35 protein-coding genes and 1 pseudogene (2 of these 36 cut by a window edge) are annotated in these 57,671 nt (G+C 69.8%); 25 read left to right on the forward strand and 11 right to left on the reverse strand.

The annotated features are described in order from the left end of the window. A protein-coding gene (locus WMF29_RS11230; RefSeq protein ID WP_437328833.1) for a hypothetical protein crosses the window boundary here: on the forward strand, nucleotides 1-1,149 show its final stretch. 2,748 nt of this gene lie to the left of the window's left edge; only the last 1,149 of its 3,897 coding nucleotides appear in the window; its start codon lies off the left edge, out of view; it ends in the stop codon at nucleotides 1,147-1,149. 11 nt (nucleotides 1,150-1,160) lie between these two features. On the opposite strand, the gene WMF29_RS11235 is transcribed toward WMF29_RS11230, so the two are convergent. Next, complete coding sequence (locus tag WMF29_RS11235) at nucleotides 1,161-5,126, reverse strand: serine/threonine-protein kinase (protein WP_437328834.1); 3,966 nt, start codon at nucleotides 5,124-5,126, stop codon at nucleotides 1,161-1,163. A gap of 206 nt (nucleotides 5,127-5,332) precedes the next feature. Here WMF29_RS11235 and WMF29_RS11240 point away from each other — a divergent pair, with 206 nt between their 5' ends. The 4 genes from WMF29_RS11240 (at nucleotide 5,333) to WMF29_RS11255 (ending at nucleotide 11,538) form a co-directional block, all read left to right on the forward strand. Further along, the gene (locus WMF29_RS11240) at nucleotides 5,333-6,166 is read left to right on the forward strand and encodes a class I SAM-dependent methyltransferase (RefSeq protein WP_437328835.1); all 834 of its coding nucleotides are present in this window, start codon (nucleotides 5,333-5,335) and stop codon (nucleotides 6,164-6,166) included. Between the two features lie 120 nt (nucleotides 6,167-6,286). Continuing rightward, nucleotides 6,287-8,269: a hypothetical protein gene (locus tag WMF29_RS11245; protein ID WP_437328836.1), complete on the forward strand. Its 1,983-nt coding sequence runs from the start codon at nucleotides 6,287-6,289 to the stop codon at nucleotides 8,267-8,269. A gap of 180 nt (nucleotides 8,270-8,449) precedes the next feature. Beyond that, the gene (locus tag WMF29_RS11250; protein ID WP_437331104.1) at nucleotides 8,450-8,917 is read left to right on the forward strand and encodes a helix-turn-helix domain-containing protein; all 468 of its coding nucleotides are present in this window, start codon (nucleotides 8,450-8,452) and stop codon (nucleotides 8,915-8,917) included. Continuing rightward, a complete protein-coding gene (locus WMF29_RS11255; protein WP_437328837.1) occupies nucleotides 8,914-11,538 on the forward strand; it encodes a VIT domain-containing protein in 2,625 nt (874 codons plus the stop codon). The genes WMF29_RS11250 and WMF29_RS11255 overlap by 4 nt, the downstream gene beginning before the upstream one ends. A 45-nt stretch (nucleotides 11,539-11,583) precedes the next feature. Here WMF29_RS11255 and WMF29_RS11260 read toward each other — a convergent pair whose 3' ends face one another. Together WMF29_RS11260 and WMF29_RS11265 are read right to left on the reverse strand one after the other, a co-directional pair. Then, the gene (locus tag WMF29_RS11260) at nucleotides 11,584-12,582 is read right to left on the reverse strand and encodes an OmpA/MotB family protein (RefSeq protein WP_437328838.1); all 999 of its coding nucleotides are present in this window, start codon (nucleotides 12,580-12,582) and stop codon (nucleotides 11,584-11,586) included. Nucleotides 12,583-12,925: 343 nt separating this feature from the next. Beyond that, nucleotides 12,926-13,336 carry a hypothetical protein gene (locus WMF29_RS11265; protein WP_272102927.1) on the reverse strand — a complete coding sequence of 137 codons (411 nt, stop codon included), beginning with the start codon at nucleotides 13,334-13,336 and terminating at the stop codon, nucleotides 12,926-12,928. A gap of 972 nt (nucleotides 13,337-14,308) precedes the next feature. On the opposite strand from WMF29_RS11265, the gene WMF29_RS11270 reads away from it, so the two are divergent. From WMF29_RS11270 to WMF29_RS11315, 10 genes are all read left to right on the forward strand, one after another. Further along, nucleotides 14,309-15,400 carry a type III polyketide synthase gene (locus WMF29_RS11270; protein WP_437328839.1) on the forward strand — a complete coding sequence of 364 codons (1,092 nt, stop codon included), beginning with the start codon at nucleotides 14,309-14,311 and terminating at the stop codon, nucleotides 15,398-15,400. Between the two features lie 56 nt (nucleotides 15,401-15,456). Beyond that, nucleotides 15,457-16,419, forward strand: a complete 963-nt coding sequence (locus tag WMF29_RS11275) for an aldo/keto reductase (RefSeq protein WP_437328840.1) — start codon at nucleotides 15,457-15,459, stop codon at nucleotides 16,417-16,419. Beyond that, entirely contained in the window at nucleotides 16,416-16,850 is a 435-nt protein-coding gene (locus WMF29_RS11280; RefSeq protein WP_272102930.1) for a nuclear transport factor 2 family protein, read from the forward strand. The genes WMF29_RS11275 and WMF29_RS11280 overlap by 4 nt, the downstream gene beginning before the upstream one ends. 168 nt (nucleotides 16,851-17,018) lie before the next feature. Further along, nucleotides 17,019-17,390, forward strand: coding sequence for a DMT family transporter (locus WMF29_RS11285; protein ID WP_272102931.1), 372 nt, complete (start codon nucleotides 17,019-17,021; stop codon nucleotides 17,388-17,390). A gap of 133 nt (nucleotides 17,391-17,523) precedes the next feature. Further along, nucleotides 17,524-17,979 (forward strand): DUF3574 domain-containing protein, encoded by a 456-nt coding sequence (locus WMF29_RS11290; protein ID WP_437328841.1) that lies wholly within the window; start codon nucleotides 17,524-17,526, stop codon nucleotides 17,977-17,979. Between the two features lie 399 nt (nucleotides 17,980-18,378). Continuing rightward, nucleotides 18,379-23,028 (forward strand): copper oxidase, encoded by a 4,650-nt coding sequence (locus tag WMF29_RS11295; protein WP_437328842.1) that lies wholly within the window; start codon nucleotides 18,379-18,381, stop codon nucleotides 23,026-23,028. Nucleotides 23,029-23,048: 20 nt separating this feature from the next. Beyond that, nucleotides 23,049-25,256 carry a YncE family protein gene (locus tag WMF29_RS11300; RefSeq protein WP_437328843.1) on the forward strand — a complete coding sequence of 736 codons (2,208 nt, stop codon included), beginning with the start codon at nucleotides 23,049-23,051 and terminating at the stop codon, nucleotides 25,254-25,256. After that, the gene (locus WMF29_RS11305; protein WP_437328844.1) at nucleotides 25,253-25,870 is read left to right on the forward strand and encodes an SCO family protein; all 618 of its coding nucleotides are present in this window, start codon (nucleotides 25,253-25,255) and stop codon (nucleotides 25,868-25,870) included. Before WMF29_RS11300 ends, WMF29_RS11305 begins: the two co-directional genes overlap by 4 nt. Before the next feature lie 7 nt (nucleotides 25,871-25,877). Then, nucleotides 25,878-26,594: an SCO family protein gene (locus WMF29_RS11310; RefSeq protein ID WP_437328845.1), complete on the forward strand. Its 717-nt coding sequence runs from the start codon at nucleotides 25,878-25,880 to the stop codon at nucleotides 26,592-26,594. Further along, the gene (locus WMF29_RS11315; protein WP_437328846.1) at nucleotides 26,587-28,377 is read left to right on the forward strand and encodes a cytochrome c/ABC transporter substrate-binding protein; all 1,791 of its coding nucleotides are present in this window, start codon (nucleotides 26,587-26,589) and stop codon (nucleotides 28,375-28,377) included. Before WMF29_RS11310 ends, WMF29_RS11315 begins: the two co-directional genes overlap by 8 nt. 133 nt (nucleotides 28,378-28,510) lie before the next feature. On the opposite strand, the gene WMF29_RS11320 is transcribed toward WMF29_RS11315, so the two are convergent. The 3 genes and pseudogenes from WMF29_RS11320 to WMF29_RS11330 all read right to left on the reverse strand — a co-directional run. Then, nucleotides 28,511-29,116: a Uma2 family endonuclease gene (locus WMF29_RS11320; RefSeq protein ID WP_437328847.1), complete on the reverse strand. Its 606-nt coding sequence runs from the start codon at nucleotides 29,114-29,116 to the stop codon at nucleotides 28,511-28,513. A gap of 152 nt (nucleotides 29,117-29,268) precedes the next feature. After that, nucleotides 29,269-29,763, reverse strand: a complete 495-nt coding sequence (locus tag WMF29_RS11325; RefSeq protein ID WP_437328848.1) for a DUF6194 family protein — start codon at nucleotides 29,761-29,763, stop codon at nucleotides 29,269-29,271. A gap of 250 nt (nucleotides 29,764-30,013) precedes the next feature. Beyond that, nucleotides 30,014-30,976: pseudogene (locus WMF29_RS11330) on the reverse strand (arabinofuranosidase catalytic domain-containing protein); the annotation flags it as partial. A gap of 1,123 nt (nucleotides 30,977-32,099) precedes the next feature. On the opposite strand from WMF29_RS11330, the gene WMF29_RS11335 reads away from it, so the two are divergent. Further along, entirely contained in the window at nucleotides 32,100-33,038 is a 939-nt protein-coding gene (locus WMF29_RS11335) for a hypothetical protein (protein ID WP_437328849.1), read from the forward strand. 9 nt (nucleotides 33,039-33,047) lie between these two features. On the opposite strand, the gene WMF29_RS11340 is transcribed toward WMF29_RS11335, so the two are convergent. Next, nucleotides 33,048-34,655: a tyrosine-type recombinase/integrase gene (locus WMF29_RS11340; protein ID WP_437328850.1), complete on the reverse strand. Its 1,608-nt coding sequence runs from the start codon at nucleotides 34,653-34,655 to the stop codon at nucleotides 33,048-33,050. Nucleotides 34,656-34,869: 214 nt separating this feature from the next. Further along, nucleotides 34,870-35,391, reverse strand: coding sequence for a hypothetical protein (locus WMF29_RS11345; RefSeq protein ID WP_437328851.1), 522 nt, complete (start codon nucleotides 35,389-35,391; stop codon nucleotides 34,870-34,872). 1,205 nt (nucleotides 35,392-36,596) lie between these two features. Between WMF29_RS11345 and WMF29_RS11350 the strand changes: the two genes are divergently transcribed. Further along, nucleotides 36,597-37,007, forward strand: coding sequence for an N-6 DNA methylase (locus WMF29_RS11350; protein WP_437328852.1), 411 nt, complete (start codon nucleotides 36,597-36,599; stop codon nucleotides 37,005-37,007). Nucleotides 37,008-37,025: 18 nt separating this feature from the next. Further along, entirely contained in the window at nucleotides 37,026-40,601 is a 3,576-nt protein-coding gene (locus WMF29_RS11355) for a HEAT repeat domain-containing protein (RefSeq protein ID WP_437328853.1), read from the forward strand. A gap of 455 nt (nucleotides 40,602-41,056) precedes the next feature. Here the strand turns inward: WMF29_RS11355 and WMF29_RS11360 are convergent, their stop codons facing one another. From WMF29_RS11360 to WMF29_RS11370, 3 genes are read right to left on the reverse strand one after another with little or no spacing between them, the layout of a single operon-like run. After that, nucleotides 41,057-42,604, reverse strand: a complete 1,548-nt coding sequence (locus tag WMF29_RS11360) for a hypothetical protein (protein WP_437328854.1) — start codon at nucleotides 42,602-42,604, stop codon at nucleotides 41,057-41,059. A 36-nt stretch (nucleotides 42,605-42,640) separates the two neighbouring features. After that, a complete protein-coding gene (locus tag WMF29_RS11365) occupies nucleotides 42,641-44,263 on the reverse strand; it encodes a hypothetical protein (RefSeq protein ID WP_437328855.1) in 1,623 nt (540 codons plus the stop codon). A 20-nt stretch (nucleotides 44,264-44,283) separates the two neighbouring features. Further along, nucleotides 44,284-45,402: a hypothetical protein gene (locus tag WMF29_RS11370; RefSeq protein ID WP_437328856.1), complete on the reverse strand. Its 1,119-nt coding sequence runs from the start codon at nucleotides 45,400-45,402 to the stop codon at nucleotides 44,284-44,286. Between the two features lie 227 nt (nucleotides 45,403-45,629). On the opposite strand from WMF29_RS11370, the gene WMF29_RS11375 reads away from it, so the two are divergent. The 7 genes from WMF29_RS11375 to WMF29_RS11405 all read left to right on the forward strand — a co-directional run. Beyond that, nucleotides 45,630-46,760: an RNA polymerase sigma factor gene (locus WMF29_RS11375; RefSeq protein ID WP_437328857.1), complete on the forward strand. Its 1,131-nt coding sequence runs from the start codon at nucleotides 45,630-45,632 to the stop codon at nucleotides 46,758-46,760. A 118-nt stretch (nucleotides 46,761-46,878) separates the two neighbouring features. Next, entirely contained in the window at nucleotides 46,879-47,514 is a 636-nt protein-coding gene (locus tag WMF29_RS11380) for a hypothetical protein (RefSeq protein WP_437328858.1), read from the forward strand. A 329-nt stretch (nucleotides 47,515-47,843) separates the two neighbouring features. Next, on the forward strand, nucleotides 47,844-48,203 hold the full coding sequence (locus tag WMF29_RS11385) for an RNA polymerase sigma factor (RefSeq protein WP_437328859.1): 360 nt from the start codon (nucleotides 47,844-47,846) through the stop codon (nucleotides 48,201-48,203). Between the two features lie 758 nt (nucleotides 48,204-48,961). After that, nucleotides 48,962-49,690, forward strand: a complete 729-nt coding sequence (locus WMF29_RS11390; protein ID WP_437328860.1) for a hypothetical protein — start codon at nucleotides 48,962-48,964, stop codon at nucleotides 49,688-49,690. Between the two features lie 1,847 nt (nucleotides 49,691-51,537). Next, the gene (locus WMF29_RS11395) at nucleotides 51,538-55,356 is read left to right on the forward strand and encodes an SIR2 family NAD-dependent protein deacylase (protein WP_437328861.1); all 3,819 of its coding nucleotides are present in this window, start codon (nucleotides 51,538-51,540) and stop codon (nucleotides 55,354-55,356) included. 563 nt (nucleotides 55,357-55,919) lie between these two features. After that, nucleotides 55,920-56,543, forward strand: a complete 624-nt coding sequence (locus WMF29_RS11400) for a hypothetical protein (protein WP_437324084.1) — start codon at nucleotides 55,920-55,922, stop codon at nucleotides 56,541-56,543. A 118-nt stretch (nucleotides 56,544-56,661) separates the two neighbouring features. Then, nucleotides 56,662-57,671, forward strand: the 5' portion of a protein-coding gene (locus WMF29_RS11405; RefSeq protein ID WP_437324083.1) for a DDE-type integrase/transposase/recombinase. Its footprint extends 361 nt past the window's final position; 1,010 of the gene's 1,371 nt are visible here — the first part of the coding sequence; its start codon is at nucleotides 56,662-56,664; its stop codon lies off the right edge, out of view.

Here is a 57,671-nt window from a genome sequence, read left to right on the forward strand (position 1 = left end):
AAGCTCAACGACGGCTATGTCTTCTTCAACAAGGCGGCATGGGCGCTGACCTCGATCAACAGCGCGCAGTTCTGGGCCCAGCGGCCAGCGGAGAAGCGTGACGGCTTCACCTCGTTGATGAGCGTCGATCTCTGCGACTGGAGCACGAAGGCCGATGGCGGCCCGGTGATCGGCAAGTCGATGTGGGAGTGTTCGGCGAACGAGATCGCCGAAGAGGTCTGGCGCCAGATCACGAAGGAGATCCGGCTCGCAACCCCGCCCAGCCACACCGGGAGCCCGTTCGCGGGCGTCCCGCCGCGCCCCACCTGGTTCCACATCGACCAGAACATCGAGTTCGGGAAGGATCCGCCCGACTTCGAGCGCCCGGTCCGCAACCGGACGCCTTACCTCGTTCCCATCAAGGGCGACTGGCGCAACCGGCCGGGCGCCCAGCCGTGGGACCCGAGCCCGGAAGCCTTCAACCTCCCGCCGGATTACCCGAAAGAAAAGCGGCGCGAGGGCGAGTGGCAGGCGAGGCACGGCGGCTACCTCGTTCACTGGGACAAGCTCGTCTTCGCCGGCGTCTACCTCAAGACCTTCACCCGCATGACGACCATGGAGGCCGCGAACGAGTCCGGCCGGCACGCCGCCAACGCGATCCTCGACCACTGGCTCGCCACGCGCCCTGGCAGGTGGTCGCCGCGGCACCGGGAGGCCATGAGGGCGCGCGCGGACGAAGACGAGGAGGAGCGCATCGAGGAGGCGCGCCACATGCGCTCGAGCGTCTTCTACACGGCGACGCCGGGCGGCGACTACTGCAAGATCTGGAACCCGGAGCGCTGGGAGATGCCCGATTTCATGCTGGCCAAGCAGGCCGACGAGCGGAACTTCGACCTGGGCCTGCCGCACCCGTGGGACATCTGTGGCCTGGAGACGATCCCGTCGCTCCTCTCCCACACGATCAACGCCAAGATCTCCAGCGCCGCGCCGAACAAGCTCGGCGCCTCCCTCCCGGACTCGTTCGAAGCGGCGTTCGAGACCCTGCTGCGCTCCATCTACCCCGAAGGCGGATGGGACTCGATGCTCGACGTCCTGCGCAGGTACCGCCGCGAGATCGATGAGCAGATGCGCAACGCGGCCCGGGCCGCGCGCGGCGAGCCGCTCCCGTGATCCGCGCGCCGCTACCCGCGCGTGAGCACCAGCCCGGGCGCCATCGCCGCGACGAGCGATCGCGGCTTCTTGACGCCCTGCTCCGCCATCCACGCCTCGGCCCGGCGCACCAGCCCCGCCCCCTCCGCGCCGCCGCGGAGCTCGCCGAGGGCGTAGCGCGCCGCCTCCCGGTAGAGCGCCATCTCGTGCCGATCGAACCCCTCGATCGCCCGCGCGAGCTCCCGCTGCGCCGCGAACCCCTCGCCGCCGAGGCGCGCGAGCCCCGCGCGCACCAGGCTGGCCAGCGGCGCCGCGCACCCGGCCGGATCCCGGGCGATGGCCTCCGCCTGCCCCCGCGCGTCCTCGAGGAGCGCCCTCCTCGTCCAGCCCCGGCCGACGCCTGCCGGAGGCGTGCAGCGGTCGTTGGGCAGGGCAGCGGCCGCGGCCAGGGCGGCCCGGGCGCGCGCGTGCCGGATGAAGAGCCCGGTGATCCGCAACGGCAGGAGGAACGCCGCCTTGATCGCCGGCCACTGCGCCTCCACCGCCGCCCACGCCGGCCAGGGATCGCCCTGGTAAGCCCCCGCGTAGACGGCGGCGACGAGGTCCGCGTACTGCTGCCGCCGGTACGCGTTCACGGGCCACCGCGGGGCCCGCGTCGACTGCGCCGCGAGCGCCTGCGAGGCCCGCTCGCGCGCCTCTCCGATCCTGTCGTCGGCGAGCCAGACGAGCGCCGGCTCGTTGATGTACGCCTCGCAGCTCGCGTGGATGTCCCCCCGCAGCGCCGCGTCCTTCTGGAGCTCCGCGAGCCGCCCGCGCAGCCTCGTGAGATCGCCGAGCATGGCGAGCGTCTGGTGGAAGAACACCGCCACGGTGACGCGCTCCCACGCCGAGCCCGGGCACCGCTCGCGGAACACCTCGTCCGCCCGCGCGCACGCCTCGGCCGTCTCGCGCCACCGCCCGCCCGTGTAGCCGACGTTCGCGAGCGCGAGGTGCTGCCACGCCCGGTCGTACGGATCGCCCGTGCGCTGCGCCAGGTGCTCGACCTTCGCGAGCAGCTTCCGGACGTTGCCGTCGAAGAAGCGCCCGCCGACGTGCGCCTCCATGGACGCCTCGTAGGCGAGCGCCCTGCAGAGCTCCGAGGCGTTGCCCGACGCGACCGCCCGGCGCAGGTGCATCAGCCGGAACAGATCCGAGAGCGTGTAGTTCACGATCGCCCAGCTCGTCGTGGCGCTCCAGAGCACGTCCATCCGGTGCTGCTCGTCCGGCGGCGCCGGAGTGAACACCTTGCGCTCGACCTCCACGGGGCGCGCCAGGAACGCGATCCGCCGGAGCATCGCCGTTCCGACGGTGCCGAGCGCCGAGCCCGGCACGGGGATGCCGAGCTCCTCGAGCACCGCGCGCATCTCGCCCCACCCCTGCTCGAAGCGGCCGCTCTTGATGTACTGCTCCGCCGCGCGCCGCTTCAGATCGCTGACGCGGCGGCTCGCGCCGGCGCCGGTGAGCGCGGCCGCGGCCTCGAGGTAGCGCTCCGCGGCCTCGGGCGCGCGGCCGCGGTTCGCGAGGACCTCGCCCAGCCGCTCGAGCAGCCCCGGGCGCTCGGCGCTGTCGCCGAGGAGGGCGAGGCTCTTCTCGTACAGGGCGGCCGCGTTGTCGAAGGCGAGCGCGGCGGCGGCGCGATCCGCGGCGCGGATCGCGTGCTGCCCGGCGCGAGCGCGATCGCCCGCGCCTTCCCAGTGGAGCAGCAACGCGTCGAAATCGGTGGAGGCGCGCGCCGTGAGCGCCTCCGCGATGCCGCGGTGCCTCGCCCGGCGCTCGCCGTCCGCCATCGCGCCGACGAGGACCTCGCGGATCCGGTCGTGGTACGCGGCGACGGCGATCGCGCCGCCAGCGGCGACCTCGCGCAGCAGGTTCGCGTCGCGGAGCTGGACGACGAGCGGCCGCGCCCGCTCTCCGAGCCCCGCGGCGTCGAGCGCGACGCTGCGCTCGACGGGGCCGCCGGCGACCGCCGCGACCTCCAGCAGGGCCCGCTGCTCGGGCGGGAGCGACCGGATCCGCGTCAGCACGACCTGCGCGGCGTCGAGGTGCTCCGGCAGCGCCTCGGCGCCGCCGCTCGCACGTCCGGCGGCGCGCGCGTCGAGGTAGCGGGCCATCTCGCCGGCGATGAACGGGTTGCCCTCCGCATGGGCGACGATGGCCTGGAGCTGCCGCTGCATCGCGGGCCCCTGGACGCCGAGGAAGCCGCGCGCGAGCTCGGCGACCTCCTCGGCCCCGAGCGCGCCGAGCGCGATCGTGACGACCCGAGACGGCCCGGCGTCGCGCGCGCCGCTCGAGAGGTGCCGCAGGAGGGGGCTCGTCTCGCGCTCGTCGGTCCGGTACGTCAGGAGGAGGAGGAACGGCGGCGCCGGGGCGCGCAAGAGCTCGTCGAGGAGCGGCGCGGAGTCGACGTCGCCCCACTGCACGTCGTCGAGCCACAGGATGAGATCGCGGCGCTCCGCGACGCGGGCGACGAGCTCGCGCAGCGCCGTGGCGCCCTGGGCCCGGAGCTCGATGGCCTCGGGCAGCGCCGCGGGGACCGCCGCGCCGCGGAACGCGGGGAACTTCGCCAGCACGGGGAAGAGGCGGAGGAGCGCGTGGGCGTTCGGCGGGAGCAGCTCCTCGACCTCGGCCGGGGGCAGGGTGTCGAGGAAGCGCGCGATCGCGTCGACCGCCGCGTCGAGCGCCTTGTACGGCACGCTCTCCTGCGGATGGCAGCGCCCCTCGAGGATCAGCGGGGCGCCGGCGAGGCGCTGGCTCGCGAGGAACTCCCGCGCGAGCGTGGATTTCCCCATCCCCGAAGGCCCGTGGATGTGCACCGTGACCTGCCGCCGCAGCTCGGCGACCTCGTCGACGGCGTCCTGGAGCGCCGCGATCTCGTCCGCGCGGCCGACGAACGGGCGGCGCCGCCCTGCGGCCGGCGCGCCGACGAGCGCGCCCGTGGCAGCGATGGCGTCGCGTCCTCGCGTCAGCCGGGCGATGCACTGCTCGGCGGTGGGGCGCCGCTCGGGCGAGCGCGAGAGGAGATCCATCGCGAGCTCCGCGAGGTCTGCCGGCGCGTCCGGCGCGATGGCGCGCGCGGGCCGCGGGGTCAGGTGGACCTTGTTGTGGAGGAGCGTCGCCACCTCGCCGGAGAACGGGAGCGCGCCGGTGAGCGCCTCGTAGAGGATGACCCCCACCGCGTAGAGATCCGCGGCGCGCGTGACGGTCTCCCGGAGCGCTTGCTCGGGCGCCATGTAGGCTGGGGTCCCGGCGATCCTCTGCGCGCCGCCGTCCGCCTCCGCCGCGCGCAGCTCCGTGACAAGGCCGAAGTCGAAGAGGACGACGCGATCGCCCGGCGCCACGAGCACGTTGGCCGGCTTCACGTCACGGTGGACGCGGCCCGACTCGTGCAGCGCGTGCAGCGCCTCCACCAGCCCTGCCAGGGCGCGCCGCAGGCGCGACCACGACGCGGCTGTCGTGGCGGCCGGCGCCGCGGCGGCGAGCGCGCGCAGCGCCGGTTGAACGCGGTGAAGCGGCGGGGCGCCGGCGGCGAGCGCCTGCTCGGCCATCGCGTGGCGGGCCCAGTCCACGGGCGCCGTGCCGCTCTCGACGACCTCGCCGAGCGTGCTGCCGAGGAGGGCGGAGTCGGCCGCGGCGGCGCCGCCGGAGAGGGCGAGATCCCGCCGGAGCCAGCTCGACAGATCCTGCCCGTCGACGAGCTCCATCGTGAAGAAGCAGAGGTCCTCACCGACGAAGAGCTCGTGGAGCTCGACGAGGTTCGGGTGCGTGACGCCGGCCCGGGAACGGAACTCCGCTTTCAGCTGGAGGAGCTCCCTGGGGCCGAGGCGGCGCATGGTCTTGAGCGCGACCTCGGTCTCGAGCTCGCGGTCGTACACGCGGTACACCGTGCCCATCGCGCCGTGGCCGAGCTCGGCGCGCACGTCGAACCTCGCTGTCCCTGCGAACGATGGGGACAGGCTCATTGGGTCTCCTCGTCAGGCGCGATGGGCGCCGCGGTTCAGGGCGGGCCAGGGGCGATGCGTCCGGGCCGTGAGCCCTGTTTCGAAGGCACTATATCGGGTAGGGCGCTCGGCGGTCAACGCCTACCCTGCGCGGGAGCGGCGCGCCGCCGCGAGGCACCGCCGGTGTTGGCAAAGGGCGCGAGTTGGAGTCAGCGAGGAGATCCGCCGTGAACGACCAGATTCGACTCTACCTCATGCACCAGCTGGCGCTCTCGCTGCACTGGTGGAACGCGGCCGTGTTTCAGCCGGCGATCTACCGGAAGAAGCTCGGCCTCTACGTGCCCGCGACGCTCGGCGCGCCGCCGGCGCACGGCGTCCCGGCGGGGGGCGGGCAGCGGCTCACGCTCCAGCACGGCGAGCCCGAGCTCCTCCCGGCCGAGCCGGACGACTACGAGGGCGTGCGCGAGTTCGACGCGCACTCGGCGGACTATGACGCTCTGGTCCGCCCCTTTTCGGATCCGATCGTCGCCGAGGTGATCGAGCTCCTCCGGCCGCACCTGGCGCGGAACGCGAGGATCCTGGATCCGTCCGCCGGGCCGGGGAGCGCGGCAATCCAGCTCTCGCGGCTGGTCCCGGAGGGGGAGGTGATCGCCGCCGATCTCTCGCGAGGCATGGTGGAGACGGCCCACCGCAACGCGCGGGCGGCGGGGTGCCGGAACATGGCCTTCTTCCAGGCCGACGTGGCGCGGCCGCCGGCCGCGTTCGAGGGCTATTTCGACGCGATCTTCTGCTGCCTGTCGTTTCACCATTACCCGGACGGCGCGGCCGCCGCGCGCGCGTTCCGGACGGTGCTGGCGCCTCACGGGAAGGCGTTCATCGCCGATCCCGGGCCCGCGTGGTTCATCGAGCTGGCGCGGACGATCTCGGTGCTCGCGGACCCGGGGTTCGTCCAGCACCGGACGGGGGAGGAGTTCCAGCGGATGTTCACCGAAGCGGGGTTCTCGTCGGTGTACTGGGTCGAGGCGCTGCCAGGGATCGGGGTGACGATCGCGTCGGTCTGACCGGCTGACCCGTCGGTGACGCGCCGGAGGGACCGTCGAAGGCGCGATGGTCTCCCGCCGCGGGTCGTGCTGCGATGGGAGCGAGCTGGCCGTCCATCGAGCGACAGCCGAGAGAGTGCCATGGCGAGACACCACCGGAAGATCGCGATCTCGTGCGCGGCCGCTGCGATGGCGGTGATCAGCTTCGCGGGAACGGCGCGCGCGCAGATCGCCGACGCGGTCTACGAGGACGTGAGGGACATCATCGAGGATCTGATCCAGCGGGAGGTCGCCGAGGCGGTCGCCCCGAACCTGGTGTGCCAGACGGCGCGCCTGGCGAGCGTGGATCAGCGCCTCGAAGAATACGCAGGGATCCTCGACAAGCTCGAAGACGCGGCGGCGGGCCCCGAGAAGGACGCGCTCGAGAAGCGGCGCGACGCGCTGAAGCCCATCCTGCGGAGCGGGTTCCCGATCCTCACCTATTTCCCTCTCACGCTCCAGCGGGTCTTCCGGCGGCAGTTCAGCGCGATCCGGACGAGCGTCACGGACGAGGTCGCGGGCTTCGCGGGGCACATGGTCTATGTCGGGCTGACGTCGAACGAGGGCCAGATAAAGAAGCCGCAGGGGACGCAGAGCATCGAGCTCCTCCACAAGTTCGCGAGCGCCGACGACGCCCGCGCCGAGCGCGCGGCGGCCAGCAAGCTGACGTGGACGAGGCTCGACCCGCGGTCGTTGAACACCTGTATCTCCGTGCTCAGGGAGGAGCTCGCGTCGGGCGTCACCGACGCCGGCGCGCCATCGCCGCTCGAGAAGGATTGCGGCGCGAGCGCCGCGTCAGGGACCAGCTACGCGTGCGAGCTCGCGTTCGCCGTCCGCGCCATTCTCCAGAGGAAAGACGCCCTGGCGGAGGAGCACTTCATCAGGGCAGCCGCGGTCGTGGTCGGGGCGACCGCGGCGAAGGCCCTCGAGGTGACGGACGACGCCGCGAGGAGAGCACTCCTGGACGAGGCGGTCCTGGTCACGCGAGACGTCCTGCGCGGCGGCAAGAAGCTCGACGAGATCATCCCTGTCCTCTTGTCTGCCGTGCCCGCCGCGTCCGCCGCACCTGCCGCCGGGGAGGCAGACGCCGCCGCTCGGGCCCGGGAGCTGCGCTCCAGGTTGAGCAACCTCGATCGCCTCCGGGTCCAGTGGAACATCGGCACCCGGGGCGGCGCGAGCAACCTGGAGCTCGTGAGCTTCGTGAACGTCATCGGCGCCGCCGGCGGCGCGCTCCGCGATCTCTGTGACAGGGACCTGATCGGCCAGGTCTGCGCTCAGATCGAGCGACAGTCCTCGGCGCTGACGAAGATCGGCGACCTCCAGGCGGACCTCTGGCCGGCGATCCGGCTCGCCGGCCAGGGCGAGTACGGGGAGGCAGCGAGCCGCGCGATCAGGACGTTCTTCTCCTCGCGGCCCGGAGGCGAGGGGGATCAGGTCGAGATCTACCGGCGCTTCGCCGAGGCGGTCCTCGTCTACGTGCTCGCGACGGCCAACGACAAGGTACCTTCGGACGCCGACCGGGCCGTGTTCCGGGAGGCCTCCGTCGAGGTGCTCCGGGAGCTGGGCACGGGGGGCGGCATGGATCGCCCGTGGGGTCACGCCTTCTACAGGCCGGACATGGGGCTGCGCGTGTCGTGGAGCCCGAGCTACATCGACGGCGAGGGCGGATCGCCGAGGATCGTGCCGTCCGCGAACACCATCAACCTGCGCGGCGTCGTGCGTTATACGGACGCCTATTATCTCGCCCTCCAACCCTCCTTCATCGACCTCCTCGCCCCGCTGAGCGAGCTCGCGCTCAGGCGCTCGGAGGCGGTCGAGTACGAGGATTCGGGCCGCGTCCTCCTGAACGCCGTGACCCCTCGGATCGAGGTGATGGTCGGCGTGCCCGCCCTCTCGAAGCACCTCGTCGTCTCCGCCGGCGCTTCCCTGCGCCTGGCGGCGCCCTTCAAGAAGGAGGATCAGGAGGGGTGCGACGGCACCTGCTATCGCTACAAGTTCCTCTGGAACAGGAAGGCCGATGTCGTCTCGGACCCGGCTGGGCTCGGGTTCATCGAGTTCGGCTTCGGGGTCAAGTACCTGCTCTGAAACGTCCCCGCGAATTTTCCGGGAAAGTCCACAGGGAGGCAAGGAGGCGAGGAGAAAAATCCCAGATCTCCCCATCTCCCCGGCTCCCTGCTCCACCTTGCGCCGAAGATGCCGGGGCGCGGAGGGACTGAAACTGTATACTTGACAGTTGTAGTGTCTCGATGCAGGGTGCTCCTCGTGATGACGTACAAGCTCGACGAGCTCGCGGGCGAGGCGGGGGTGGCGCCGCGCACGGTGCGGTATTACGTGCAGCGCGGGCTCCTTCCGGCGCCGGAGTTCCGCGGGAAGGACACCTCCTACGGGCGAGAGCACCTCGCGCGGCTCCGCGCCATCAAGGTCCTCCAGCTGGCGCACCTGCCGCTCGAGGAGATCCAGGCGCGCCTCGCGGGCGCGGGCCTCGACGAGATCGAGCGCATCGCCGCGGGGGCGCCGCCGCGCGATCCGGGCACGCGCTGCGCCGCCCCGGAGGAGGTCGCCGCGGCTCCGCCCGTCGGCTCCGGCGCCCCGCGCGGCGAGCGCTGGGAGCGGGTCGAGATCGCCGACGGGGTGGAGCTCCACGTGCGGACCGACGCCCCGGAGCGCTCGCGGCGCATCGCCCTCGATATCGAGTCTCGCTACACAACCCTTGCCCCGAAAGGCTCGCGATGAACCCCTCCCACGATCCTTCGCACCCGTCGCCGATGTCGTGCCTTCGCTCCTCCGAGGGCCACCCGGTCCCGCTGCTCGGCGTCTCCCTCTCGGGCGAGGTCCTCGGCGGCGCGGCGCGGCTCGTCGTGCGGCAGCGCTACCGGAACGAGGAGCGCCGGCCGATCGAGGCGATCTACACCTTCCCGCTCCCGGGCGAGGCGAGCATCGCGGGCTTCGCGATGGAGTGCGCCGGCCGCAGGCTCGAGGGGGAGGTCAAGGAGCGTGAAGAGGCGTTCCAGGCCTACGACGAGGCGATCGCCACAGGCCACGGCGCGGCGCTGCTCGACGAGGAGCGGCGCAACGTGTTCACGGCGAGCGTCGGCAACCTCCTTCCCGGGGAGGAGACGGTCGTCGAGGTCGTGTTCGTGCAGGCGCTCACGGCCGACGAGGGGGCGCTGCGGCTCATGATCCCGACCCTCGTCGCACCCCGCTACATGCCGGGCGCGACCGGGGGCGACCGGACCGCGCACGGCGTCCAGGAGCCCACGGGCGACGTGCCCGACGCCGACCGCATCTCCCCCGAGATCGCGCGGGTCGACTACGGGATCACCGTGGATATCGTCTTCGATCTCGGGCGCGACGTCGCGATCGAGAGCCCCTCGCACGCGCTCTCGGTGCGCCGCGAAGAGGGGTATCGCCAGCGGGTCTCGCTCCCGAACGACAAGGCCGCGCTCGATCGGGACATCGTGCTGCTCGCGGCGGGCGCGCCGGGCGTTCAGGCAGGTGTGGTGTGCGACAGGACCCCTGGCCAGGAGGGGACCTTTGCCCTCACCGTGGTGCCGGACCTCTTCGACACGCATGCACACGCGAAGCGGGCGTCGTCCCGGCGCGACGTCGTGTTCGTCGTCGACGTGTCGGGATCCATGCAGGGCGAGTCGATCGACCAGGCGAAGCGGGCGCTCCGGCTTTGCCTCCGCCACCTCGCCGAGGGGGATCGGTTCGGGGTGATCGCGTTTTCCAGCGGTTTCCGGTCGCTCGAGCCGTCGCTCGCCCCGTTCACACAGGCGTCGCTCAAGGCCGCGGACGCGTTCGTCGAGGGCCTCCGCGCGGACGGCGGGACGGAGATGCTGGAGCCGCTGCTCGCGGCCATGGGCATGCTCGGCGACGCGGAGCGAGACCGCGTGGTCGTGCTGCTCACGGACGGCCAGGTGGGCAACGAGGCGCAGATCGTCGAGCGCGTCGTCGAGCGGGGCAAGGGGGTGCGGATCTACACGTTCGGCATCGGCACGAACGTGAGCGACGTGCTGGTGAACGATCTCGCGCGCCGGACGGAGGGCGCCGCGGAGTTCATCCACCCGGGCGAGCGCATCGACGAGAAGGTCACGGCCCAGTTCGCGCGGGCGACGGCGGTCCGGGTCACCGGGCTGGAGGCGCGCTTCGAGGGGATCGACGTCGGCGAGCTCGCGCCGGCCGAGCGCCCCGCGCTCGTCGACGGGGAGCCGTGGGTGCTCTACGGCCGCTACGGGCAGCCGGGGATGGGGCGCCTCTCGCTACGTGGGACCCTGCGCGGGGAGCGCTTTCATCTCGAGGTGCCGGTCGAGCTCGCGGCGGAGGCGTCGCGGCCCGGCCTCGAGGCGCTGTGGGCGGGCGCGCGGGTGCGCGAGCTCGAGGAGTCGGAGCGCGGGCTGTCCGGCAAGCGCGCCGAGGCGATGCGGAAGCGCATCGTGGACCTCGCGGTCCGGCACCGGGTGGCGTCGAAGCACGCGTCGTTCGTCGTGATCGAGCGGCGGACGGGCGACCGGCGGGCCCACGGGCAGCCCGAGGCGCGGCCCGTGCCGGTGAGCGCGCCGGCGGGGTGGGGGATGTCGAGCCACCGCGGCCCGGCGGCGCCGGCCGCCGTGTACGCCGCGATGCCGCTGAGCGGGGGTGGCCCGATGATCGGCGGTCCGGTCGTCATGAGGGCCAGGGCCTCCGCGGCCGCTCCCGGGGCGCCCGCTCCCGCGGCGCCCTCCGCCCCGCCCAGGTCGGCGCCGGCCGCGCGAGGCTTGCTGGCGCGCGCCAAGCAGCTCTTCCAGCCGACCGAGGGGGCCGCGGCCGCGCGCGGCTCGGCGGACCGGGCGGCGAGCTGGGCCGCGCCCCCTGCCGCCGCCGCGCCGGGCGGCCCCCCGCACCACGTGCCCGCGCCGGCCCCGGCCGTCGCGCCGGCGCCGAGCGCCGTTCCTGGTGGGGTCCCGTCCCAGGGCGACGGCCTGGGGCGCCTCTTCGAGGAGCAGCTCGCGTCCGGGCTCTGGGAGCGCGGCGACTCGACCGATCTCGGCCGGCTCTCCAGCACGGCCCTGTGTCTCGCGGCGTGCCATGACGAGGGCGTCGACTCGGCCCACCCCATCTACGGCGCCCAGGTCGCCAAGGCGATCGAGGCGCTCTGCGCGCTGGCCGGGGCTCTCCTCCAGCGCGGCGGCGCCGACGGGGAGGTGGCCGCAGCGCTGGCGGCAGCCTACCTCGCCGCGAGCGGTCGGCGGCTGCGCGCGCAGGTCCGCGACGCCGTGGCGGCCGCCGCGCCGGAGGCGGTGCGCGCGCTGCTGGGCGAGCTCGGGGACGCTGCGGCGCTCAGGAGAAGGGTCGACACGCTGCGCGGCGCATGACGGGCTCACCGCGGCCGGATGGCCGCGGCAGCCCTCGCGTCGCTCTCACGGATACGTGTCGTCCCCACCCTTCGTGCCAGCTCCCGGGCGGGCCGCGCCCGCCGGTGCTGCGCCAGCCGGCGCTGCGCCAGCCGGCGCTGCGCCAGCCGGCGCTGCGCTAGCCGGTGCCGCACCCGTCGGTGCCGCACCCGTCGGTGCCGCGCCTGCAGGGCGAACGGGGCCCTCCGGGAGCTGCGCTGTCCCCTCGATCACGATCTCCACGCGCGGCTCCGGCGGTTGCGCCGGGGCGCCTCCGCCCGCGTCGGCAGGCGGCAGATCGGCGAAGCTCGCCAGGCTGAGCCGCGCGAGGGGCACGCCGGCCTCCTTGGGCTGCGCCAGGAAGAGCAGCACGGCGCGCGCCTGGGCGACCGTCACGTCCCAGCCGTTGCGCCAGGCCACGCCCGGCGCGCCGCTCGCCGTGTGGCCGACGACCTGGTAGCCGAGGCCCTTGAGCGGCTCGTTGCCGCGGATGATCGCGGCGATGTCCCGCAGCACCTTCTCCCCCGCCGGGGAGAGCGCGTCGCGGTTCCCCTTGAACAGGACCCGGCTCGGGATCGAGATGACCACGCGGCCGTCGCGCGGCGCGACCGTGACCTCTCCGGCGGCGACCGGCAGGAACGCCCTCAGGACGTCGCTGTCGCGCTCCGACGCCGGGCGGGCCCCGGCCGGCTCGCCGCGCGACGGCGTCGCGCCCAGGCCGACGTCGAGGCCCGAGATCGGATCGTTCGCCCAGCGCGGCTCGGCCGCGGCGCCGCCGCGCGGGCCCTGCTCCTCCAGCTGGCGGACCCGCGCCTGGCTGGCCACGAGCTCGCGCTGGAGGCGCTCGGACCGGTCGAGCTGAGCTTGCCATTCGAACTCGGTGTAGCCGCACCCGGCGAGGAGCGCTGACGCGAGCAGCGCGGCCAGGCCGCGCCCGGCGAAAGCGGCCCGGACAGCGCGGGGAGGGGAGACGTCGGCGCGCCCCTTCGCGCTCACCTCTGCGACACCCGAAACAGGCAATTGCACTTGGCAGGCTCCTTCTCGCCGGATCATCCGGATCCATCCTCCTCGCGCCGGTGCGCTGAGCGGGCGGGAGCCTATCCGAGCGGCCGTGATCCCACAAGGCGCGGGCGGTGCTCAATCCACGTTCGGGCCAGGCTCGGGCCGCGTCTGGGCCAGGTTCGGGGCGCCCCCGAGCGCGGGATGCGCTCGTCGCGCGCCATCTGTCGACGCGCGCGGCCCCACGGGCCGGGGCGCGCGCCCCGGCCTCGGAGACCTCGGCAGCGGACCGGGCCGAGGGACCGATCCGGTCCGGGATCGATCCGCCTGCGCGCGGTCCCGCGCTCGCTGGCCGTGCGGGTGAGCGTGCCTACGACAGGCGCTCGTGGCCGGCGCCGTTCGGCAGCGAGGCCTGGTGCACTTTCCGGCGTTGCTCGAGCTCGGCAGAGATGAGCCGCACGAGCTCCGTCGAGAGGACGATCGCCTCCCGGGGACCATATCCATGCTTGCTCAGCTCCCGCGCGACCGACTTGGCCAGGATCTTCATGGCCGAGTCGATCTCTCCCGGCGTCTTCGATGTCGACGTCGAGAAGAGGCTCGCGGTCATCTGGGTGTCGGCGCCTCGCCCCTGGCCGTCCTCGGGCGTTCGGCGCAGCGTCGGTTCGAGCTCCGGAGGCGCCGCGCTCCGGAGCGATGGCCGATCGATCGCGTTGCTTTCGTGGTTTTCGGCCGATGCGGGCGTCGTCGTGCTCGTCGTGCTGTCCGTATGCAGCGATGTCATGTTGTGCGCGCTCACGGTGGATCCCCGTCGTCGTTGAACCGGTTTTCTCGCCTTCGTCCTTCGTTCCCGCGCGTGAGAGGTGCTATCGATGGCGAGCTCACGCCGCTCGTCGCAGCGGCAGGCATCGGTGGATTTACGTCGCGAGACGAAGTTGACGGTAAAAGCAGGAATGGCGCCTGCGGGGACCGTGTGGAGGCGGACCACATTGGCCCCTGACCCCACGATAGCAGGGCTCCGATGAAAGGCATCGATCCATCGGTCGTTCGCGCGGGAACACCCATGTTCGCGAGCGCCGCCGGCGATGCGCGGGGCCTCCCGCCGCCCACGCTGCTCAGGAATCCTCATGTGGCCTGACGAAGCCTCGCGCCGCCGCGAGCGATCTGGGCCGCTCGACACACCGGGGCTGGCGCACGATGACCGCGCGTTCAGCGCCTGACATGGAAAACGCGGGTCGGCGCCGAGAGGGCGATCGCGCGAGACTGCGACTCTGAACGTGCGCGCCAATGCTCGCCCGCTGGGGGGCGCCGTCCGCGCTGCGCTGCGAGCGCGAGAGATGGCTTGCCCGGGGCAGACCCGGGTGCGTCTGGCGCGCTCGCAGCGCGGAACGCGGCGCGCCGCCGCCCGCGCTGCGCTCCGGCGGGGAGCGCGGACGCACGCGTCCACGGATGAGGAACAATCGACGTTGAGCACGGATGGCGAGTCTGGTGTTCGCTGGTTGGACACAGCTTGTTAGGAATCGCGCGCCTTCCATTGACGATGTGTGTTTCCTGCGGTACTCGATGGAATCGTTGGCGGCCTGACGCTGCGGCGCCATGGGCGTCCGGAGGGAATTCCGGGCTTTGCAGAGCCGACGGCGCGGTAGCGCGGTAGATCGACGCGACGTCCTTGCTTCCGTGTGCCGCTCCATGGCGCCGTTCGCTGCGGCTCGGCCGACGCCGGACGTTCCGAGTTCATCATGTGTAGGGGGGAAGTATGGCCACACTGTGCAGGCCGGAAGTCGCGGTTCCGGAGTTCATCATCACGCGGGAAGATACGCTGAAGCTGGCGGAGCGGCTGCACGCGAGAAACCCGCAGCTGAAGCTCGTGCTGCGGCTCATCAACGGCACCGGGGTGCAGAAGCGGCACATCGTGCAGCCTCTGGAGCAGGCGCTCGCTCACCCTGGCTTCGAGATCCGAAATAGAATTTACGAACGGGAGGCCAAGCGCCGGGTGCCGCCGGTGATACGGCAGGCGCTGGAGAACGCCGAGCTCACGGCGCGGGACATCGACGCCATCATCTTCGTCTCGTGCACCGGCTTCATGATGCCGTCTATGACGGCCCATCTGATCAACGCCATGGGCTTCCGGCACGACACGCGGCAGATCCCGATGGCGCAGCTCGGCTGCGCGGCCGGGGCGGCGGCCATCAACCGCGCGCACGACTTCTGCGCGGCCCACCCGCAGGCCAACGCGCTCATCGTGGCCTGCGAGTTCTGCTCCCTCTGCTACCAGCCGACGGACGATGACGTCGGATCGCTCCTGTCCGACGGCCTCTTCGGGGACGCGGTGGGCGCGGTCGTCGTCCGGGGCAGCGGAGGCACCGGCATCCGGCTGGAGCGGAACGAGGCTTATCTCATCCCGGACACCGAGGAGTGGATCTCGTACGCCGTCAAGGACACCGGGTTTCACTTCCGGCTCGACAAGCGGGTGCCCGGGACTATGAAGCCCCTCGCCCCCGTGATGCGCCGGCTCGTCGCGAGCCACGGCTGGGACGTGGGCAACCTCGACTTCTACATCGTCCACGCGGGCGGTCCGCGCATCCTCAACGATCTGTGCAAGTACCTGGAGGTGCCCCAGGAGGCGTTCCGGTACAGCAGGGCCACGCTGACGGAGTACGGCAACATCGCGAGCGCGGTGGTGCTCGACTCTCTAGGACGCCTGTTCGCGGACAGGCCGATGCCCGACGGCGCGCGCGGCGTGATCGCGGGGTTCGGCCCGGGGATCACGGCGGAGATGGCCGTCGGTTCCTGGGTGAACGCTCACGGCCAGAGCAGGGGCGGAGGGCGTTCGTCCGCCGCCGCGTGACAGCGGCCCTGTCGCTCCTGCCGTGTAAATCGTGTGAGAAGAGGAAGGGAAGGCTGATGACCAACGCATCGCTGAAGACTCCGTCGCTGAGGTTCACGCTCGGAGGCGACCGTCCCGTCTGCCGCATGGGCTATGGCGCCATGTACCTGACCGGGCCGGGCTACTGGGGGCCGCCGGCCGACCCGGACGCGGCCGTCCGGCTCCTGCGGCGCGCCGTCGACCTCGGGGTCAACTTCATCGACACCGCCGACGCCTACGGCCCGGACACCAACGAGCAGATCATCCGCCGCGCCCTCCATCCGTACCCGGCGGGGCTCGTGATCACCACCAAGGGCGGGCTGCTGCGCTCCGGACCGGAGGACTGGACGGTGCAGGGGCGCCCGTACATCGTCCCGTGCGGGCGTCCGGCGTACCTCCGCCAGCAGGTGGAGATGAGCCTTCGAAACCTCGGGCTCGAGCGCATCGAGCTCTATCAGCTCCACCGCATCGACCCGGCCGTACCGCTGGCCGATCAGCTCGGCGAGCTCGCGCGGCTCCGGGAGCAGGGCAAGATCCACCATATCGGGCTCTCCGGGCAGCCCGAGGTCACCGTGGAGCAGCTCGCCAAGGCGCGCGAGATCACCGAGATCGCCGCCGTGGAGAACCTGTACAACGTCGCGGACCGCTCCGGCGAGAAGGCCCTTCGGTACGCGGAGCAGCACGGCATGGCGTTCATCCCGTGGTTCCCCATGGGGCACGGCGACCTCGCCAAGCCCGGCAGCGTCCTCTCCGGGCTCGCCAAGGAGCGCGGCGCGACGCCCGCCCAGCTGGCCCTCGCCTGGCTGCTGCACAGGTCGCCGTCCATCCTCGCCATCCCCGGCACCTCGTCCATCAAGCACCTGGAAGAGAACTGTCGCGCCGCGGACATGAAGCTCGACGAGAGCGAGCTGGCCGCCATCGAGGACGCCGCCGCCGCCGCGAAGACGTGGCGTCCATCGACGTCGGAATCGGGGTCCGCCCACACGAAGGAGACGCCATGAGCACCCAGCAGCAAACGAGCGCCGCCCATCCGAACGTCCAGAAGCTGCGCACCCTCTACGCCGATCTGTCGCGCATCGGGGAGTTCGTCGCCGACGACATGGTCCTGCACACCGCGCACCGGGAGCTCTGCCGCGACAGGGCCGCCGGCCGCGTCGTCGGCAGGGCGGCCGCCGCCACCCACGAGCGCGAGCTGATCCGCATGACCGGCGGCACCCTGCAGATGGATGTGCAGCACATCTTCGCCAACGATCACTTCGGCGCCGCCTTCGGCTTGCTGCGGGCCCACCTCGGCGGCGCGAGCCTCGCGATGCCGTTCTGCGGGGTCTGGCGCTTCCGCGGGGGCCTGATCACGGAGCACTGGGAGAACGCGTACGACGTGGCCTCCGTGATGGCGTTCCTCGGCGACGAGAGCGGCGCCCCGCCCGCCTGAAGCGCGGCGCCCCGCCCGCCTGAGGCGCCGAGGGGCCGCGTCGCGAGGGCCTTGCCCCCTCCTTTGTCGCTCCCGCCGTCCTCCCGGATCTGCTACTGCTGCCCGCCGCGCCGGTGCCCTCCCGGGACCGGCGAGCTCCCCCGAGAGCGCGCTCGCCGCACGTCAGCCATGGCTCAAGGTTACCTCTTCCTGATCATCGCCCTCGTCTTCAACGCGACAGCGAACATCCTGATGAAGCTGGCGTCGCGGCGCGTCCCCTCGATGGAGGGGCTGTCCCTCGTCGAGAAGGCCCTCGCGCTCGTCACGAACTACCACCTCGTGCTGGGGCTCGTGCTCTTCGCGTCGAACATCCTGTTCTACGTCCTGGCGCTCAAGCGCATCAACCTGTCGATCGCCTATCCGATCATGTCGTCGGGCGGCTTCCTGCTCATCTCGGTCTTCTCGGTGTACTTCCTGCGCGAGACGCTGACGGCGCTGCAGATCGGCGGCATCGTCCTGATCGCGGCGGGGATCGCGCTGCTCGCGTACAACATCGCCTAGGCCTCCGGCCGGCCTCCGCGGCGCGACGTCGGACCGCCGGACCGGCCTGCCTCTCCGCCCTCCCTCGGCGTGGGGCCGTGGTACGGTGGCGCGCGCCTCGCGCCCGAACGCCCTCATCCCGGAGACCGCCGCCATGCGCAGCCGAACGCTCCCGCGTGCCTTGCTCGCCGTGCTCCTCGCGGCGCCCCTCGCGACTGCGTGCCACGGCGCCCGCCAGGACGCCGCGCACCCCTCGCCCGGCCGGGCCGGCGCCGCCTGCGGGCGCGGCGATCCGATGACGCGGACCGAGCTCTTCTTCGGCCTGGATCGGTTCGAGCTGCCCCCCGTGACGCAGGCGGAGTGGCAGCAGTTCGTCGACACGGCGGTCACCCCGCGCTTCAAGGACGGGCTGACCCAGTTCGATGTCGACGGCCAGTACCTCGCGAAGACGGGGAAGCTGATCCGCGAGGACAGCCGGCTGATCATGCTCCTCCACGACGGCGGCCAGGTCGCCTCGGACGCCATCGACGCGATCCGCAAGGAATACAAGGTTCGCTTCAACCAGGAGTCCGTGCTGCGTATCGACGAGCCCGTCTGCGTCGGCTTCTGACGCCTGGTACCGCCGCTGAAGGTGGAGCTCCGCCCGCCGCGGGGACAGCGCATGTCCCGCGCGTGTCTGTTCGGAACAGCGCCTGTTCTCCCTCCTCGGCGGGCCCCTGATCGCGAAGATTCTTGACCCGTGGGGGGCTGGGAGACAAAGTTTTGTTACAACTGCCAGGCTTCGGTCGGCGCATGGCCGCGCATTGTGTTGCGCGCATCCGTCGGCGTGCTCGTGCCTGGCGTTCATAACGACAAGCGTTCGACGTGAGCGCTCCTGCTCGGCTCCAACGGGAGCAAGGAGATCCCCGTGCTGATGAGGCTTCCCTGGCGGCCCGGATGGGCCATGACGATGGTGGCTGTCGTTGGGTGCTCGGGCTCCGAAGCGCCTCCTCAGGAGGAGGAGAGCGTAGTGGAGAGCCAAGATGAGGTGCGCTACGACTTCCATGCACCCGCGTCTGGAAGGACGGTGTTCGCGGACGTCGTGGCCATCGATCAGATGTTCGTCTACGACCGCCTCGGCGCGTTCAACCCTGGAGGCATGGTGTACGCGCTCCGCCGGGACGTGGTGGCCGCCGACCCGTCGAAGGCCATCGGGCCGGGCAACGCGACGCTGCGGCCGGGCAAGCGCCCGAGGCCCCTCGTCCTGCGGGTCAACGCCGGAGACAGGCTCTCCATCAAGTTCACCAACTGGCTCACGCCCGCGACAGGCGCGCTGCCGAGCACCTCGACGTCGACCCGCGACGCCTCGATCCAGGTGGTCGGGCTCCAGATCCGGAGCATCGACGCGCTCGCCGCCGACGTCGGGAAGAACGAGAGCTCGCTGGCCGCGCCGGGCGAGACGCGCACGTACGAGCTCTTCGCCGGCCGCGAGGGCACGTTCCTCATGCACAGCGGGGGCGCCACGGTCGGCTCGGAGCCCGGGCCGGGGCGGCGGATCTCGCAGACGCTGTACGGCGCTGTCACCGTCGAGCCGCCGGGCGCGGTCGCGTATCGCTCGCAGGTGACGGCCGCCGAGCTCAAGGACGCGTCCCTGAACCCCTCGAACCCGGACGGCACCCCGCGCATCGACTACGACGCGGTCGACGCGTCCGGTCAGCCGATCCTGAAGATGATCGACGACGCCGGCGAGATCGTGCACGGCGACGTCAACGCCATCATCGCGGGCTTCGACGAGGAGACGGAGGTTGGCACCCCGGCCTCGGAGAACATGGGCTATTTCCGCGAGTTCACGGTGCTCTTCCACGACATCCTGAGCGTCGTCCAGCCCATCGCGGAGTACCAGGCGGATCCGCGCTACAACGGCGTGCGCACCGGCTTCGGCATCAACTACGGCGCCGCCAGCCTGGGCAGCGCCGTCTTCGCCAACAAGCAGAGGATCGGCCCGAGCAAGCGCTGCGAGGAGTGCAAGTTCGAGGAGTTCTTCCTGAGCTCGTGGGTCAACGGGGATCCGGCGCTGAACATCGATCGGGACGACGCCGGCAACGCGACAGAGGCCCTCTATCCGGACGACCCCTCCAACGTATCGCACGGTTACCTCGGGGATCCCGTCCGCATACGGAACCTCCACGCCGGCCCCAGCGAGACGCACGTCTTCCACGTCCACGGCCACCAGTGGCTGCGGTCGCCGGGCAACGACAAGAGCGCGTACATCGACTCGCAGACCATCGGCCCGAGGGCCGCCTACACGTACGACATCACCTATGGCGGAGGCGGCAACCGCAACCTCTCGGTGGGAGACGCCATCTACCACTGCCACCTGTATGCCCATTTCGCGCAGGGCATGTGGGGGCTCTGGCGCACACACGACGTCTTCGAGGCGGGCACGCCGGACCGCTCGCTCCCGGACGGCGAGCTCGCGGCGGGGACGCCCACGCCCGCGGTCGTGCCGATCCCCGGCGTCGCGCTGGCGCCGATGCCGACCTACGCGCGGACGTCGGTCAGGATGGCCGACGGGAAGACCGAGGAGCGCGACCCCATGCCGGGTTATCCGTTCTACGTCGCCGCGGTCGCCGGGCACCGGCCGCCGCAGCCGCCCCGCGACATGGAGAACGACGGCGGGCTCCCGCGCCACTACATCGCGAACGTCCCGCCGGGAGGCGCGGCGGTCGGCGGCCGCGGCCTCTTCGACGTGCAGCTCTCCAAGGCCGACGTGCAGCTCTTGCCGAAGGACGGCACCCCGTCGGAGGTGGCGGCCGCCAACTTCCACGCGGGCGCGTTCCCGGGCGCCGTGCGCGCGCCGGAGCGCTACGGCTTCCCCGTCAAGGGCTACCCGGCCTTCACGGCGGACGGCAAGCCGGCGCTCTTCCTCGTGAACGGCCAGCCGCCGGCCGCGGGCGCCCCCTTCGCGGACCCGTGCCCGCCAGGCGCGCCGGTGCGCACCTACCGCGCGGCCTACGTCCAGACCAACGCCCCGGTGAACCGGGCCGGCTGGCACGACGCGCAGGCGCGCATGATCGTCCTCGAGAAGGACGTCGAGGCCACCCTCGACGGCACGAAGGCGCCGGAGCCGCTGTTCATCCGCGCGCAATCCGGCGAGTGCGTCGTGTTCCACGCGACGAACCTCATCCCGGCGGCGCTCGCGGCGGACGACTTCCAGGTCTTCACGCCCACCGACGTCATCGGCCAGCACATCCACCTCGTGAAGTTCGACGTCACCGCCTCGGACGGCGGGGCGAACGGCTTCAACTACGAGGACGGGTCCCTGGCGATGGAGGAGGTGGCGGCGCGCATCCAGGCGGCCAACGCGCTCGGCGGGGCCCTCGCCGCCGACGTCAGGGGTCGCGAGTCCGGGGCGCGCGTCCGGCTCGATGACCCGACGCTCCACCCGCGCATGACCACCCCGTCGTTCGGGGCGCAGACCACGATACAGCGCTGGTGGGCCGATTCGATCCTGAGCGAGGCCGGCCAGGACCGCGCGCTGAACACGGCCTTCACGCACGATCACTTCGCCGCCTCGTCGCACCAGCAGCACGGGCTCTACGGCGGCCTCGTCGTCGAGCCGGCCGGCTCGATCTGGCGCGATCCGGAGACCGGAGCGGTCTTCGGCGATCGCAGCGACGGCGGGCCGACGAGCTACCGCGCCGACATCCTGTTTCCCCCGGGCGACCACCGGAGCCCGTTCCGCGAGTTCAACCTGAGCATCGCCGATTACGGCCCCATCTACGACGAGTGCGGCCGCCCGGTGAACCCGTCGTCGCAGGCGCCGGCGCCGCTGCCGCTGGCCATCACCCATGGGCCCTCCACCCCCGACGCGATCTCGTGGCGTGACTCGGGCGTCGGGCTCATCAATTACCGGAACGAGCCGATCCCGCTCCGGATCGCCGAGCGCAACTGCAGCACGCGCGCGGTCGTCCAGAAGAGCGGCGACGCCGGCGACATGCACAACGTCTTCAGCTCGCGTGTCCACGGCGATCCGGCGACACCGCTGCTCCGCGCGTACGAGGGCGATCGCACGCTGATCCGCCTCACCCAGGGCGCGCAGGCGGAGCAGCACGTGTTCACCGTGCACGGGAAGAAGTGGCTGAACGAGGCGACCGATCCCGACAGCGGCTACGCCAACGGGCAGCCCATCGGCGTCTCGGAGCAGGCGGATCTCGCGCTCGACGGGGCGCCCCTCTTCCGGAAGAACGCGGCGGGCGGCGCGGACTACCTCTATGCGGGCGCGCCGACGGACGATCTCTGGGAGGGGCGGTGGGGCATCCTGCGCGTCCACGGCGAGCGGCAGGCGGATCTCCTGCCGCTCTCGGGCGCGTCGCTGCCGAGGGGCAGGCGCCCGGAGGTCGAGGTGTGCCCGCCAGAGGCCCAGAAGAGGGCGTATACAGTCCACGCGATCACCGCGAGGGGCAACCTGCCGGGCGATCGACTCACGTACAACGCGACGTACGGGCTCGACGATCCCGACGCCATCCTGTTCGTCCTCGAGGAGGATCTGGCCGCCCTGCGCTCGGGCGCGCGCCCGCCCGAGCCGCTCGTCCTGCGCGCGGCGGCCGGCGAGTGCGTCGAGGTCACGCTCGTCAACGACCTGCCCGAGGATCTGCCGAAGTCGCCTCAGTGGAACTACAACGCTCCCATCGTCGACGGGTTCAACGTCAACCAGGTGAGGCCGTCGAACCGCATCTCGCTGCACGCGCAGCTCGTGGGGTATGACGTCACGGCGAGCGACGGCGCGAACGTGGGCGAAAACCCCGATCAGACGGTCGAGCGCGGGAAGCAGCGGACGTACACCTGGTACGCCGGCGACATCTCCGTGACGACCCGGGGCGACGTCCGCTGGCAGCCCGTCGAGCTCGGCGCCGTGAACCTCAAGGACATGGCGGACGTGGTGAACCACCCGATGCACGGCGGGATCGGCGCGTTGATCGTCGAGCCGGAGGGCGCCGTCTGGTACCCGAGCCGGGACTCGCGCGCGGCGGCCCAGGTGAAGTACCGGGACGAGAACGGCTCCGAAATCTGGTTCCGCGAGTTCGTGCTCCTCTACCAGGACGAGGTGCCCTTGCAGTCGGATCAGGCGGCGTTCCGCTGCCTCAACCCGGCCCTGGCCTGCGGCGATGTCCTCGCGAACGTCCTGGGCCCGCCCGATCCCGACTTCACTGGCCACAAGGCGTTCAACTACCGCGCCGAGCCCATCTGGGCGCGGCTCGGCGTGGGGCCCGACGCGCATCTCGGCACCATGCCGGGCCTCGACGTCAGCGGCGTCTTCAGCTCGGCGGGGCGCGGCGATCCCGCGACGCCGATCTTCACGGCGGGGCGCTATGACCGCGTGCGCTTCCGCGTGCTGCAGGCCTCGGGGCACCGGCGCCAGCACTCGTTCGGGCTCTCGAACACGGAGTGGGCGTACAACCCGTGGGCGCAAGGCTCGGGATCCCGGTACCAGGGCCGGAACAGCAAGAGCTTCGCCGTGAGCGCGCATGGCGGCATCGGCCCCATGACCGCGTGGAACGTGACTCCCTACTTCAGGTCGGGCGGCATGTTCGAGGTCCCCGGCGATCGCCTCTACCTGGACCAGTCGAACGCCATGCTCACCGGCGGGCTCTGGGGCATCTGGCGGGTCACGCCGTGAGCGGGAGGAGGGGCGCTGTGATGCGAAGGATCTCGATGGGCGGGACCTCGATGGGCTCGCGCGGACTCTGGCTCTCGCTGGCCTGGCTCAGCGCCTCGACGGCGCTCGGCTGCGGCAGGAGAGAGGCGCTCCCCGCGTCGCAGGACCCGGGGGCCGAGCCGCCGGCGCAGCCCGAGGAGCCGGCGGCTCCCCTGCAGGAGAGCCGGGTCGAGCGCGATGGGCTCTCCATCGCGTTCGCCCTGCGGCCGCTGGACCGCGGCCAGCAGGGCGAGGAGAGCGGCCTCGGCGCGGCGCCGGCCGCGGCGGTGGCGGGCTCCGACGTCGTGGCCGAGTTCACCATCACCGACGCGTCCACCGGCGCGCCGGTCCGTGGCCTCACGCCGCTCGGCTGGATGTCGCGCCGCGCCGGGGCGGACGGCGCCGCCGCGGCGAGCTTCTCCGGCGGCGCGCCCGAGGCGAGCCTCGCCAGCGGCGTGTCCGCAGCGAGCCTCGCCAGCGGCGCGCCCGCGGCGAGCCTCGCCAGCGGCGCGGTCGACGCCGCGCCGGACGAGGCGGCGTGCCGGGGGAAGATCAGGAGCTTCATGGCGGGCCTCCTGTCCGTGCGCCCCGAGGTCGACATGAACGCCTACCTCCTCTGGACGCTGAACCAGGACAACACCCTCTCGGCCATCAACCCGCAGGTCACCCTCGCCAGGACGCAGCTCCGGAGCGTGGTCAGCCTCGCGGGCCCCGGCGTCTCGTTCGTCCTGCACCCCGACCGGGAGAGCCTCTACGTCACGCTCCGGGGCGGGCGGGGCCTCGCCGTGGTGGACACGCGGCGGGGGCTCGTCCGGACGAACGTCCCCGTCGGCCAGGATCCGTCGCGCGTCGTGATCGCGCCCGACGGGCGCACGGTCTGGGTGGGCAACGACGGCGACGGGACGGTGAGCGTGATCGACGCCCGCTCGACGGACGTCCTGAAGACGCTCCCGGTGGGCCCGGGCCACCACGAGATCGCCTTCACCGGCGGCGGCCGCGCCGCGTGGATCACGAGCCAGCAGGGCGAGTCGGTGGCGGTGGTGGACGGCGAGACGCTCGAGCCGCTCGGCGAGATCGCGGTGGGCGAGGGGATCGTCTCCATCGCGGCGAGCGATGAGGCGGGCGTTGTCCACGCGGCGAACGCCGCGCGCGGCGAGGTCGTCGTCCTCGACGCCGCGCGGCGCGCCGTGGCCGGGCGCGTCGCCCTGAAGCCCGGGCTCGGCGCGCTCCAGTTCGATCCGCGCGGGCGGTTCTCGTTCGCGCTGAACCCGACCGCGAACGAGGTCGCCGTCCTCGACGGCGCGACGGGCGCGGTGGCGCACACGCTCACCGGGCTGGCCGCGCCGGACGCGGTCACCTTCACAGGGGCCTTCGCCTACATCCGCAACCGGGGCGCCGCGCGGGTCTCGCTCGTCGACCGGGCGGCCCTCGGCGGCGCGGCGGCCCCGCCCCTCGTCAACATCGCGGTCGGCCAGGGCCCGCCTCTGGCCGCCGCGGCGCGGCCAGGGCCCGCCGCGCTCGCCACGCCCATCGCCCCCCTGCCCGAGGGCAACGGCGCCCTCGTCGCGAGCCCGGCCGACAAGGCGCTCTACGTCTACGTGGAGGGCATGATGGCCCCGATCGGCACCTTGCCGAGCTACGGCCGCGAGCCGCGATCGCTCCTCGTCGAGGACAGGTCGCTCAAGGAGGTGCGTCCGGGCGTGTACGCGACCACGGTGCGCCTCGGCGAGGGGGGGCGCTACGACGTCGAGCTCCTCCTCGACCGCCCGCGGACGGGGGTGTGCCTCGAGGCCACCGTGGCGCCCGCGCGCTGCGCCCCGGGCGACGGCGAGGCCGACGGGTCCGGCTGCGGGGGCGATCCCGTGAAGGACATCGCGATCGCGCCGCTCTTCGAGCCCGACCTGCGGCTCGCGGCGGGCGAGCCCGCGACGCTCCGCTTCCGCGCGACCGCCGGCGAGGGGGGCCCTCCGCTCGACGCGGAAGACATCGAGGTGATGGTCGTCCGGTTCCCGACCGGGTACCGCTTCCGCGGCGCGCCGCGGGCCGAGGGGGACGGCACGTTCTCCGTCGCGTTCACGCCGCCCGCGCCGGGCCAGTACCGCTTCCTCGCCGCCGTTCCGGGGCGCGGGGCGCCTGTCGGCGCGCTCCCGTCCGTCCCGCTGCGGGTCTCGCCGCGCGGCGCCGGCGCGCACGTCGGAGGTGCGCGATGAGGCCCGGGGCGGCCCTCGCCGCGGCAGCCCTCGCGCTCGCGATCTCCTCGTCCGCGCGCTTCACGCCCGCGGAGGACAAGGCGCCGCGCGTGGAGCGGATGAAGATCGGCGGCGTTTCCAGGGAGGACGACGCCGCCGCGGAGCGGTACTTCACCAACACCGAGCTCGTCGACCAGCACGGCCGCGCGCACCGCTTCTATGCCGGGCTGCTGCGGGGCCGGAAGGTGCTCATCAACTTCGCCTTCACCTCGTGCAAGGGCGCCTGCCCCACCATGACGGCGAACCTCGCGCGCGTGCAGGCGCTGCTCCGGGCGCGCGGGGAGCGGGTGACGATGCTGACGATCTCGGTCGACCCGGAGAACGACACGCCGGCCGCGCTGAAGGAGTACGCCGCGAAGTTCAAGGCGGGCGAGGGCTGGTACTTCCTGACCGGCACGCCCGAGAACGTCGCCACGGTGCTGAAGCGCCTCGGCGGCCAGGTGCGGCGGCCCGACGAGCACACGATGACGCTGCTCGTCGGCGACACGTCGACCGGCATGTGGCTGAAGGCGTTCGCCACCGAGGAGCCCGAGGCGCTCGCGCGCGCCGTCCAGCACCTCAATGACCCACGGTGAGGCCGACATGCGTTTCCTGTCGCTCGGTGCATTGAAAGCGCTGGTCCTGGCCGGCGCGCTCGCCGCGGCCTCGTGCGGCCGCGGGAGCGCGCCTCCTGGCGAGCACGCCGCCCCCACTCCGGCGGGGCCGCCTGGGCGTCCTCCGGACGTCGCTGCGGCCGCGGGGCCGCCTGGGCTCTCCCCGGACGGCGCGTCGGAGGTGCGCGCCTCGCCGGCGACGGGCGTCGAGGTCCTGGACGAGGAGCTCGTGGATCAGGACGGCCGGTCCGTCCGCCTCCGCGAGCTCGCGAAGGATCGGGTGCTCGTCGTCAATTTCATCTTCACGACCTGCACGACGATCTGCTCGCCGATGACGGCCATCTTCGGCCGGCTCCAGGCCCAGCTCGGCGACGCGCTGGACCGGGACGTGCGGCTCGTCTCGATCTCGCTGGACCCCGCCACGGACACGCCGGAGCGGCTGAACGCCTACGCCGAGAAGTTCGGCCGGCGGAAGGGCTGGTCCTTCCTGACGGGGCGGCGCGAGCGCGTGAACCGCGTGCTGGAAGCGCTCGGGGGGCGCGCGCCGATCAAGGAGCGGCACGCGCCGATCACGCTCATCGGGCGCGAGGCGGAGGGCCGCTGGACGCGGGTCGAGGGCATCGCGCCGCCGGGGCGCCTCGCGGACGAGGTCCGGGCCTTCCTGCCGCCGCGAGGGCCCGTGGCGCGGAGCGCGGGCGGTGGATAGGCCGAGGGCCCGTCGTCCTGGCAGGGCGCGGCTCGGCCTCCTGGCTGCGGTGCCGGCGCTGGGGCTCTGCGCGGTCGCGGCGTGGGCGCTCGGCCGCGACGATCGCGCGCCCCGGGCGCATGCGGCCGCGGCGGGCGAGGCGGCGTCGTGCGAGGAGCTCTCGCCGGCCGCCCTGCGCGGCAAGCGCATCTACCAGCGCGGCGCGACCGAGGACGGCCGGCCCATCGAGGGCGCGATCGTCGGCGGCGCCGCGGCGCTCTCCGGCCGCGAGGCCGCCTGCGCGGGCTGCCACGGCCCCAGCGGGCAGGGGACGACCGAGGGCGGCGTCACGGCGCCCCCGCTCGCGGCCGAGCGGCGCCTTGCGGCGAGCGGCGAGCGGGCTGGGGGAGCTGGGCAGGGGAGGCAGCCAGGCGAGGGCGCGATGAGCGCCGCCGCGCTGGTGACGGCCATCCGGGAGGGGCGAGGGCCCGCGGGGCAGTGGCTGAGCCCGGTGATGCCGCGGTACCGCCTGGAAGAGGCGGATCTATCGGATCTTGTTGAATATCTGGGCTGCGTCGGCCGGGATCTGGATCCTGGCGTCACGGCGGGCTCGGTGGCGCTGGGCGCCGCGCTGCCGCTGACCGGGCCGGATGCGCCGGTGGGAGCGGCTGCGCGCGACGTGCTGATGGCGGCGTTCGCCGACGTGAACGCGCAGGGCGGCATCTACCGCCGGCGGATCGAGCTGCGCGTGGAGGACAGCGCCGGGCCGTCGGGCGAGGCCGGGGCGACGGCGCGCCTGCTGGAACGGGGCGTGCTGGCGCTGGTGGGTAGCGCCTTCGACGGGGATCCAGCGCTGCGGGCGCGCCTCTCGGAGGAGCGGGCGGCGCTCGTGGGGCCGTTCGCGGTGGCGGGCGCACCCGGGTTGGCCGGCGGCGCGGCCGCACCCGGGTTGGCCGACGGCGCCCCGGCGGCGGCCGCACCCGGGTTGGCCAGCGGCGCCACTGGTCGCGCGCGGGAGGCAGCCGGAGGGGGCGCGGCCGGGGCCGACGACCTCGTGTTCCAGGTGCTGCCGGGGCCCGACGTGCTGGCCCGCGTGGCGGTCAAGCACCTCGCCGGCGCTCCTGCGAACGCGGCGTCGCTCGCGCTCGTCGTGCACACGCGCGACCACGCCGGCGAGGCCTGGGCGTCGGGCGCGCGCGCGGAGGCAGCTCACCGCGATCTTCCTGCGCCGCCGGCGCTCTCCTTCGAGCCAGGCCGCCTCTCGCCGCGCGACGTGGTCGGCGCGGTGCGGGCGCACGCGGCGCGGGCCGTTCTCTTCTGGGGCCCCGGCGCGGACCTCGCGAGCGCCCGGGCGGCGCTGGACGACATCGGATCGGCCGCGCCGATCTACGCCTCGCTGGGATCGATCGCCGGGAGCGCCGGGGCGCCGTCCCGCGAGCTCGCCGGCCGCGTGCTGTTCCTGTACCCAGGCTCCCTGGGTGAGCGGGAGCGGGCATCGGAGGACGCGCTGCATGCGTTCCTGCGCCGGGCGGGCGTCGCGCCGGGGCCGCTCGGAGTCCAGGCGAGCGCGTACGTCGCGGCGCAGATCGCGATCGAGGCGCTGAAGCGCGCCGGCGCCCATGCGACGCGGGAGGGGCTGATCGCGGCGCTCGAGCAGCTCCGAGACTTCGACGCAGGCCCGGCCCCGCCCGTGACCTTCGCCCGGAACCGCCGGACTGGGGTCCTCGGAGCGAGCGTCTTCCGGATCGATCCGGCGTCCGACGCTGCTGTGCGCGCGTCGGCGTGGATCGAGGTGGTCCCGTAGGACGGATCGAGCTCGACCCCGGTGTCCCATGAGGACGAATTTGCCGGGGAGAACCGTCGCGATCCACCCGTTCCACCGCTGCTGCCACCTGCCTCGCGGCGCCCTCGTCTCCAGGTCGCGGGGCCGCGGTCCGTCATCGCAGCTGCTCCTCCTCGTCCTCGTCGTCGTCGAACAGCGCGCCTACCTTCAGGACGATCGCATCGAAAGGCTCGGGCCTGACCCGATCCTCCCGCTCGGCCGCCAGCACCAGCAGATATCCCTCTGTCGTCCACCGATAGACCATGAGCGTCTCCGTCTCGGGGTCGACGATCCAGTAGTGGGGCACCTTGCAGCGCTGGTAGGTCCGGAGCTTCTTGAACAGATCGTTGCGGCTGTTCGACGGCGATAGCACCTCACACACCCAGTCCGGCCGCACCCGGATGGGCACCTCCCTGGGCAGCTCCGGCAAGCGCTCGCGCAGCCACCCTGTCACATCGGGACGGTAGACCTCGTGGGTTTCCAGCTCGACCTCGACCTCGGTCGCGAACCATAAGCCACCGGGCCAGCGGCCGCCGGGCCGTCGATCATACGGTCCGCTGATCCGGCTCCCGATCCGTAGCTGGGCGCGCCCGTGCGGGCCGCTCGGCATGGCCTTGCGAACGAGCTCGCCACCGATGACCTCGTGGAAGCGCTCGCGCTCGGGGATAGCCAGGAGATCGTCCGCGGTGGCGAGGCGGCGGGCGGAAGCGGCTCCGGACATGCGCGCAGGATAGCGCCGGCGGCTGTCGAGGGCACCACCGGCGTCGCCGACACATCACCGCGACCGACCAGAAGGGGAGGGAGCACGGCCTCGACGCGCTCGCCCGGGGAAGCTCGCGTGCGGTCCGGTCGAGCGCATCGCCTTGTTCAGCCTCATTCGCGGGTCTCGCGTTTCGCGTACCTGCTGACAGCCAGCTGATGGGCCTCGGCCAGCAGCGGCCGCACCGCCTCGAAGGTCGCCTCGCTGGGGTTCAGCACGCAGACCCAGGACTGCGGTGCGTACACGGGGTGCGGCAGCAGTCGATCCTGGGCGGCGAAGTCGTGGCCGGTCTCCACGGCCCTGCCGACAGGAGGAGGAGACGGCTGGGGGCCAAACAAGGAGCGGTACGTCTCCTTGCTGACGCCGATGTTCAGCCGGAAGACTCCCGGGCGATCCAGCTGGGAGGCGCAGTCGAATTCGCCATAGTCTTTGGTGACGATCGTCGCGAACGGGAACCGGCGCGCAGGCGGGAGCTGGCGTCCGGGGTCGTAGCTGAAGAAGGTGTCGCCCCAGGCGAGCTCGGGAGATCCAGCCTCGCGGGATGCGACGACCACATCGACGCCATCCAATGTGTCGGTGATGTACCGGGTGATCGAGGCTTCGTTCATCGGAGTCTCCGCGGGAGTGTCTGCCAGCAGGTGTGTGGGTCGAGGCCGCGCGCCAGGCGCCGCGCGTCGGGCGAAGCCCGTCGTGGATTCGTCTAGCGGACTTGACCCCTTGATTCAACTTCAACGTGGCCGTCCTCCGTACCGGCGTCAGGCGCGTAGCTCACTCCCTGTGAACTCGGCGTTCTTGGCGGTTCCTCTCTCTCCGCCATGAACCTCCCGCAGCAGCGCTGGACACGCCATCCGCGCCCGCTCACTCATAGCCAGCCGCAATGATATTGTTTTGGAGCGCGTCCTCCGTGGCATCGTTCGGGTAGCCGGCGGCGATCGCCCCCTCGTAAAACGTACCTGCGCTGTCGTTCGCGCCGCCGTCGGGCTTGCAGCAATCACCACCGCTGCCGAGCACGATGGCGCCTTGCTTCTTCATCGGGCTATAGTTGGGCGGCAGCGAGCCCTCGTAAAGCTTGGTCAGAGCGCCCGACTGGGCGTTGCCGCCCTTCAGCGCGAAGCGCGTGGTCCCGTCGTTCTTCAGGATCGCGGTGACGTACTTGTGCGGAAGCGCCTTTTGATTCGGGTTCCAGCTGCTGCTGCCGCCCGGAAACAGACCCCACTCCAGGTCGGCCTGCACCCACGGACCGGTGCCGGAGCAGCCTCCGAACCAACACTGCTTGCTGAAGTTGATGGCGTCCATGGCGCCAGCTCTGTCGGCCTTGCGGGTGGTCTCGCTGTTGCCGTAGTCGAAGCAGCACCCGCCGTTGACGTGGATGCCGCTCGTCACCATGTACAGGCCTTCCGGCGCGCTTCCCGTCGGAACGCCGGTGGTGTGGCCGTCGCGCCAGTAGCTGTTGCCGGGGTTGATGTAAAGCGAGTAGACCTTGCTCCCGCTCACCTGCAGCGACTCCGTGGTGGCCTTCGCTGGGCTGCTCCTCGGTGAGCCGGGCACCACGTCCGAGCCCTGGTACCAGAGGTCATTCCCGTGTCCGGATTGGTCGTAGAGCACCGTGATCACGCACGAGGTCCCGGCGCAGAACGCGTCCTGTGGTGCGGAATCGGCGGGGCCCCCGGCTTTGAGCACGGAGATGTCCCTGGTCGCGTTGTCCGAGGCACGCCGGACCTGGTAGAGCTTCCCGGCGTAGGCGCCGAACAGGGCGCGCACCGTGCTATGGGCGGCAACACACGGCGTGCCGCCGCTCTCGTAAAGATCGCACGGCCCGGTCGACGCGTTCGCGTCACCGGAACCGCCAGTGCCACCAGCTCCCCCGCTTGCCGCGCCGCCCCCACCACCCGCTCCCCCGCTTGTTGCGCCGCCGCCGTCTCCCGCTCCCCCGCTTGTTGCGCCGCCGCCATCCCCCGTTCCCCCGGTTGCTGCGCCGCCGCCGTTACCACCAGCGCCTCCTCCAGCAGTTGCCCCGCCAGCGTCTCCGGTCGCCGTGGGCTTCTCGGCTCCGGGGTTGTCAGCGGTGCAGCTCAAGCCTTGTGCGGCCAATACGAACGTGAGCATCAGCGTCTTTTTCATCTTTTCTCCTGATCGGGCGCTATTGCCGAGTGAATGCGGCTCGCAAAGCCAAGTGGCCACCTGACTTGGCCACTGTGCCACGGGCCCGTGGCGCCCGTAGCGACGCCAGTTTGCCTCGAGCGAACGAAGACAGTAGTCCCAGTGGCATCTCTCCTCGATTCGGGTCGCTGGTCGAGCCGGATGGGAACTGAGATCGCCGAAGCAGAAGGATGCCCCTACAGGTCAATGTGAACGTTCACATTCCGGATGTCAATTCCAATCGACCGGCCTGCCGCTGTCCTCGAGCCCGGGGGAGGACGAGGCCGGCGGGTCTCCTTCGGAGCGCCGCGTCGAGCGAGGGATCGTTCGGAGCGCGGCGTCAGGAGGGATCGGCACAGGATCGCGATCTTCGCCGGTCCGCTCGTCTACCAGGCCTCCAACGGCGTCTGGCTGACCGACCACGTGTCGCCCGCCTTGCGTGTCGGGCTGGCCCGGCCAGGGTCCCGCCCAGCAAGCGGGAAGGCCGCACCTGCCTCAGGTCGGGTTTCCGACATACCCATCGTGCTTCACGTCCTGCAAATATTCAATCGCTGGATGTCCTCCAGGATGAAGGCGAACAACGCCGTTCCGGTCTTGGTCCGGACGTCGCGCTCAACGTTCCTCCTGCTGCGTGCATGGGGCGACCAGCGGTCGACTGGAACGTCGACAGCCCCGAGGGCCTCATGGGGTCGGTCACCATCTGCTCATGGCCGACGGATACGAGGCACCGCCGCGAGCGCCCGGCGGCCGTCTCCTGCTTGCCTTCGCCGCTCCCGCTCGGTAGCGTCGGTCCCGGGTAGACCTCTTGCCGGCCCCGATCGTCGTCGATATCGCGTCGGGCCCTGCCGTACAAGGCGAGCTCCCGGCGCTCCTCGTCGAGGCGTGCTCCCGCGCCGCCGGCGGCGGCGGGTGCGCGCTCGGCGATCCGAAGCGCGGCGGGACCCCGCTCCGGGCGCTCGCCGTCGTCTGGCTGGACGGCCCGGACTACCGCCGCCTGCGGGTCGACGTCGCCTCCCTCGGCGCGCCCGAGGGCACGCTGTCGTCGCGCGAGATCGAGTTCCGCGAGGAGGATCCGCTGCCCGACCGCTACCGCACCGCGGGGCTCCTGGTCGCGGCCCTGGCGTCGGAGCGCGCCGGCGCCGCGGCGCCGCCCGAGCCGACCGCCGCCGAGCCGACCGCCGCCGAGCCGGCTGCGCACGCACCGACGCCGCGCCCGCTTGGCTGGTTCCTCGCCGCCGGCGGGCTCGTCGGCAACGGCCTCGATGTCGGCCCCGCCCGCGCCGCCGGCCCCGCCCGCGCCGGCGGCTGGATCATGGCCACGGCGCTCGACCGGCGCTCGGGCTTCTTCGGGACCCTCTCGGTCTCCTATGCTGCGGCCCTGCGCGAGCCGGCCCCGGGCGTGTCCGTCCAGTGGCTCACGCTCGGGGGCGGCGGCGGCATCGCCGCGCCCATCGCGCCGCTCGACGCGCTCGTCCGGGCGAGGATCGAGGCGGCCGCCGACTGGGTGATGGCCTCCCCGCACGACCCGAAGAAGCCGGAAGAGACAGGGCACGGATGGGCCTTCGGGACGCGCACGGCGATCGACCTCGTATGGCCGGCCGAGGGCAGCGTGGCCCTCCTCGGGAGCGCCGAGGCGTTCGTGCGGATCCACCAGACCGACCTCCACCTCCCCCCGAAGCCCGAGGCCGTGCTGCCGAAGGGGGGCGTCACGGGGATGCTGGGGGTGCAGCTGCGCCTGCGCTGACTCCGCGTGTCAGAAACCCCGCCAGGATTTCTGAGACGACGCGGCGGAGGCGGAAGAAATATCAATAATTTCAATCTGTTCTGTCGGATTCGCGGCCGGGTCGCTCTCCGGCGTGGCCCAACGCGGGCCCAACGGGCCGCCTGCAGCCACCGGGGCGCCCGCTGCGGGCTGGCCGGCGTGGTCATCGACCGCGCCCGACGCTCGGTGGTGCAGCGCGCGGACAAGGGACGCGCCGTTGCTCGGCGACGGCGAGCCCGCCTCCGGTCCCGCGGACACGGGATCACTTCCACCCAAACGGCCGCCCCTGCCGTTCAGCTCGGGGATCGCCTCGTCCAGAGGAGCGAAGTCCCCCAAGCCGAGCTCAGCGACCTTGCGCGCCGCGCGCTTGTAGTGGTGGATCTGGCGACTCGACTTATGCCCGGTCCGATCGGAGATCCACGTCTCCGTGCGGCCGTTTGCGAGTTTGATTGTGATGAAGGTCGCGCGGGTGTCGTGCAAGCGTATATTCAGCCGTGACTGCGTGGTCTCGAACAACTCGGGCCGATCGATGCCAGCACGGCGCAGGTGATTTCGAAAGTTGTGCGCCCCACTGCGCCCCGGTAGGGGCCCGCTCGGCCCAATGAAGACACGCTCCTTCGGGGGACATATAGCGAAATAGGTCCGAAGCGCGCGCACGACGTCGGGTGAGAGTGCCCAGGCGCGTGGGTCATCCGTCTTGTTCTCGTCGAGCACCACGGCGCCGCGCTCGAGATCGAGGTCGGACGGCTCCAGCCTTCCGGCCTCGTCTGCCCGCATTCCCTCGCGAATCAGGAAGCCATAATAGATCCGATAAGACAGCGGAATATGCACCGCTGCCATGAGGCGCCTATCCTCGTCGGGATAGAGGGAGCCTTTGGCCTTGTTGTCCTCCGCCTTGGGGATCCATCCACGTGGCAGCGGATTGCTGGCGATGATGCGCGCCGGATAGGTCGCGAGCGCGAGTATCCGATGAATGACCTTTGCGACTCCTTGACGCGAGGAGTCCTCAAGATGTCCTGGCAGCATGGAGATCGCGCGATCCGCATGGTCGAGCGTCAAACGAGAGAGAGGAACGGGCCCGAGTACCCCTAGAACATGATTGAGCTTATGCCGGTATTGCTCCGGATGGCGAAGCGCTTTCACATGCAGTGGGTATTGCTCGGCGAGCCTTCCAGAAACAACCAACTCGGCGAACTCAGCGAAGGTTGTTTCCCCGGACGCGCGAGCACGCGCTTCGCCCCTGCAGAGCTGCTCGATGGCAAGCCGGACGTCGCGGAGCGCGCTGCCCTCGCGCGCAGCAGCCCGCTCCAGCAGCGGCAAGCCGAGAACGATCTGGCCGGCCGCGAGCAGGCGCCCGGAGAGGTCGGACAGCACCTCCAGGCGCGCGTTGGCTTCTTGCTCGGTCCGGCACGTCGGCAACTTGAACGTGGACCGACCGGCCTCGCCGAGGCTGAGGCGCGCGGTCCACGTCTTCCCGCGCAGCCGGACGGACCCGGAGCCGTTGGCGCGCTTTTCTCCCGCTGGACTGCCAGGGGCGCGGGCGGCCAGCTTCGGGCGATCCGTCGTGCTCGCCGAACTCGGCGACTCTGCGACGGGCACAGCTGCCTCCGCGGCCGGAGAGGGGCGCCCGCCAGAGCGGCTCGAACGCAAACGCCGATCGGTCGACGCCGGAGCAGGGAGGGATGTGGTGGGGAATGAAGCCGAGCGCTTGGCGCGCGCCCGTCGCTGGGGTACGTCGGTCATGGATCGGTCTCCGGTGATGCGGGGGTCGATCAAGGGCCCGTCCGGCGTTCCACCGCCGAGCGGGCCCGCTCTACTTCGGCGGCAGCCTAGCACGGCGTGTTCCTGCGGGAGGAGCGCTCGCCCGGTCGGTGTTCGGGCATGGGACAGATTCAAGGCCGACAGAGGCCAGCACCGCGGCAATCCGTGTGCGCTCATCCACCTCTGCGTCACGGCGCGATGGTGGGTCACTGGCCAGCGCCTGGAGGTAGGCGACGAACGCTTCGCGCTGGACGAGGCGCAGCTTGCCAAGCCTCGTGATCGGCAGCGGGAAGCCCGGCCCGCGGATCGTGTCGAGGAAGACGCGTGCAGGGATCCCGGTGACCGACTCAACATTCTTCTGCGAGAGCATCTCCGGCTGCGGCGCTGTGAGCGTGAGCCCGTCCAGCGGGATCGCGAGCGTCGCCGTTGCCGTGACGGGATGGGCAAGCCCCCTCGGGGGGCACGAGCCTCGGGCAGGCACGTCCGGGAATGTCCTCTCGACCACGGGTGTGCCGTGTTCCGCCTGACGAAGCGCAAGGGGTGCCGATACACGGGCGAGAGCCGCTCGTGTCATGATGTACCTCCATCGTGTTGGGTTCGTTCGCAACCGTGACCGACGCCGCCGGAAGGGGCACGAAACGGTAGTTCTGCGCTCCCGGTAGTTCGCCGCGAACTACCGGGCTACGCGCCCGGAAAGAACATCGAGCCGTATCGCGGGGTTAGGTGTTCTGGGAAGCGTCGCTGAGGGGCCGAAAAATGGCGAAAATGAAGGGCTCGATTTGGTAGTTCTGAGCGCCCCCTCGGCGCCGCTCGCGGAGGTGACACCGAGGGGGGCACCGGGATCGGCTGCGATCGCGGGTCCGGCCGTGCCGTGGCGGTGGGGGCCATCGGCGGCATCGCAGCATCTCCATCGCACATGGGCGCACACTGCCAATGAAACTGTGTCAATTTCGTGCGGTGTCGGTCGTGCGGCGCTCCTCGTCGGCAACGAGCTCGGGCGGCCTCCAAGCGCCCGGCGCGCCCGACAGCCACATCGCGGGGTCGGGTGTTCTGGAAAGTCCTGCCGAAGGGCCGAAAACGGTGGATTGCGAAGGGCTCGATTGGGTAATTTCGCGCGCTCCGCCGACGCCGCGCGTGGAGGCGACACGGAGGCGGACCCACGGTAGGCGCGTCGCGCAGAACGCGGCCAGCGCCCGCGCGCATCGAGCCGCGCCGCGAGGACCAGGATTTCGCCGTGACGGGTCCGTGGTGCTCGCGTGGAGTGCCTGGCCACCCCACGGAAGCGCCTCAGCTGGCCGCCCCGCCGCGCGCGCTGGGAGGTCGTCGTCTCGCCCTCGGCTCCGGTCGCGGTAGTCGCGCTGACGATGGACGTCGCGGCCGCGTTCGCTTGCGCATCTTCCAGCGCGGCGATGAGCTCCGCTTTCGACGCGCTCGACGGGGGACCGCTTCATGACGCCCCCGCTCGCGAGGTCCACGTGCCCCGCGTCCGTGGCATCCCCCCCACGCACGCCGACTGTCAAATCAGCGGTGACGACTCACTTCGCTCCCCGTCGATGACGGCGTCCCGTCGAGTCCTCGACCTCCTCGTCGACGGGCACGGTGTGATCGTCGGTGACCGGTGGATTAAGACGTACGTGGTCGACCACTTGGAGAAAAAGGTCCCCCACTGCCCGAGATGCTCGGCGGCCTCTCGCATGGCGGTGGTGCTGCCGCTAGGGATCACTCTTCCGCGGCGGGGTAGAGAGGAGATCCGGCGCAAGCTGCTGGAGATGGATCTCGTTGATCGGGCTGGCGCCGAACCTGTTCTACGGGACCGGCTTCGCGGCCTGCCTGCTGGTGCTGCGGAAGAAGAAGCCCGCGGTGCGCCGGGGGAAGGTGCTCAGCGCCGACGCGTCGGCACTCTTCCGGAAGGGGCAGGCGCGGAACTTCCTGGAGAAGAAGGAGCCCCCGCCGAGATCCTTGGCTACTATCAGCGGTTCGAGGCGGTGCCGGATCGGGCACGAGGGGATCGAGAAGGAGGGCTGGACGCTCAACATCTCGCGGTACGTGCTGCCCCCGGTCGGGGCCGATACCCCGCTGGTGCCCGCGGCGGTGGCCGCCTTCCAGGAGGCGCTCGGGCGCTGCCGGGAGGCAGAGGGCTGGCAGGGGCAGATGATGAAGGCGCACGGCCACATCACGCAGTATTACTGACCGGGGACGGAGGATCGCATGGCGCAGCCCGGCCGCACCGCGTACAAGGGTTTCGACTATCAGATTTGGGTATCGATCTGGCTTACGCTCGTCTTCCTCATCGAGGAGAAGCTGGCCCAGTCCGTCGAGGTGGAGCCGCTGACCGGCGAGGACTTGGAGCTGCTCCGAAGCGGTAACGCGGAGCACGACACCAGCGAGATCGCGACGTCCCTCCGGGCGGTGGGTGGCGAGCCAACCGGGGCGGCTGCCGGAGCCGAGGGCGCGAAAGGCGCGGCGCAGCCGCTCTGGCGTTACATCGTCCAGATCAAAGGTCGCCGCGTGGGGCACTGGACCGGGGGCGACCTCCACCAGATCCTGACGGGGAACGACGACGAAGAGACGAAGCGCACCTGGCCCATCGACGTGATGAAGGGCGAACGAGACGTGGGGTTGCTCTTCGTCACCGACTCGACGCTCTCCGGCAATCTCGGCTGGTTCCTCGTCGAGACCCCCGTCTTTCCCCGCCGCGCCGAGCCCCGGCCCGCCAACGCAGAGGAGACGTGGGGAAAGCACCTCTCGGCCACCGGAGACGACGTGCTCACCCGCCTCGGCGTCCTTCAGGGCCAGCGATACGACGGGCTGAAGGCGAAGATCGATGTCATCCTGGCCAGCAAGCTGAACGTGCCGCACGCCGCGCGCGAGCCGCTCCGGGAGGCGCTCTTCAAACGCTTCCGCGCGGCGATGCTGCGCGACGAGGACGCGCGCGTCGACGAGGCAGAGATCCGGCAGCTCGCCCAGCAACACGGCGGACTGCCCGGCGGACCGGAGCCGTTCGTTGAGCCGGACAACTGGGCAGAGATCCAGCGCGTCATGCGGGAGGAGCACGCCATTGTCCTGGTCGGCGAGCCTGGAACGGGGAAGTCGACTGCGGCGGAGCGGATCAACTACGAGCACCGCGTCATGGACGAGCCGTTCAGGCTCGTGACCCCGGAGCGACCGAGCCAGCTTCGCGGGCTTAGCCAGGAGAAAGAGCCGCTCATCGTGTACGTGGAGGATCCGTTCGGCTACTACGAGCCCGGGAACGACGATGACAACTGGCTAACGGTCTTGGAGCGCTTCTGCGCCTCGCTGCGAGACGATCTCAAGCTCGTGGTGACCTCCCGCACAGCCTTTGCTGCTCGCTACCTCGACGACGCGAAATCCGCGCCCCGCCTCCGGCGGCACCGATTCCCGTTCGGCAGCGACATCTTCAACCAGCGCCGGCTGCTCCGGGAGCACGTGGTCAAAGAGCCACGAATGAACAAAGAGCTTGCCGCATGGCTCGTCTCGCACGTGGACGAGATCGTGGCCGCGCTCGAGCGGCCCATCTCGTACTCCGTGTTCGTCACACGCGCCGCGGATCTCGCGCCCGAGGAGAGGACGGATGCTCGGCTGGAAGAACTCCTCCGGGAGTCCTCGATCGCCGAGCTTGGCAAGGATCTGGAGAAGACCTTCGAGCGAGAGCCGGAGAGCGTGCGAGCCGGGCTCGCCGCTGTGTGGGTTGCGCTCGAAGCCTGGTCCTTCCGGCACGGAATCGACAAACAGCTCGCGTTCTTCGAGGAAGCGCTCCTCGATCTCGGCGCCGAGGTGTCGGGGGCCAGAACGAAGCTCGTGGAGCACCGCTGGCTCCGGGTGCAGGACGGGAGGTCGCGCATGCACCCGGTATACATGGAGGCGTGTTTCCACGTACTGGCGAAAGGCAAAGCCCTCACCGCCCGCGTCGTGCAGCGCCTTCTCCAGGCCTGCGCGGAGGCGGATCGAGCGGAGGACGTCGAGTCCGTGTTCAGCGTCGTGGCGACGAGGGACCTCGTCCCTACAGCCGCGAAGCGGGACCTGGCTGTGTTCGCGGAAAAATGCCTCCGCACGAGCGCGACCAGTAAGGGTGGAGGTCCCGCGTTCACGGCGGCGCTCTCGATCATGGCGGCGAACGGCGCAAAAGACGACCCGCTGGCGATGCTGGCCCGGGTGCTGACCCAGGGCTTCGCGCGGACGCGGCGGGGCGAGCTCCTTGACATGGAAGAATGGATTCCTCCTGTGTGGGCAACGAACGCGGCGTCTCTGAGAAGGGTTGCGGAGCACCCCGACACACCCGTCATCGTCCGAGCGTTCGTGCGAAGAGGCTTCCCCACGATCGTGGACGCACGGCACCCCGGCGCAGAGCGGCTCGTGGAGCTTCTGTACAACATCGTTGACGTATCCGCCGAGTTCGATGCTTTGCTGGCCCGCATCGACCAGTTCGGCGCCTTCCTCGTCGATGTCATCGCTCACGGCGCCGCCCGCTCCCGAAACGCCGACCCCGCTCGATTGCTCGCGCGGGCCGTCGCAGAGCAGCGCGCCTATGAGAAGTGGGTCGCCGAGTCTTACCCTTACAATGAGGACTCTTACGCAGCGAGTGAACATTGGGGGGAAACTGGAAACGAGCAGAGGCTTCCCGCCACGGCCATCGTGGACGCCTTGCTGGCTGTGCAGGCGAAGAAGGACAACCCGACCTGGGCTGCAACACAGACCGAGCCGCTCGTGTTCGAGCGCTTCGCTGACCGAGTGAGGCACGGCAGTGAGCGAGATCCTGACGTTATCCGCCGTGTTTTCTCCGCTTGTCCGGCGGAGATGCGAGCCCCGATCGTGGAGGCCATTCTCTCCCGTCATAGCTCGTTCGAGTTGGTCCTCCAATTGTTACCCCAGGTTCCAAGCCATGAATGGCCGGATCTCCTTGAGAGGCACTTCGATCTCGGCTTCGACGCCGCTGAGGGGCGGGCCCGATGCTCTTGCGCGTTCGTCGTGCTCAAGGCGCCGGCGCAGACGTCGCCGCCCTTGGAGCGCGTATCGCTCGCATATGAGCTCAGGACGGCGCGTGAGCATCAACTGCTGGTCCAAGCGATCTCGGAGAGGTTCGGGGACCAAGAGCGCGCTGCGCTGTCCATTCTTCTCGCCGAGCCGGGCGCCGACGCACGGGCGTGCCTACCTATCTTGACCGAGATCGCCCGTTCCAAGTTCTCGGCCTCCCGCGTTGCGCTGGTCGCGCTGGCCCGCGCAGGACACCCGCTGGATGATCTGATCGATGCCTGGCTCGCCCCAAACAGCTATATCGACAATGCAGTCGCCGCGCTCGACGCGACGATGGTAGGTCCTCAAGCTCGAAGGTTCGATCGCATCCGCGGGGCGCTTCGCCACCCGCGTGCGCAGGTGCGCACCCATGCGCTGGGCTGCCTCCGCGAGATGAAGGGTGACGACGCCGTCGACGCGATCCGGTCCATGATCGAGGATGCTACATACAGCGTCAGGATCGCTGCGGCCGACGCGCTGGCAGGACGCAGCGAGCCGGCTGCCTGGCGGACGCTCGCGGCGATGCTCGGGGATTCGGCGGACATGTCGAACGCAGCGTTGGATGGCTTCGGGTGGCGCGACGACGCGATCCCCGAATACAGTGTCGCGGCCGCGGCGGCCCTCGCGCTGGCGGCGCTCGACCCGTGGCCCGCGGAGCTCGAGGCAACGCTGCGAGCGTTCCTCGACTCCCGTTCGAGCACGCGGGAGACCGTATCGCAGGCGTTGCGCCGCCGGCTCAACGCGCTGGGCTGACGAGGCGTTCTTTCCCCGGGGGCAAGCGGGGCTACGTCCTCCGTGTGCGTAGCGACCCCGAGACGTTGCCGAACAGCCCCTTGAGCGCCTCCGGGGCGGGTAGCCGAATCCGGAGCAGCGCACGGTCCAGAATTCCAAAGCTTCTGAGTAGCATTCCAGCGCTCCGTTTCGCCGGCCTGCCCATCGCTCGGCGCGACGGGCTACGCTCGCGGGCGGCGGTGGCATGCAGGCGATGTCGTGCAGTTCCGCGGGTGCTACCGCGAAGACGACGCTCACGGCGGTGATATGGGACGGCACGAGCGTCGCCATCGGCAGCGCCGTCGCCGCTGTCGGCCGCGCTGCGGAGCTGGCTGGCTTCATCGACGGCGGAAGCCATCTGGGTTTAGGCTACGGAGGATTGCCGGCGGCGCATGCGTTGCACATCGTTCGCAGCGTTCGCCTGATGTGTGCTGTTCCTACTCCGGGAACCGGAGCGTCTTGACGGCGTTCCCATCCTCCCCTGTGATCTCGTAACCGGCCCAATCCCAGCTGGTACCGCCCTTGCCCGGCTGCCCCAGTTCGTAGGTGACGCCCTCGAGCGTGAGCTCGTCCTCGTCGAGGTAGGCGATGCCGATCGAGTCGCCGCCGCGCCCGGGTCCGCCGTAGCCGCCATCGCCTCCCGGGCCGCCGCTGCCGCCGCCGCACGACCACCTGCCGTCCCCCAGCGCGCCGCCCGGCGCACCTCGGCCGGCTTTGCCGCCTTCCTCGGGGGGGCCGCCGTCGCCGCCGGCACCTGCGTCGAGGGCCACGATCCTGCTGTCTCGCACGGTGACCTTCGCGTGGAGCGCGATGATGCCGATCGAAGGGTAGCCGTTCTCGGCCCCTCGACCACCTCGGCCGCCGCAGCCGCCTGCGCCTCCGGAGCCGCCGCCGGCCCCCCCCTTCGTGGCAACGCCGCACGCCGCGAGGCCCCCTCGACGGCCGCCGCCACCACCGCCGCCCTGGCCCGGCATGCCCCGGCCGCCCTCACCTCCCTTGTCGCCCTCCCATCCTGTCTCGGTGATCCGCCCGATGCCCTCGCCTGCCGCGCCCACCGTTCCCCAGCCGCCAGAAATCCCGGTGAATCCCTGCTCACAGCCGAGGTTTTCGCGGTCCGCGTGGCCACCGCGTCCTGAGTGGTCGGGGTTCGGGGCCGGGACCGGCGCGCCGGTCTCGCCGTCCTCGCCGCCGTTCGGGAGGCCGTCGCCACCCTTGCCGCCGATGCTCGTAGGTCCTTCATCACAAGGGCTCGTCACCGCCGCACCCCCGGCGACCGTCGTGGCTGAGCACGCGTCCCCACCGTAGAGGCCGTCGGGGCCGTCCCCCGCTCGGTTCGGGAACGGCCACTCCTCCCCGTCGCGGCCCTTCCAGCCGTAGGAAGCGCTAACCTCGCTGTGGACGATCTCCACTGCGGTGCCTGACTGAACGAGCATCCCGACGTGCGCGTCGCTCGCGATGCGCACCTGGTCGATCGTCGAGACCCCGTCCGCGGCCCCCGTATCGCCCGGGCGTGCCGGTTCGACGGACAGCGCGATCAGCAGGCTTTCGCGGGAGATAATCTGGGTCACGACGTGCGCTTCCCGGCGTTCCCAAGTCAAAGGATTGAAGCCTCCGTAGATATCCACGCCGGAGGGAAGCGTGATGGTGTCATCAAAGCCGTCGTTGGTCACGAACACGCGACCGCGCCCGGTGCGCGCAATCTCGATCGCGCGCTGGACCGAGCGAACCGGCCTGTCTTTCGTGCCGGGATTCGCGTCGTCGCCGCCGTAGAAGACCTGACTGACGAACACGCCACAGCCATCGATCACTCGATCCGCAGCGAGCCCCACGACGCACTCCTCTTCCGGCGGCGCATCACTTGGACACGGGGCCGAACCGTCGCACGGCGCCGCGCCACCAGGGTCGTTCGTCCCAGGTGCGCCCTCGCAACCGGACGTGGCGAGCGCTAGCAAAAGGAACGGGATGAATATGGAATCCAGGCGCATGGGTGTCGCTCTCCGGCAGTGCCTCGTGGGTGCATTTCAAAGGGGAGGCTCATTCGCCGCGCTGAACTGAAAGATGTGACCTGTAGGCCCGTCCTTCCCTTGGCCGGCGTCGTCATCGTTGCCGGCGTTCCCGGCAAGACCACCCTGGCCGGGGCTTCCGACCGTGATGACGGTGCCGGGCCGAATGGCCACATTGGGGACCACATACGCAATGCCGATGGAGGCTCCGCCGAGCCCGCCGCCGGCATCACCCCCGCGGCCACCATGGCCTCCTGCGCCGCCACGACACGCATCCCACATGTCGGTTCCAACAAAGCCCCTTCCCAATCTGCCGCCCTTTCGGCCGGCGCCGCCCGGTTGGCCCGTTCCGCCGACCCCACCCTTGCCGCCGTTGCCAGTGAACACGTCGGTGTCCTCGATGGTCAGCTCTGTGCCCTCCAGCGCGACGATACCGATGCTCGCGCCGCCGTAGGCGCCGCCCCTGCCTCCCTTGCCGCCGCAGCCCCCGCTTCCCCCCGAGCCGCCGGCCGCACCACTTTGGGGGAGATCTGCGGGGCACACATCCATGCGCCCGCGCGACTTGCTGCCGCCACCGCCACCGCCGCCTTGGCCGACGCCGCCTTTCTTTCCGTCCTCACCGCGGACACCAATCCATCCATGGCGGCTGAGGAAGCCTGGGCCAACGGCGCCATCAGCACGACCGCCGGCAGCGCCGTCAGCGCCGTTTGCCCCGTCGTTGCACCTCACGCTGTCGGCGCCGCTTCCTCCAAGGCCGTTGCCCTCCGGGTTCACCGTGGACTCCGGGTCTCCTGATGCACCATCGCCGCCGCTATCAATCCCGCCGTCGCCGCCGTATCCGCTCCTCGACTCGATGCCTTCTTCGCAGAATGTAATAACCGGAAGGGCGCCCACGGCGGCGTCCGCAGTGCACGCGGACGCTCCATCGTTCCCCTCCACGCCATCCGTCGCTCGATAACTCGGCGCATCCTCCCCCGGCTCTCCATCCTTGCCATCGCCTGCGAGGACGTCGCACTCCCGCACGATAGCCCTGGCCCCGGAGCTCAGGATCATCGCGATCGACGACTTGCCATCGTCCGCGGACGCATCGGCCGCCTCGACGCGCACGCCGAAGACCATTGACGTCGCGCCCTCTTCTTCTCCCGGGGTGATCCGCAGCGGGATACCCACCGGCGGAGCGATGAGCGTCGGGTGGTCCGGTCCGCCGAACGACCCTTCATACGACCAATCGCCGCCGTCACACTGGCGCCCGCCCCAGAGATCAACCCCCGAGGGCAGCGTAATCCTCTCCGCGAACGACCCGCCGCACGCGTACACGCGCCGGGTCGCTGCCTCGCCGTGGCCTCGCCCATGCGCGGCGAGCCCGATCGCGTGCTGCAACGTCTTCACCGGCCCGCGCTTCGTTCCGGGGCTGTTGTCGTCTCCCCGCTCGCTGACGAACACCCCGCACTCGTCGAGCGCCGGCGCCATGCCGGGAGCTCCCTCGCACGGACCGGGCGGAGGCTCCGGATCGGGTTCACACGCCGCCACCTCTGCGCAAAGATCGGTGTAAGCGCACCCCGTCAGCGTGCTCGCGCCGCACGCGCAGCTCGCGATAGCAGCGACGAACGTCGCCGCGCGCTGACCTCTCCTCGAACGCATGTCCGCTACCCCAGATGTTCTCACCAAAGCCCCTCGATGCTCACGCCGGTTTCTCGCCCGGTCGCCACGGGCGCGACGTGGATTCGACCCTGCGTCGGCGTGCCCGCCAGGAAGGAGAAGTCGGTGAAGAACGACGCCGCGGTAAGTGCCCCGATCACACCACCCGCGATGACTAGGCCAGTCCCCACGCCGGCGGACAGGTTGCGCGCGTCTCGCAACCGGAACAGGTCAGCGCATGGGGAGTTCTGCGGCGCTTGCCAGCACGTGGACGAGCTCGATGTCGTATCATGCGTCAGTCCGTCGCGCCGCTCGCTCAGGTCCCCATCAAGCTTGCTAGCCCTGATCATGAAGATACCGCCCCCGAGCACGGCACCCGTCGTGACGGCGATGCCCGTGATACGCAGTGTCCCCGGCCAGGAAGCCCACGGGCTAGGGGCCTGAACGCGCGGAGCGGGCAAAGCGCGTACGGGGGTCGGCGTCGTCGATGCGGCCTCCTTGGCACGGCTCGCCTCAGCGCTGCTCGCCGCCGCACACAGCAACGGCATCGTGAACTCGTGCTCCGCGCCTGCCACGGCGCGCAAGTAATGAAACGCATCCTTACAGCCCGGTGCACGGCCGCGCACCATGTGTTGACCCGGCTCGAAGAACAGCGTGTAGGTTCGCGCGGTCCGGCCGATGCGCTTACCGTCGATAAGCACCTCGGCGTCGGGCGGATCGACGCCGAGCACGAGCCGCGCGACGTGCGGCGCTGCGTTGCGCTGCCCTGCCTCGAATCGATGCTGGAGCGCTTCTGGCAACGCTTCGCGCTGTTCGAGGCTCCTGGCCAGGTGCTCGGATGCGTCGCGGTACTTGTGCAGCGCTAGCTCGCAAAGGCCGAGCTCGCCGGCGAGCTCCGCGCGCTCCACCTCGGTGCTGGTCGCCGCGTCTGCGGCATCGAAAGCCGCCTTGTAGGCAGCATATGCCTCGATCCACAGCCCAGCTTTGCGCGCTCTCCGACCACGGCGAACATGGTCTTTCACCGTCGACCCGTCGATCGGTCCCGCCTTTGGATGGATATCGTCCGCGCTGGACGAGTTCGAGAAGCCTGTTACGGCCCCGAGCGTGAGAAGAGTCGAGAGCGAATGCGCAATGTAACGCATGCAGCGACGGTACCGACGCCGGCTGCTCGGCGTCAACCGGGAGGAAACCGCCACGTCTCGGCGGTTTTAGTGAGAATTGGCGCTCGGATGACGGAATGCCTTCAGCCATCCACCGGGCCTAGTCAAATGTGGTTCAAATCGCCACAATTGGATACATTATCCGACCGAAGTCGCTCGTCGACGCATTTCTCTGAACCGTTTTGGCCGCCTCAGGTGTGCTGCTTACCGTGGCCAAGCCAGCGACCGTCTCCCTCGGCTTCGAGCTCTTCCGGCGCCTGGCCAGGCGCCACGGTGTCCCGGCGCGAGACGCCGAGGATGTCGCCCAGGAAGCGCTGCTGCGGGGCTTGGACGCCGACAAGCGGATCGAACCGGGCGGCGACCCGGGGCCGTACCGCGTCACGATCGCCGTCAACCATGCGCGCAATCACGTCCGTGACGCACGTGGCCGCGGCGAGGTACTGACGTCGTTCGATGAGTGCGAGATCCGAGATGAGTGCCTCACGCCGGAAGAGTTGCTCCGCAGACGGCAGCGGGAAAAGCTCGCCCGGGAGCTGATCGACCAACTCGAGCCCAAGTACCGGGATCTCGTGATCAAGCACGACCTCGAGGACGTCCCGCTCGCCCAGATCGCCGCCGAGCAGGGGATCCCGCTCGACACGGTGAAGACGCGACACCGGCGGGCGCTCGAGGAACTCGAGGTGCAGGGCGGACGGCGGCGGGCGCGGCAGCGCTCTCATGGATGGGACGACAGTGCGTGCGTGCCGGTCGCGTTGGGGTTCGGCCGCCGCGCGTCGTGGGTGGCCTCCCTGCGCCGTTTGGGCATGAGGATCCTCGTTCAGGCCGCGCTCGTCGTACTGACGGGCGCGCTCGTCTCCGCGGTGCCGCCCTTGGCCGGCCTAGAATCGTGGACCGGGGCGGCGGCGGTCCGCTCCCCTGCCACCGCGCCCGCGGAGCGGGATGCCGTGGCGCCCCACACGCGAGGTGGCGCCCACAGCGCCGCGGGTCCCGCCGGCGGAGACGGGGCGCCCGACTCAGCGGCGCCCGGCGCGGCGATCGCGCACGAGATCTCGTCGCGCACGGAACACGGAAGCGCGCACGGCGAAGCGCTGGCGATCGGCACGCCCGCTCCCTCGAACGCGAAGACGACAAGTCACCGGGCCGCGCCTCCGGCGAGCGCCGTTCGACCGACCGCCGGCGAGGTCGAGAGGAGCCTGGTCGACCAGGCGCGGAGGGCCATCGAGGCCAACGACGTCATGGCCGACGTCGAGGCTCGCCGGCTGCTCGAGGCCCACGCGCGGCAGTTCCCGCGAGGGCGGCTCGCCGCCGAGCGCGAAGCGCTGTTCAGGCAGCTTCGCTGAATCGTCGGCTACCCATCAACAGCTAGGCAGGCGGATAGCGGTGCTGCTTTCGCGCAGCGCAAGGCCGAGATCCGCCTTGTGTCGGACAAGAACGCTCACGTCCAGGAGGCGAAATATCATGGAAGATATGCTGGGTGCGATGTGGCTCGTGTCGCCGCTCGGGCGCGCGATGATCGCGTGCGTCGCGATCGGCTTCGCGGTCACCGCGCGCGAGGCGCTGGGACGCGAGCGCAGGCTGCGCGAGGCGCGCGAGCACGCACATGATGACGACGAGGCAGCCCTCACCGATGCGAAGGAGCAGGCCGCGGGGGAGCGGGACCGATACCGGCGCCTTCTGGACTGTCACGTCGATGCGGCGCCCGCAGAGCTGACAGACGCCCGCGCGCGCCCCCGTTCCCTGGCCAGGAAGGGTCCTCGAGTCGTTCTGCGCGACGATGCCTTCGTGGAGGAGAAAGCTGGCCGAGAGCACGGGGTTCGAACCGAGAGAGGTGGAGCGCTTGCTGAGCAGCGATCTCCCCATAACGCCCGCCTCGCGCGGCAGCTGGAAGCCTTCACCGGCACGCCGGCACGGTACTGGGAGCGCCTGTGGCGGCTGCACGACGACTACCGGATGGACGCAGAGGAGACCGTGGTAATTCCGCTCGGCGAGCCCCTCACCAAGCGCGAAAGCTCGGCCCGTCCCGCGGAGAGGATACTCCGACGCTGCTCGCCCTCAGGAGCATGCTGGCGAGGGGCGCACCGCTCCGGTAGCTGAAGAGCTACAGCTGACGCCTCTATTTGGTAGCAGACCATCTGCGGGGAGGATCGCTGACCGGTACCGTACAGATGTGCTGGCAAGCCATCATCATACGACGGGAGATTGCCCCTGGGGGTGAAGCTATGTGTCGTCTGCCGAATGAAGACGAGCGCGCTGCCGCGCATGCGCGCCTGTTTTGCCCGACGATGGTTCGTGCCGTGCTACGCTGGCTGGAGAGGCTAGGGGTCCCACGGTGCCATCGTGGCGACGTCGCAGGTCAAATTTGGCTCAAAGCCTGAGAGAACTGGACCAGGTTCGATCCGAAGCGCGGCAGGCCGGAACGCTGGTTGAACGCGATCACCGTACACGTTGCATCGCGCTACCGCGAGCGCGCGCAGCACCGCAGGGAGGAGTTGGTCGATTTGATCGAAGTGCTCGATCCAGCGCCGGACGCTGCTGCTGCGATGGAGCGCGACAATGTCAGGAGCAGCACCATCGACGCAGTGCACGAGCTCGATCCGGAGCTGCGCTTTGTGCTCGTAGCACACGACCTGAACGGAGTCTGTATGGCCAAGATAGCCGAAGACGTAGGACTGCCTATCTCTACGCTCTACAAGCGACGCACAAAGGCCATCGGCGCACTACGTGACGTCATTTGGCTTCGGAAATCCAGGGAGATCTCCACCCAGGGAGTCGGGCTGAAATGAGCGTCAAAGGCCTGGCAGTGCAGTTCCGGCGCGACTTGGACGAGCATGAGGCTGAGCGAATGATCGAGGCATCTCTTGATGCTCAGACGACCTAAACTGCGAACGTGTCAAGCGAGAATTGCTCGACAAGATCCGTGTGCTTCTGATTGACGAGGAAATGTCGCTCTAGGCGCAGCGGGTCTAGGCGCAGACGAACCCGCCTCGGAGGGTGTTAGGTCCGGCACATAGATCGAGCCCGCCCGGGAGTGCGCACGGTCTCAGTGTCCGCGCCGCGGCGGGGGCGCCGAACCTGCCCGTGAGCTGCTCGTCAGAGACGACGCGTCCGTGCTCAGCTAAGGGCGGAACTCGTGTCCAAGCGCGCGGACGCGCTCGTGAGCATTTGCAGGCTCGGACGCGGTCGAGCATGCGCGCGCCGGCCTATATGCATGTTCTCGCCGGTCTACCACCTCGGCGACTCGCATCCCGGGGTGGTCTTATCGCGGGATCGCGCACGGTTAAGCTAAAAATGTTGTACTGTTGCGAACATGTTGCATTTTGAGCAATAATGTTCCTCGATTTCGACAGCCCATTCGCCCATATCACCCGATAGCAGGGCTGCCGAATAGTCGGCCTCCTGGCCCTCGGTGGCATCCTCGTCAATTTCCGCCATTTCACGCCGGATCGAGACAGATACTATCCCCCCGCATCGGGGGCACCTCGGCCTAGACTCGGCTTCTTTTCCGCGGTCGTCCCCTGCGGCGGCGGTGTTATCTGGTGCAATGGCGTTCTTCGAAGCCGGGGCCGTCTTCTTCGAAGCCGGGGCCGTCTTCTTCGAAGCCGGGGCCGTCTTCTTCGAAGCCGGGGCCTTCTTCGAAGCCGGGGCCTTCTTCGAAGCCGGGGCCGTCTTCTTCGAAACCGGGGCCGTCTTCTTCGAAGCCGGGGCCGTCTTTTTCGAAGCCGGGGCCGTCTTCGATGCAACGGTCGCTTTGTGGACTGCTGCCTTGCGCGCGGGCTTATGCATATCGCATACCCTGACGCGGACAGACCAGGGCCGTCAAGACGCGCACCCTCGTCATCCTCACGGTCGGGCCCTCGCCGAGTTCGAGAAAGACTTGAACGGCGGATCTTGGCTCCCCGAGCTCCGCGCCGTAGGCGCCCCGAGGGATCTAGCTCGTCGACCATGGCGCCCGGCCTGGCTGTGCACCGCGCCGAGGGCGGTCTCGCTCGATGCGGCCGAGGGCGGCGCCCCGAGGCTCCGGGCAACCTCCGACACCTGCTCGCCTTCGCCGACTAGGATCAGCAGCTTGCGCTCGCGGGGCTCCACCACCCAGAGCGGTTCCAGGAGGGTGCGTGCCTCGACTTCCCCGTGCGGCGACGGCGCCCGACCGGTGACGTACGCCCACAGAGCCGGCACCGCGACCTCGTGCTGGCGGTACGACTTCTCGTGGGACTTCGGCCTGCTGACGCCGATGCCGACCGGCCAGCTCTGGAGAATCCCCCTCGGGTAAAGTCCGCGCTGAGGCCGGAATCTCATAACTCTCCTCTCGCGCCGCCACGACGGCGCCGATGAGGCACTCCTGGAGCACGTCGTCCCGGTCCCGGGCGGGCAGGCCGCACCGGGTCAGCATGTGGCGCAGCAGCCAGATCTCGGCGAGGATCGCCTCGGACTCGATCGTGACCGGCGGCGGTTGTGTCGGCGAGGCGGGCGGGCGCTTGGCCCACCTCCGCCGCACAGAGGCGAACGGCAAGCGACTACCGGCGCGAGCTCGCTCGCCCCTCCGGAGCTGGCGCTAGGCCGAGCAGCTGCGCGACGATCGCCTCGTCAACGATGCGGGCCGCCTCCGCATCCCCGAGGGCGACCGCACGGCTCTGGGTGCCTGTGAGCGAGGTAACCACGGCCGCCCGAGGCGACGGATCACTCATCGCAAGCCCGCCGCGCCTAGGGCTTGCCGGTTAGGCCCGGGTTGGCCATACCGCTCCAAGCGGGTGAGATCCGGGCTCATGCCTCCCAAAAGCCCCGGCGAAAGTGACGGACTGCGACAGTTCGGCACCGCGGATCGTTTCCCCAAGTGCGCACGCGGCCGCCCTCGACGCCGATCGCATCGAACTCCGCGATGCGGGCCGCGGCGCTGTCCACCGGCGCCATGGGCATGTCGAGGGGCGCCGGGGAGCTCGGGTAGCTCGCCCTCGGCGCGGCAGCGAGGCGCACTATGTGTGGCAGCGAGGCGTACTACCGGAACATCTTCTCCACGGAGAAGCGCCGCCGAACGCGGGCCCATGCGCAAGCCAGGGCTCGACCGGGAGCGCGGCCGCGGCGTGCGGCCGTAGAGCGCGAGGTTGGCGGCATGCGCGTCGCCACGCCGCAGCCCCGCGCTGTGGACTGACCACGGCGCCACGTTCGCGGGCTCGCCGCCGTCGGCGCCCACCTGACGCAAGCCCCGTCGAGCTCGGCGAGCTGGCCGGCTGGGCCGCCCAGCGGCAGCGTGGACGTGCTCAGGGGCGCAGCGGAGAGCCCTGGTGGCTCGTCGTCGGCAGTCGGGCCGCAGCGCCATCCAGCGGCGGCGTGCGCGCGCCGTGGCGAAGTTCGGGCGGCGCTCAGGGCTACGCTCATCGAACACGCGGCGCGCGATGCCTCCGTCGTTGGCGCCCTCCGCCCGCGTTCATGTGTGGCAGCGAGGCGTACTACCGGAACATCTTCTCCACGGAGAAGCGCCGCCGAACGCGGGCCCATGCGCAAGCCAGGGCTCGACCGGGAGCGCGGCCGCGGCGTGCGGCCGTAGAGCGCGAGGTTGGCGGCATGCGCGTCGCCACGCCGCAGCCCCGCGCTGTGGACTGACCACGGCGCCACGTTCGCGGGCTCGCCGCCGTCGGCGCCCACCTGACGCAAGCCCCGTCGAGCTCGGCGAGCTGGCCGGCTGGGCCGCCCAGCGGCAGCGTGGACGTGCTCAGGGGCGCAGCGGAGAGCCCTGGTGGCTCGTCGTCGGCAGTCGGGCCGCAGCGCCATCCAGCGGCGGCGTGCGCGCGCCGTGGCGAAGTTCGGGCGGCGCTCAGGGCTACGCTCATCGAACACGCGGCGCGCGATGCCTCCGTCGTTGGCGCCCTCCGCCCGCGTTCGGTACCATGACCACCCGTGCCGGAGCCGACCGACTTGCTGACCGCCTTCATCTGGCCCGTGCTGTCGGTTGCCGAGCTCGCTCTGGAGGACGCCGGGCGTTGTGACGGCCAACCGGCACGAGGAGGCCCATGTTGACTCGGCGTTCTGCGATGACTAGGCGATCCGCGGCGCACTAGGACGGCACAGGCGTCCACATTGATTCGTCCTGAGTGCAGAAGCGATACAAAGGGATCGATCGACATGACCATAAAAGTAGACCAGCTGCCCGACCGCGTTCACATCGAAGCCTTAAGGGACGCACTGTGGCGTCCAGTAAGCCGTGCTTCTGTGCTGGTTGGCGCAGGTGTGAGCCGGAATGCAGTAAAGATCAGCCCTGGTGTTCGGGCATTTCCGCTCTGGCCTGAAACGGCGGCTGAGCTGAAGAGAGCCCTGGATCCGAAAGCATGGGGCAACGATCCACTGCGCCTTGGCCAGACGTATCAAAACACCTACGGTCGGGCGCGCCTTGACGACTTGCTCCTTGATCTCATTCCCGATCGAAAGTACGAGCCAGGCGCTCTGCATATGCGATTGCTTCGCCTACCATGGTCGGATGTCTTCACAACGAACTACGACACCTTGCTAGAGCGGACGCGCAACAAGGTACCTGAGCGCAACTACGATGTCATCGAGACTCCGCAGGACCTGACCCGTGCTGAGCGCCCACGCATCGTGAAGCTACACGGCAGTTTTCCGGCAACCCGTCCATTTGTGTTTACTGCCGAAGACTACCGACGCTATCCGGTGGATTTTGCGCCGTTCATCAATCTCGTGCGTCAATCAGCGATGGAGAACGTTCTCTGCCTCATAGGATTCTCGGGGGACGACCCAAATTTTGTTCAGTGGGCCGGATGGGTACGGGACCAGCTCGGATCTACAGCACCGAAAATGTATCTCTGCGGCGTTTTAGACCTGACGACGCCTGATCGAAACTACTATCAACATATGCAGGTGAATCCAATCGATCTCGGTCCATTATTCCCTGAGCACGACTTTGCAGCTTCGGAGCGCCACAGCATAGCACTTGCTTGGCTGATTGAAAGCCTGCACTCCGGAGAGCCGGTCGACTTAGGAAAATGGCCCCGCCCGAAGTCACATTCGCGCACCGTCCTACCATTGCCAACTTGGCAGCCCCCGCTTCCATCTCCGGCCGCACCGCCGATTACTGCGCCCCCAAAGCAAATTGAGGGCGAGATGGACATGAAAACTCTGGAGGCGCTTCTCAAAAGCTGGCACAGCCGACGCATTTGTTACCCTGGATGGCCAGTATGCCCTGGCAATGCCTTAAGTTCGTTGCTGCAAGATACCCTGCATTGGATGTGGCACTTCGAGCGGCCTGCCGGCGTGCGCCTGTTGGAAGCCATGGATCCTGTCGCACGAGCAATCGCACTCCGGGAAATTGCATGGTGCGCGACAACTTGTCTCGTTCCACTGCCAAACACACTGCCGCTGCTAATTGAAAAAGTTCTACAAGCCATCAACCCTAGGCCGCGATTGATTGACAATCGCGACGCGGATATCACACCTGCCAGTGTGAGCGCATCGGTGCTGGGGCACCTCACCGAAGTGTGGGTGGATCTGGCGTTTTCGATGGTGCGTCACGCTTGGCAATTTCAAGATTTCGCGCTGCATGAACGCTGGCACACTCTGATGCGCTATATTGCGGAAAGCCGTCCTGATTGGCACGCTAGATGGTGGCATGCGAAGTGCTGGTACCACATCGTGAGGCTCGAGGCCGCTGAGGCGCTCAAGGCTGCGCGTGCTTGGCCTCAGGATGTTTCGATTCCGTTTTGGCATGCCAAGCACGGAATGGTGCTGGGTGAACTGGGCCAACTCACAGAGGCAAGGGAGATGGTCACTCAGGCGCTAGAGCGCGTGCGGCAAGGCCGTGATCTGGCCCAAATCGATTACCGGAGCCTGTCTGAAGAGGGGTGGATTCTGATACTGGAACAGGTATTAGACAATTATGCGTGGGAGGCATTGAAATTCGGGCATGAGTTGCGCGAGCGTCGGTTTCGAGAGCTCACCCGAGATCAATGCAACCCATGGGATGACTTGCAAGATCGTAGCAATGCAATACGCGACAATGAGTTCGGTAATCAGCTTGTGAGATCGCGCGGATTTGATCCAGGCTCTCAGCGAGAGAGCTTTAGTTGGAGCTCAAGGTCCTCGCAGATCGATGCTTGGGTTCTCATCTGTACTTTGTCGGATGGCCTGAGGCCTATCCGGAAGAGCAAAGGACTTATTGCCGCAGTGCGATGTCTATGGAGCGCGTCTCCGAGACTTTGCTTAAGTCTTGCCATCGTATCCAACGCTTCCGATGAATTGAGGGAAAACGAGTCTCTTGGTTCAATGGTCGGGCGCGCTTCAATGCTACATCTGAAACAGGATCAGTTTTGCGTCATTTTTGATTGGTTAACGTTCGTTTTGCGAGATGCCCTTTCCGAGTGGGAAGATTCTCGCCGGATGAATCGACCCGACTTAAAGAGCGATGGCAGGAGAATCAAGGGGGCCGCTGAACTCCTGTCGCGACTAACGGTACGTCTAGACAGTGCGCAGCTTGCCAATCTTTTTGAACTTGCGTGTGAGATGTATCTGTCATCGGCATGCCAGAGAAGTATCTCATTGCATCAGCCACTGGCTAATCTATTTCGACGGGTGATTTTTGCTTCACAACCTGAGCAACTCGTAAAATGGCTGCCGCGGCTACTTGCGCTTCCAGTTGTTGGCGAGCCAGGGTTCGAGGTTGAACACGCTCCGGTCTGGCCAGACCCGTTTAGTGGTATGTATTGGTTAGACACTTCTCACGCTAGCGCAGCGGAGATGAATGCCTGTGGTTCCGCGATTGCTCGTTTGCTAGATCTTGTCCGAATCGGAGAAACGGAGGCACGGTGCCGCTCCTCGTGGCGCCTAGCAGCACTGGCGCTAGCTGGAGTGCTGGCGCCGACGCAGATAGAGGAGCTCACCGCAGCCATCTGGAGTAGGACGGATGTCGATGGTTACCCGGTGGGGATTGGTTTCGCTCCTTGGGTACTGATCAAGTTGTTTGATCCGCCGCCGGGTAGAGCTAGGCAAGCAATTGTGGATCACTTACGCAACACGGAGCATGAACCTGACGAGTGGATCGCTCTGCTCGATTCTGCGGTGGCACCTTTGGCAGCATCGATCCACGACTATGTTCGAGTGCCTGGTGTCGCCTGGACGTCGGAGGAGGCGAGCGAGTGGCTTGATAGATTCATACTGATGTGGAAAAATCCAGACTTGGATAGGTGGCGCAAGAGCAGCACCGGACTTCCTCATCGTGTTGGTCATGTCCTGTCCACCGCAATTGCTCCATTTTTGGATCTTGCTCATAGCAATGTTCAGTCGCGGCTCATGGTATTTATTGACATGTTGTCTCTTCGTGATGAGCAAATGGCAGCTGTGTGTCCATTAATTATACTACTTGACGCTACGAAGCGCGATGCCGTGGCTAGCGATATCTACCGCGCGATAGTTAATGAGAAATCTGAGGTGGTAAAAGGAGGCATTGATGCCTTGGTCGTATGGTACGACTTGAGCCTTTCAAATAGGATCGATGAACCGCCGAGTTGGCTTATCGATCTCGCCGTAGCGTGCATAGAAACCAATCGTCGACCCGGGCTTGAGCACGTGCTGAGCGGGTTCGCCTTATTGCTGCAGCGAAAGCGGTTTGTTCTGGAGAGCCGGCATTTTCCGCAGTTTGAGCGAGGGTTGGATCGAGTTCGCGAATCATCGACAGTTATGGACCTAGAAGATCGTGCGTCGAATGATGACCTTCAAATTGATGGGGACGAGCGGGTAGCAATCACGGCCGAGGCGTCGATGCTCGCTGCTGCGCTTGCTGGAGTCTGCCTTCGTCGAGGGGTGATCGAACCAGCTGCGGTAGCGGCATGGCGCGCATTTGCAGCGGTCCACCCGTTGCCCGAGGTTCGACGACCATGGTGGCAGATCGACGTATTATTCCCTGTTGATCGAGAGGGCTCGCCGCAAGTTGAATAATTGTTAATATTTGATGATAGATATGCTATTGTCTTGTTCGAGGCGCACTCTAGTCGGGTAGGCCGGGGTCGACTATCCCCCGGCCCCCCACAGATCCGGACGTGCGGAATTCCCGCATCCGGCTCTTCGGGACACGGGTTCGCTACTGTTAGCGCCCAGCCTCAATAAGGCTTCAGGCCGACATCTCGCTCAAGCTCTTTGATGGAGGAGGGTACGCATCCCCGCACGAGGCATCGTCCACCGTGAGTGCAGGGGCGCCTCGTCGTGCCCGCCGGCTGCATTCCCGCGACCTATCTCAAATTCCCACGCCGTCTGCTCTTCCCTGCGCTTTTTTTTCAGATCATGGGGAACGCGGACGTTCGCGTCGCCGCCCCGGCTCGCCACGCCGAGATGCATTGCTTCGTCCCGACCGAAATTGTCATGCTCATCGTCGCTTTTCCCGCCGCCCACGGGTGTAGGAGCGGCCGCGGAGTGGGAGCGGAGCGTCGGCGCGGTGCCAGCCACAAAAGGCGACGAGGAGGCCCAGTCTTGGCGGACAACCTCCTCGTCGTGCTCCGGTTCGCGTGTCGAGGAATCGAAGCGGTCACAGTCTCGTCCACAGCGCGCTCGATATCAAGAGCTGGCAGCAGCAGTTGCCCACGGTCGAGGCCGTGCGCCCCGCTCGCTGCCCTGCGTGCGGAGCGGCGAGCCACCCCGTCGGGGGACCTCTTGGCCTCCACGGCCATGGCCTTCGCGAGCGGCAGGTGCGTGGCCCGGCCGGCCCGAACGCGCCCGCCGTTCTTCTCGTGCTCAAGCTGCGCCGTTACCGCTGCCTGCCCTGCGGGGCGGTGATCCTCGTCGGTCCACGCGAGCTGCTGCCGCGGCGGCACTACAGCGCCGCGGCGATCGGCTTCGCTCTTGCGCTCTACGGGCTCGTGCTGGCGACCGCCCGCGAGGTGCGCCGGCGGATCAGCCCGCAGACGATCCTGGGCGCCACGGCCTTCACCGGCTGGGCCACGCTCCGCCGCTGGACGCGCGCCGTCGCGCATCGACGCCTCTTTGCCGCACTGCCGTCGTCTGATCCCAGCGCGATGCTGCGCCGCGTGGCAGCGAGCGCGGCGGCCTCGCTCGCCGCCTACGCGGATCCGACCTCCCGGGGCGAAGCGCTGGAGCACCGAGCGTTCCTCGGCGCCGCGCACGCAGCGTGAGGGCGGCTGTCAGCGACGAGCCCAGAGAACAAGGCCCACCTGAGAGGATCCCTCCCTCGACGAGCCTCGGTGGCGCACAAGGGCCCCGCGCCGCAGGGCGCAGAAAGGACCCTTCGATATGGATCTCGGACCTGCCGATCACGCCGAGGCCGTCGCGATCTTTCGCGCTTCGGTCATCGGCCCCGTCATGCACCGCGAGCTCGGCCGCGGACGGCTCGCCACCGAGCTGCGCGCCTTGAGCGCCCAGCGCTTCCGGCCGCCGGGCGCCGACAGCACACGCACCTATTCGGTCCCCACGCTCGAGCGCTGGCTGTATGCGTACCGCGCCGCAGGCCTCGCCGGCCTTCGTCCCGAGCCGCGCTCCGATCGCGGCTTCGCGCAGGAGCTGCGCGCCGAGCTGCGCGAGCTCTTGCTCGACATCCGGCGCGAGCATCCCGCCGCCTCGGTGTCGCTCATCCTGAGCGCGCTCGTCGACGAGGGGCGCATCGATCCGGGCCAGGTCTCGGCGCCGACCGTGCGACGGTTGTATGCGGCGGCGGGTCTGTCGCGTCGGGCGGCGCGCTCGGAGCAACAGCCCAAGACACGGCTGCGCTGGCAGGCCGAGCGGCCCGGAGCGCTCTGGCACGGTGACGTCTGCCACCTGCCGCAGTGCAACATGGGCGGTCGGACGGTGCCTGTCCGCATCCATGGCTTGCTCGACGATGCCTCTCGCTACGTCGTCGCGCTCGAGGCGCACTCGACCGAGAGGGAGGTCGACATGCTCGGGCTGCTCGTGGACGCGCTTCGCCGTCACGGCAAACCGGATGCCCTTTACCTGGACAATGGCTCCACCTACCGGGGCGAAGTCCTCCGGACGGCGTGCTCGCGACTCGGTATCACCCTGCTGCATGCGAAGCCCTATGACCCGCAGGCGCGCGGCAAGATGGAGCGCTTCTGGCGGACGTTGCGCGAGGGGTGCCTGAGCTTCCTCGGCGAGGTCGCGTCGCTCAAGGACATCGACGCACGGCTCAAGGCCTTCCTCGAACGGCGTTATCACGCGGCGCCGCACGCCGGGCTCATGGGCAAGAGCCCCGCGAAGCTGTACGCGCAAAAGCCCGCCGGCGAGGGCGCGGTCGAGGAGCGGGCGCT

Source organism: Sorangium sp. So ce381 (assembly GCF_051473845.1).
GTDB lineage: Bacteria > Myxococcota_A > Polyangia > Polyangiales > Polyangiaceae > Sorangium > Sorangium atrum.

What these genes read in the sequence shown, in the direction of transcription:
- WMF29_RS11235 (WP_437328834.1), bottom strand. Translation starts at nt 5,126, where the DNA reads ATGAGCCTGTCCCCATCGTTCGCAGGGACAGCGAGGTTCGACGTGCGC.
- WMF29_RS11245 (WP_437328836.1), top strand. Translation starts at nt 6,287, where the DNA reads ATGGCGAGACACCACCGGAAGATCGCGATCTCGTGCGCGGCCGCTGCG.
- WMF29_RS11250 (WP_437331104.1), top strand. Translation starts at nt 8,450, where the DNA reads ATGACGTACAAGCTCGACGAGCTCGCGGGCGAGGCGGGGGTGGCGCCG.
- WMF29_RS11255 (WP_437328837.1), top strand. Translation starts at nt 8,914, where the DNA reads ATGAACCCCTCCCACGATCCTTCGCACCCGTCGCCGATGTCGTGCCTT.
- WMF29_RS11265 (WP_272102927.1), bottom strand. Translation starts at nt 13,336, where the DNA reads ATGACATCGCTGCATACGGACAGCACGACGAGCACGACGACGCCCGCA.
- WMF29_RS11270 (WP_437328839.1), top strand. Translation starts at nt 14,309, where the DNA reads ATGGCCACACTGTGCAGGCCGGAAGTCGCGGTTCCGGAGTTCATCATC.
- WMF29_RS11275 (WP_437328840.1), top strand. Translation starts at nt 15,457, where the DNA reads ATGACCAACGCATCGCTGAAGACTCCGTCGCTGAGGTTCACGCTCGGA.
- WMF29_RS11280 (WP_272102930.1), top strand. Translation starts at nt 16,416, where the DNA reads ATGAGCACCCAGCAGCAAACGAGCGCCGCCCATCCGAACGTCCAGAAG.
- WMF29_RS11285 (WP_272102931.1), top strand. Translation starts at nt 17,019, where the DNA reads ATGGCTCAAGGTTACCTCTTCCTGATCATCGCCCTCGTCTTCAACGCG.
- WMF29_RS11290 (WP_437328841.1), top strand. Translation starts at nt 17,524, where the DNA reads ATGCGCAGCCGAACGCTCCCGCGTGCCTTGCTCGCCGTGCTCCTCGCG.
- WMF29_RS11300 (WP_437328843.1), top strand. Translation starts at nt 23,049, where the DNA reads ATGCGAAGGATCTCGATGGGCGGGACCTCGATGGGCTCGCGCGGACTC.
- WMF29_RS11305 (WP_437328844.1), top strand. Translation starts at nt 25,253, where the DNA reads ATGAGGCCCGGGGCGGCCCTCGCCGCGGCAGCCCTCGCGCTCGCGATC.
- WMF29_RS11310 (WP_437328845.1), top strand. Translation starts at nt 25,878, where the DNA reads ATGCGTTTCCTGTCGCTCGGTGCATTGAAAGCGCTGGTCCTGGCCGGC.
- WMF29_RS11320 (WP_437328847.1), bottom strand. Translation starts at nt 29,116, where the DNA reads ATGTCCGGAGCCGCTTCCGCCCGCCGCCTCGCCACCGCGGACGATCTC.
- WMF29_RS11325 (WP_437328848.1), bottom strand. Translation starts at nt 29,763, where the DNA reads ATGAACGAAGCCTCGATCACCCGGTACATCACCGACACATTGGATGGC.
- WMF29_RS11345 (WP_437328851.1), bottom strand. Translation starts at nt 35,391, where the DNA reads ATGACACGAGCGGCTCTCGCCCGTGTATCGGCACCCCTTGCGCTTCGT.
- WMF29_RS11355 (WP_437328853.1), top strand. Translation starts at nt 37,026, where the DNA reads ATGGCGCAGCCCGGCCGCACCGCGTACAAGGGTTTCGACTATCAGATT.
- WMF29_RS11360 (WP_437328854.1), bottom strand. Translation starts at nt 42,604, where the DNA reads ATGCGCCTGGATTCCATATTCATCCCGTTCCTTTTGCTAGCGCTCGCC.
- WMF29_RS11365 (WP_437328855.1), bottom strand. Translation starts at nt 44,263, where the DNA reads ATGCGTTCGAGGAGAGGTCAGCGCGCGGCGACGTTCGTCGCTGCTATC.
- WMF29_RS11370 (WP_437328856.1), bottom strand. Translation starts at nt 45,402, where the DNA reads ATGCGTTACATTGCGCATTCGCTCTCGACTCTTCTCACGCTCGGGGCC.
- WMF29_RS11380 (WP_437328858.1), top strand. Translation starts at nt 46,879, where the DNA reads ATGGAAGATATGCTGGGTGCGATGTGGCTCGTGTCGCCGCTCGGGCGC.
- WMF29_RS11390 (WP_437328860.1), top strand. Translation starts at nt 48,962, where the DNA reads ATGGCGTTCTTCGAAGCCGGGGCCGTCTTCTTCGAAGCCGGGGCCGTC.
- WMF29_RS11395 (WP_437328861.1), top strand. Translation starts at nt 51,538, where the DNA reads ATGACCATAAAAGTAGACCAGCTGCCCGACCGCGTTCACATCGAAGCC.